At 71.3% G+C, this 57,671-nt stretch carries 54 protein-coding genes (2 of these 54 only partly in view); 45 read left to right on the plus strand and 9 right to left on the minus strand.

The features are described 5' to 3' along the window. On the plus strand, positions 1–1,172 hold the 3' portion of the coding sequence (gene hisS, locus AB0M35_RS13595) for a histidine--tRNA ligase (RefSeq protein ID WP_363744977.1). The gene continues 157 nt to the left of window position 1, outside the view; 1,172 of the gene's 1,329 nt are visible here — the last part of the coding sequence; its start codon lies beyond the left edge, outside the window; it ends in the stop codon at positions 1,170–1,172. Between the two features lie 194 nt (positions 1,173–1,366). On the opposite strand, the gene AB0M35_RS13600 is transcribed toward hisS, so the two are convergent. Next, entirely contained in the window at positions 1,367–1,885 is a 519-nt protein-coding gene (locus AB0M35_RS13600; RefSeq protein ID WP_363744979.1) for a PaaI family thioesterase, read from the minus strand. Between the two features lie 54 nt (positions 1,886–1,939). On the opposite strand from AB0M35_RS13600, the gene AB0M35_RS13605 reads away from it, so the two are divergent. Next, positions 1,940–2,410, plus strand: a complete 471-nt coding sequence (locus AB0M35_RS13605; RefSeq protein WP_363744981.1) for a helix-turn-helix domain-containing protein — start codon at positions 1,940–1,942, stop codon at positions 2,408–2,410. A 199-nt stretch (positions 2,411–2,609) separates the two neighbouring features. Here the strand turns inward: AB0M35_RS13605 and AB0M35_RS13610 are convergent, their stop codons facing one another. Then, the gene (locus tag AB0M35_RS13610) at positions 2,610–3,440 is read right to left on the minus strand and encodes an SGNH/GDSL hydrolase family protein (RefSeq protein ID WP_363744983.1); all 831 of its coding nucleotides are present in this window, start codon (positions 3,438–3,440) and stop codon (positions 2,610–2,612) included. A gap of 246 nt (positions 3,441–3,686) precedes the next feature. Between AB0M35_RS13610 and AB0M35_RS13615 the strand changes: the two genes are divergently transcribed. The 5 genes from AB0M35_RS13615 to AB0M35_RS13635 all read left to right on the plus strand — a co-directional run bounded on the left by AB0M35_RS13615 (position 3,687) and on the right by AB0M35_RS13635 (position 9,902). Next, entirely contained in the window at positions 3,687–4,739 is a 1,053-nt protein-coding gene (locus AB0M35_RS13615; RefSeq protein WP_363744985.1) for a S1 family peptidase, read from the plus strand. A 274-nt stretch (positions 4,740–5,013) separates the two neighbouring features. Then, entirely contained in the window at positions 5,014–6,834 is a 1,821-nt protein-coding gene (aspS, locus tag AB0M35_RS13620; protein WP_363744987.1) for an aspartate--tRNA ligase, read from the plus strand. 117 nt (positions 6,835–6,951) lie between these two features. Continuing rightward, entirely contained in the window at positions 6,952–7,764 is an 813-nt protein-coding gene (locus AB0M35_RS13625) for a sugar nucleotide-binding protein (RefSeq protein WP_363744989.1), read from the plus strand. Positions 7,765–7,929: 165 nt separating this feature from the next. Then, positions 7,930–8,523 (plus strand): helix-turn-helix domain-containing protein, encoded by a 594-nt coding sequence (locus AB0M35_RS13630; RefSeq protein WP_363744991.1) that lies wholly within the window; start codon positions 7,930–7,932, stop codon positions 8,521–8,523. Further along, the gene (locus AB0M35_RS13635; protein ID WP_363744993.1) at positions 8,520–9,902 is read left to right on the plus strand and encodes an MFS transporter; all 1,383 of its coding nucleotides are present in this window, start codon (positions 8,520–8,522) and stop codon (positions 9,900–9,902) included. The genes AB0M35_RS13630 and AB0M35_RS13635 overlap by 4 nt, the downstream gene beginning before the upstream one ends. Here the strand turns inward: AB0M35_RS13635 and AB0M35_RS13640 are convergent. Further along, entirely contained in the window at positions 9,860–10,603 is a 744-nt protein-coding gene (locus AB0M35_RS13640; protein WP_363744995.1) for a GNAT family N-acetyltransferase, read from the minus strand. The two genes, AB0M35_RS13635 and AB0M35_RS13640, sit on opposite strands and share 43 nt — an antisense overlap. 158 nt (positions 10,604–10,761) lie before the next feature. Here AB0M35_RS13640 and AB0M35_RS13645 point away from each other — a divergent pair, with 158 nt between their 5' ends. Together AB0M35_RS13645 and AB0M35_RS13650 are read left to right on the plus strand one after the other, a co-directional pair. Continuing rightward, a complete protein-coding gene (locus AB0M35_RS13645; protein ID WP_363744997.1) occupies positions 10,762–10,959 on the plus strand; it encodes a hypothetical protein in 198 nt (65 codons plus the stop codon). A gap of 75 nt (positions 10,960–11,034) precedes the next feature. After that, positions 11,035–12,552, plus strand: coding sequence for a replication-associated recombination protein A (locus AB0M35_RS13650; RefSeq protein ID WP_363744999.1), 1,518 nt, complete (start codon positions 11,035–11,037; stop codon positions 12,550–12,552). Positions 12,553–14,496: 1,944 nt separating this feature from the next. Here AB0M35_RS13650 and AB0M35_RS13655 read toward each other — a convergent pair. After that, positions 14,497–14,877, minus strand: a complete 381-nt coding sequence (locus AB0M35_RS13655; protein ID WP_363745001.1) for a hypothetical protein — start codon at positions 14,875–14,877, stop codon at positions 14,497–14,499. Between the two features lie 425 nt (positions 14,878–15,302). Here AB0M35_RS13655 and AB0M35_RS13660 point away from each other — a divergent pair, with 425 nt between their 5' ends. From AB0M35_RS13660 to mltG, 6 genes are all read left to right on the plus strand, one after another. After that, complete coding sequence (locus AB0M35_RS13660) at positions 15,303–15,959, plus strand: hypothetical protein (RefSeq protein WP_363745229.1); 657 nt, start codon at positions 15,303–15,305, stop codon at positions 15,957–15,959. Positions 15,960–16,112: 153 nt separating this feature from the next. Then, entirely contained in the window at positions 16,113–16,574 is a 462-nt protein-coding gene (locus AB0M35_RS13665) for a DUF948 domain-containing protein (RefSeq protein ID WP_363745003.1), read from the plus strand. A 25-nt stretch (positions 16,575–16,599) separates the two neighbouring features. Beyond that, positions 16,600–16,905, plus strand: coding sequence for a hypothetical protein (locus AB0M35_RS13670; protein ID WP_363745005.1), 306 nt, complete (start codon positions 16,600–16,602; stop codon positions 16,903–16,905). Beyond that, complete coding sequence (gene alaS, locus AB0M35_RS13675) at positions 16,902–19,580, plus strand: alanine--tRNA ligase (protein WP_363745007.1); 2,679 nt, start codon at positions 16,902–16,904, stop codon at positions 19,578–19,580. The genes AB0M35_RS13670 and alaS overlap by 4 nt, the downstream gene beginning before the upstream one ends. A 73-nt stretch (positions 19,581–19,653) precedes the next feature. Next, entirely contained in the window at positions 19,654–20,112 is a 459-nt protein-coding gene (ruvX, locus tag AB0M35_RS13680; RefSeq protein WP_363745009.1) for a Holliday junction resolvase RuvX, read from the plus strand. After that, complete coding sequence (gene mltG, locus AB0M35_RS13685; RefSeq protein ID WP_363745011.1) at positions 20,113–21,306, plus strand: endolytic transglycosylase MltG; 1,194 nt, start codon at positions 20,113–20,115, stop codon at positions 21,304–21,306. It abuts the gene before it with no gap. A 64-nt stretch (positions 21,307–21,370) separates the two neighbouring features. Here the strand turns inward: mltG and AB0M35_RS13690 are convergent, their stop codons facing one another. After that, on the minus strand, positions 21,371–21,754 hold the full coding sequence (locus AB0M35_RS13690) for a hypothetical protein (protein ID WP_363745013.1): 384 nt from the start codon (positions 21,752–21,754) through the stop codon (positions 21,371–21,373). A gap of 94 nt (positions 21,755–21,848) precedes the next feature. Beyond that, entirely contained in the window at positions 21,849–23,105 is a 1,257-nt protein-coding gene (locus AB0M35_RS13695; protein ID WP_363745014.1) for an endo-1,4-beta-xylanase, read from the minus strand. A 45-nt stretch (positions 23,106–23,150) separates the two neighbouring features. On the opposite strand from AB0M35_RS13695, the gene AB0M35_RS13700 reads away from it, so the two are divergent. From AB0M35_RS13700 to AB0M35_RS13760, 13 genes are all read left to right on the plus strand, one after another. Beyond that, positions 23,151–23,984, plus strand: coding sequence for a shikimate dehydrogenase (locus tag AB0M35_RS13700; RefSeq protein WP_363745015.1), 834 nt, complete (start codon positions 23,151–23,153; stop codon positions 23,982–23,984). A 210-nt stretch (positions 23,985–24,194) separates the two neighbouring features. Continuing rightward, on the plus strand, positions 24,195–25,904 hold the full coding sequence (locus tag AB0M35_RS13705; RefSeq protein ID WP_363745017.1) for a glycoside hydrolase: 1,710 nt from the start codon (positions 24,195–24,197) through the stop codon (positions 25,902–25,904). A gap of 225 nt (positions 25,905–26,129) precedes the next feature. Next, on the plus strand, positions 26,130–28,052 hold the full coding sequence (locus AB0M35_RS13710) for a hypothetical protein (RefSeq protein ID WP_363745019.1): 1,923 nt from the start codon (positions 26,130–26,132) through the stop codon (positions 28,050–28,052). A 150-nt stretch (positions 28,053–28,202) separates the two neighbouring features. Continuing rightward, the gene (locus AB0M35_RS13715) at positions 28,203–29,798 is read left to right on the plus strand and encodes a lipopolysaccharide biosynthesis protein (RefSeq protein ID WP_363745020.1); all 1,596 of its coding nucleotides are present in this window, start codon (positions 28,203–28,205) and stop codon (positions 29,796–29,798) included. A gap of 23 nt (positions 29,799–29,821) precedes the next feature. Next, positions 29,822–31,153: an O-antigen ligase family protein gene (locus AB0M35_RS13720; RefSeq protein ID WP_363745231.1), complete on the plus strand. Its 1,332-nt coding sequence runs from the start codon at positions 29,822–29,824 to the stop codon at positions 31,151–31,153. Next, entirely contained in the window at positions 31,150–32,733 is a 1,584-nt protein-coding gene (locus tag AB0M35_RS13725; RefSeq protein ID WP_363745022.1) for a lipopolysaccharide biosynthesis protein, read from the plus strand. The genes AB0M35_RS13720 and AB0M35_RS13725 overlap by 4 nt, the downstream gene beginning before the upstream one ends. A gap of 7 nt (positions 32,734–32,740) precedes the next feature. Then, the gene (locus AB0M35_RS13730; RefSeq protein ID WP_363745024.1) at positions 32,741–33,643 is read left to right on the plus strand and encodes a sulfotransferase domain-containing protein; all 903 of its coding nucleotides are present in this window, start codon (positions 32,741–32,743) and stop codon (positions 33,641–33,643) included. 40 nt (positions 33,644–33,683) lie between these two features. Next, positions 33,684–34,928 (plus strand): hypothetical protein, encoded by a 1,245-nt coding sequence (locus AB0M35_RS13735; protein WP_363745026.1) that lies wholly within the window; start codon positions 33,684–33,686, stop codon positions 34,926–34,928. Positions 34,929–34,999: 71 nt separating this feature from the next. Beyond that, a complete protein-coding gene (locus tag AB0M35_RS13740) occupies positions 35,000–35,473 on the plus strand; it encodes a UDP-N-acetylglucosamine--LPS N-acetylglucosamine transferase (protein ID WP_363745028.1) in 474 nt (157 codons plus the stop codon). Positions 35,474–35,577: 104 nt separating this feature from the next. After that, the gene (locus AB0M35_RS13745) at positions 35,578–36,153 is read left to right on the plus strand and encodes a glycosyltransferase (RefSeq protein WP_363745233.1); all 576 of its coding nucleotides are present in this window, start codon (positions 35,578–35,580) and stop codon (positions 36,151–36,153) included. Continuing rightward, complete coding sequence (locus AB0M35_RS13750) at positions 36,150–37,070, plus strand: glycosyltransferase family 2 protein (RefSeq protein WP_363745030.1); 921 nt, start codon at positions 36,150–36,152, stop codon at positions 37,068–37,070. The genes AB0M35_RS13745 and AB0M35_RS13750 overlap by 4 nt, the downstream gene beginning before the upstream one ends. A 73-nt stretch (positions 37,071–37,143) precedes the next feature. Continuing rightward, entirely contained in the window at positions 37,144–38,322 is a 1,179-nt protein-coding gene (aroC, locus tag AB0M35_RS13755; RefSeq protein ID WP_363745031.1) for a chorismate synthase, read from the plus strand. Next, the gene (locus AB0M35_RS13760; RefSeq protein ID WP_363745033.1) at positions 38,319–38,834 is read left to right on the plus strand and encodes a shikimate kinase; all 516 of its coding nucleotides are present in this window, start codon (positions 38,319–38,321) and stop codon (positions 38,832–38,834) included. Before aroC ends, AB0M35_RS13760 begins: the two co-directional genes overlap by 4 nt. Positions 38,835–38,848: 14 nt before the next feature. Here AB0M35_RS13760 and AB0M35_RS13765 read toward each other — a convergent pair whose 3' ends face one another. Together AB0M35_RS13765 and AB0M35_RS13770 are read right to left on the minus strand one after the other, a co-directional pair. Then, positions 38,849–39,655 (minus strand): cytochrome c oxidase assembly protein, encoded by an 807-nt coding sequence (locus AB0M35_RS13765; protein ID WP_363745035.1) that lies wholly within the window; start codon positions 39,653–39,655, stop codon positions 38,849–38,851. Continuing rightward, positions 39,652–40,194: a DUF2243 domain-containing protein gene (locus AB0M35_RS13770; RefSeq protein WP_363745036.1), complete on the minus strand. Its 543-nt coding sequence runs from the start codon at positions 40,192–40,194 to the stop codon at positions 39,652–39,654. The genes AB0M35_RS13765 and AB0M35_RS13770 overlap by 4 nt, the downstream gene beginning before the upstream one ends. 131 nt (positions 40,195–40,325) lie before the next feature. Here AB0M35_RS13770 and aroB point away from each other — a divergent pair, with 131 nt between their 5' ends. From aroB to nusB, 4 genes are all read left to right on the plus strand, one after another. After that, positions 40,326–41,402 carry a 3-dehydroquinate synthase gene (gene aroB / locus AB0M35_RS13775; protein WP_363745038.1) on the plus strand — a complete coding sequence of 359 codons (1,077 nt, stop codon included), beginning with the start codon at positions 40,326–40,328 and terminating at the stop codon, positions 41,400–41,402. A 43-nt stretch (positions 41,403–41,445) separates the two neighbouring features. Further along, positions 41,446–41,886 carry a type II 3-dehydroquinate dehydratase gene (gene aroQ, locus AB0M35_RS13780; protein WP_363745040.1) on the plus strand — a complete coding sequence of 147 codons (441 nt, stop codon included), beginning with the start codon at positions 41,446–41,448 and terminating at the stop codon, positions 41,884–41,886. Between the two features lie 190 nt (positions 41,887–42,076). Then, positions 42,077–42,634, plus strand: a complete 558-nt coding sequence (efp, locus tag AB0M35_RS13785; protein ID WP_203224223.1) for an elongation factor P — start codon at positions 42,077–42,079, stop codon at positions 42,632–42,634. Between the two features lie 23 nt (positions 42,635–42,657). After that, entirely contained in the window at positions 42,658–43,068 is a 411-nt protein-coding gene (gene nusB / locus AB0M35_RS13790) for a transcription antitermination factor NusB (RefSeq protein ID WP_363745235.1), read from the plus strand. Between the two features lie 93 nt (positions 43,069–43,161). Here nusB and AB0M35_RS13795 read toward each other — a convergent pair whose 3' ends face one another. Further along, on the minus strand, positions 43,162–43,650 hold the full coding sequence (locus AB0M35_RS13795; RefSeq protein WP_007458348.1) for a transcriptional regulator: 489 nt from the start codon (positions 43,648–43,650) through the stop codon (positions 43,162–43,164). A gap of 315 nt (positions 43,651–43,965) precedes the next feature. On the opposite strand from AB0M35_RS13795, the gene pyrR reads away from it, so the two are divergent. The 13 genes from pyrR to metK form a co-directional block, all read left to right on the plus strand. Beyond that, positions 43,966–44,553, plus strand: a complete 588-nt coding sequence (gene pyrR, locus AB0M35_RS13800) for a bifunctional pyr operon transcriptional regulator/uracil phosphoribosyltransferase PyrR (RefSeq protein ID WP_363745043.1) — start codon at positions 43,966–43,968, stop codon at positions 44,551–44,553. Beyond that, entirely contained in the window at positions 44,550–45,476 is a 927-nt protein-coding gene (locus AB0M35_RS13805) for an aspartate carbamoyltransferase catalytic subunit (RefSeq protein WP_363745045.1), read from the plus strand. The genes pyrR and AB0M35_RS13805 overlap by 4 nt, the downstream gene beginning before the upstream one ends. Further along, positions 45,473–46,804 carry a dihydroorotase gene (locus AB0M35_RS13810; protein ID WP_363745047.1) on the plus strand — a complete coding sequence of 444 codons (1,332 nt, stop codon included), beginning with the start codon at positions 45,473–45,475 and terminating at the stop codon, positions 46,802–46,804. Before AB0M35_RS13805 ends, AB0M35_RS13810 begins: the two co-directional genes overlap by 4 nt. 43 nt (positions 46,805–46,847) lie before the next feature. After that, on the plus strand, positions 46,848–48,011 hold the full coding sequence (gene carA / locus AB0M35_RS13815) for a glutamine-hydrolyzing carbamoyl-phosphate synthase small subunit (protein ID WP_363745049.1): 1,164 nt from the start codon (positions 46,848–46,850) through the stop codon (positions 48,009–48,011). Then, positions 48,004–51,393 carry a carbamoyl-phosphate synthase large subunit gene (gene carB, locus AB0M35_RS13820; RefSeq protein ID WP_363745051.1) on the plus strand — a complete coding sequence of 1,130 codons (3,390 nt, stop codon included), beginning with the start codon at positions 48,004–48,006 and terminating at the stop codon, positions 51,391–51,393. Before carA ends, carB begins: the two co-directional genes overlap by 8 nt. Then, on the plus strand, positions 51,383–52,423 hold the full coding sequence (locus AB0M35_RS13825; protein WP_363745053.1) for a quinone-dependent dihydroorotate dehydrogenase: 1,041 nt from the start codon (positions 51,383–51,385) through the stop codon (positions 52,421–52,423). The genes carB and AB0M35_RS13825 overlap by 11 nt, the downstream gene beginning before the upstream one ends. Before the next feature lie 29 nt (positions 52,424–52,452). Further along, on the plus strand, positions 52,453–53,727 hold the full coding sequence (locus tag AB0M35_RS13830) for an adenosylmethionine--8-amino-7-oxononanoate transaminase (RefSeq protein ID WP_363745055.1): 1,275 nt from the start codon (positions 52,453–52,455) through the stop codon (positions 53,725–53,727). A gap of 75 nt (positions 53,728–53,802) precedes the next feature. After that, positions 53,803–54,639, plus strand: a complete 837-nt coding sequence (gene pyrF / locus AB0M35_RS13835; RefSeq protein ID WP_363745057.1) for an orotidine-5'-phosphate decarboxylase — start codon at positions 53,803–53,805, stop codon at positions 54,637–54,639. A gap of 171 nt (positions 54,640–54,810) precedes the next feature. Then, positions 54,811–55,128: an integration host factor, actinobacterial type gene (gene mihF / locus AB0M35_RS13840; protein WP_117229171.1), complete on the plus strand. Its 318-nt coding sequence runs from the start codon at positions 54,811–54,813 to the stop codon at positions 55,126–55,128. A 25-nt stretch (positions 55,129–55,153) separates the two neighbouring features. After that, a complete protein-coding gene (locus AB0M35_RS13845) occupies positions 55,154–55,687 on the plus strand; it encodes a guanylate kinase (RefSeq protein ID WP_363745059.1) in 534 nt (177 codons plus the stop codon). A 51-nt stretch (positions 55,688–55,738) separates the two neighbouring features. Beyond that, on the plus strand, positions 55,739–56,002 hold the full coding sequence (gene rpoZ / locus AB0M35_RS13850; RefSeq protein ID WP_007075826.1) for a DNA-directed RNA polymerase subunit omega: 264 nt from the start codon (positions 55,739–55,741) through the stop codon (positions 56,000–56,002). 14 nt (positions 56,003–56,016) lie between these two features. Then, positions 56,017–57,231, plus strand: coding sequence for a bifunctional phosphopantothenoylcysteine decarboxylase/phosphopantothenate--cysteine ligase CoaBC (coaBC, locus tag AB0M35_RS13855; protein ID WP_363745060.1), 1,215 nt, complete (start codon positions 56,017–56,019; stop codon positions 57,229–57,231). 81 nt (positions 57,232–57,312) lie between these two features. Beyond that, positions 57,313–57,671: the 5' end (the start) of a methionine adenosyltransferase gene (metK, locus tag AB0M35_RS13860; protein WP_363745061.1), read on the plus strand. Its footprint extends 835 nt past the window's final position; the window shows 359 of its 1,194 coding nt (coding positions 1–359); it begins with the start codon at positions 57,313–57,315; the stop codon falls past the right edge of the window.

Raw genomic sequence — 57,671 nt, forward strand, 5'->3', positions numbered from 1 at the left:
GCAAGGGAGAGACCTCCAAGGAGGTCTACGTGATCCGGCGCCTGCACGGCGACCCGGAGGGCCCGTCCGGCGACGACACCCTCGGCCTGCACTTCGACCTGACCGTGCCGTTCGCCCGGTACGTGCTGGAGAACGCCGGCAAGCTGAACTTCCCGTTCCGGCGCTACCAGATCCAGAAGGTGTGGCGCGGCGAGCGCCCGCAGGAGGGACGCTATCGGGAGTTCCTCCAGGCCGACATCGACATCGTCGACCGGGACACCCTTGCCGGGCACCACGAGGCGGAGATGCCGCTGGTGATCGGCGACGCGCTGCGCTCGCTGCCGATCCCGCCGGTGCGCATCCAGGTGAACAACCGCAAGATCTGCGAGGGCTTCTACCGGGGCATCGGGCTGACCGACCCGGAGGCGACGCTGCGCGCGGTCGACAAGCTCGACAAGATCGGCCCGGCCGGCGTGGCGGAACTGCTGGCGACCACCGCCGGGGCGAGCGAGGCGCAGGCCAAGGCGGTGCTGGCGCTGGCCGAGATCTCCGCGCCGGACGCCTCATTCGCCGACGCGGTACGCGCCCTCGGGGTCAGCGACCCGCTGCTGGACGAGGGCGTCGAGGAGTTGGTCCGGGTGGTGGAGACCGCCGCCGCGCACTCGCCCGGCCTCTGCGTGGCCGACCTGCGCATCGCCCGGGGCCTGGACTACTACACCGGCACCGTCTACGAGACCCAGATGATCGGGTACGAGCGCTTCGGCTCGGTCTGCTCCGGTGGCCGGTACGACAACCTGGCCAGCGCCGGCAACGCCCGGTTCCCCGGCGTGGGCATCTCCATCGGCGTGACCCGGCTGCTCGGCCTGCTCTTCGGCGCCGGCGCCCTGTCGGTGTCCCGGGAGGTGCCGACCTGCGTGCTGGTGGCGGTGACCAGCGAGGAGCACCGTCCGGCCAGTAACCGGGTCGCCGAGGCCCTGCGCTCGCGGGGTATCCCCACCGAGGTCTCGCCGAGCGCGGCGAAGTTCGGCAAGCAGATCCGGTACGCCGAGCGGCGCGGCATCCCGTACGTCTGGTTCCCCGGCACCGACGGTGCGGCCGACGAGGTGAAGGACATCCGCTCCGGCGACCAGCTCGCCGCCGCAGCGGGAGAGTGGACCCCACCCCGGGCCGACCTCAAGCCGCTGGTCGGCTGAGCGGGCCGGCACCAAGTCGGTCCCGGCGTGGTCCCGCTGCAACCCGGACCGCCTGTCCGCCGGCCGACCCGAACTCGGTCGCTTGCCGGGCCTGCGTTGTGCTCGTACCCCGGTGAAGCCCCGGGCCTGGTCGTTGCTGGCTCTGGCGACGATCACGCCCGGGGCGGCTTGCGTGCCGCCCGGTGCTGGCTGCGTCAGGCGGCGGGAGGCTCCAGGGGCAGCAGGAGGCAACTGGAGGTGGCGTGGGCGACGAGGCGGTCCCGCCCGTCGGTCAGCCGGGCCTCGGCCAGGGCGGTACGACGGCCCTGTTGCAGCACCGTCCCCTCGCAGCGCAGCATGCCTGAGTCCACGGTCACCGGGCGGAGGAACTTCACGTTCAGGTCGAGCGTGGTGTAGCCGATGCCGGCCGGCAGGGTGCTGTGCACGGCGCATGCGGCGGCGGTGTCCAGCAGCGTCGAGATGACGCCGCCGTGCACCGTGCCGAGGGGGTTGTAATGGAACTCCTGCGGCTTCAGTTCGACCACGACCCGCCCCTCCTCGGCGGTCATGCTGGCCATGTCGATCAGGCGCATCACCGGCGGGGCGGCCAGTTCACCGGCGAGCATGGCGCGGATCATGTCCAGCCCGCTGCGCCGGCCGATCTGCGCGGCGTTGATGCTCGGGTCGGACCACGAGAAGGTGCGACTGCGCGTCGCATCCTGCGTCTGCGTCATGGACTCAGCCTGGCAGCGCTTGCTGGGTCTGTCAATGAGACCTAGCCTTGTGGGATGAGACCTACGGCGTTGGACTGGTCGGTGGACAACTGCACGGTCGCCCGCGCCATGGAGATCCTCGGCGAGAAGTGGACCCTGGTGGTGCTGCGTGAGGTGTTCAGCGGGGTCCGACGCTTCGACGACATGCGGGTGCGGACCGGGATTCCCCGACAGGTGCTGACCAACCGGCTGGCCGGCCTGGTCGAGCAGGGCGTGCTGCGCCGTGAGCCGTACCAGGAGCCGGGCAGTCGGATCCGCCACGAGTACCGTCTCACCACCAAGGGCTTCGACCTGTGGCCGGTGCTGGTCGCCGTCCTGGCCTGGGGTGACCGCTACCTCGCTGATCCGGAGGGGCCGCCGCTGAGCGTCGGCCACCGCGACTGCGGCGCCGACGTGCGCGTGGAACTCCACTGCACCGCAGGCCACCCCGTCACCAACCCCCGCGACATCATCCCCCGCCCCGGCCCCGGCGCCCACCCCCGCTAGCCCTCCCGCCGTCCCCGCGCTCCCCGCCCCGCCCCGCTCTCCCGCGCCTTTCCGCCGTCGATCTTGCACTTTCGGTCGCACTTATGGGGCTTTTGCCCTTGTTCCTGCCGACAGAAAGTGCAAGATCGCGGGAGCGGGGAGCGGGGAGCGGGGAGCGGGGAGCGGGGAGCGGGGAGCGGGGAGCGGGGAGGGAGTGGGGCTACCAGGGGTAGCCGGCGGGGTAGGAGATGGTGGCTAGGACCTGCTGGCCGGTGGTGTTGGGGTGGAAGTAGTCCCAGCCGGAGAGCTGGGCGAGGGTGAACGGGTAGCCGAAGACGGCGTTGCCGTCGTACTTGCAGTTCGCGCCGTACGCCGCGCAGGCGGCGGCGAGCTGGCCGTTGAAGTCGATCACCCGCTGCCGGACCCGGTTGCGGCGGTCGACGTCGGCCTGGGCGGTGGAGGTCGGGTTGGCCAGGATGGACTGGCAGATGCCAAAGAGCGACCAGGCGGTACGCGCGCTGCTGCTGTCCTTGCCGACGGACCACAGTCGGTGCACGTCCGGGATGCTGATCACGTAGACCTTGGCGTTCGGCAGGCCGGACTTGAGTCGGGCCAGTGCAGAGTCGATGTTGGCCCGGAAGGTGGTCGGCGAGGTCATCGTCGACTCCGAGCTGGTGCAGGCGTCGTTGGCGCCGATCAGGATGGTCACGTAGCCGACGCCCTGGCTGACCGCGGTGCCGGCCTGGCCGTACAGGTCGGCTGACTTGGCCCCGGTGCGGGCGGCGTTGTGGTTGCGGCCGTTGATGGCCGAGTTGGCCCGGCGGATGCGCAGGTAGTGACTGTTCACGGTGGCGTCGTCGCCGGTGCTGAACGAGCGGCCGGTGCAGTCGACGTACCACCCGCAGGCGTTGAAGCCGCGGGTGATGGAGTCGCCGAGGCTGGCCATCGAGCTCGGCGGTGGGCCGGGATCGGCGACGGCGGGGCTGGTGGCGAACAGGACGAGGGCGGTGACGCCGGCGAGGGTGGCCAGCGCGCGTCGGACGAGGGTCATGGTGGCCTCCGGTTCACGGTTGCCGGGTTGCGGCGGTGACCAGAGCGTATAGATGACTATCTGTGTCCACAATGTTGCGGACGGGTTACTTCGGGCGAGCGGCGAAATTCGGGCAAAGGGTGGCCTTGTCAATGATCTTAAATGTGTGAATACTTGCCTTCGCTTGGCCGTTTCCCCAGGTGGCCGAGTTTCCCCCTGCCCTGTCGGCGTGACAGGGCCCTCCAACCCCCTTCGGGAGGCTGTTACATGCGACCCACAAGGTCAATGCTGCGCCGCGCCGTCACCGTCGCCGCGGCCGGAACCCTCGTCGCCGGCGTGCTGGCCGGTACCCCCGCCCAGGCGGCACCCGCGTCCGCCACGCCTGACTCCGCTGCCGCCCTCGCCGAGCGGCTCGGCGCCCGCGCCGCCGGCGCGTACGCCGATGCGGCCGGCAAGATGGTCGTTGCGGTGACCGACAGCCTCGCCGCCCGCCAGGTGGCGTCGGCCGGCGCCACCCCGAAGCTGGTCAAGCGTGGTGCGGCGGAGCTGAACCGGGCCACCGCCGAGCTGGACCGCTCCGCGGCCATCCCGGGCACCGCCTGGTGGGTCGACCCGGCCACCAACCAGGTCGTCGTCTCCGTCGACAGCACGGTGACCGGCGCGAAGCTGGAGCGGGTCAAGGCCGCTGCGGCGCGGACCAACGGCGCGGTACGCATCGAGGCCGAGGCCGGTGTGCTGAGCACCCGGATCTCCGGCGGCCAGGCCATCTACGCGCAGGGCGGCGGGCGTTGCTCGCTCGGCTTCAACGTGCGGGCCGGCAGCACGTACTACTTCATCACCGCGGGGCACTGCACCAACATTGCGGCGAACTGGTACAGCAACTCCAGCCAGACCGCGCTGCTGGGTTCGCGTACCGGCAGCGTCTTCCCGGGTAGCGACTACGGCATCGTCCGGTACAGCAACCAGAGCGTGGTGCAGCCGGGCAACGTCTCCCTCTACAACGGCAGCTTCCGCGAGATCACCGCGTCCGGTAACGCCTACGTCGGCCAGTCGGCGCAGCGCTCCGGCAGCACCACCGGGTTGCGCAGCGGCTCGGTCACCGCGCTCAACGCCACCGTCAACTACGCCGAGGGCCAGGTCCGTGGTCTGATCCGTACCAACATCTGCGCCCAGCCCGGTGACAGCGGCGGCTCGCTGTTCAGCGGCACCATCGCGCTCGGCCTGACCTCCGGCGGCAGCGGCAACTGCTCCACCGGCGGTACCACCTTCTTCCAGCCGGTCGGGCCGGTGCTGAGCCGCTACGGCGTCAGCGTCTACTGACCCTTTCGCACCACTGACCCTCCTCACCGCAGCGGGCCGCCGGATTCCTCCTCCGGCGGCCCGCCCGCATGTGTGCCGACGTTCCGGCGCCGCCGCACCTCGATCCCGGTGCGGGCTGGCTGTTGAACGGGTGCGGTCTGGCTGTTAAAAGGGGACCCTTTTGCTACCGGAGGCGTTAACACGGGGCCCTTCCTTGCACCCGGCAAACGGCGGCGGGGGCGTCCTGCGAGAATGCCCGAAACAGATGTAGAGCTTCACGAGGGAGACGCACGCCGTGATCCGTACCCATGACGCCGGCAGCCTGCGCGCGACGGACGCCGGCACCACGGTGACGCTCGCCGGGTGGGTGGCCCGCCGGCGCGACCACGGCGGTGTCATCTTCGTCGACCTGCGCGACGGCTCCGGCGTGGTCCAGGTGGTCTTCCGCGAGGAGGACGCGCACGCGCTGCGCAACGAGTACTGCGTCAAAGTCGTCGGTGAGGTGACCCGGCGGCCGGAGGGCAACGAGAACCCGGAGCTGCCCACCGGCGAGATCGAGGTGACCGCGTCCGAGCTGGAGGTGCTCTCCGAGGCGGCGCCGCTGCCGCTGCCGGTGGACGACCAGGTGGTGGCCGGCGACGACATCCGGCTCAAGTACCGCTACCTGGACCTGCGGCGCGGCGGCCCGGCCAAGGCGATGCGGCTGCGCTCGCGGGCCAACCAGCTGGCCCGGGCCGTGCTGCACGAGCGGGACTTCCTGGAGATCGAGACCCCGACCCTGACCCGGTCCACCCCGGAGGGCGCCCGCGACTTCCTGGTCCCGGTGCGCCTGCAGCCCGGCAGCTGGTACGCCCTGCCGCAGTCGCCGCAGCTGTTCAAGCAGCTGCTGATGGTCGGCGGCATGGAGCGGTACTACCAGATCGCCCGCTGCTACCGCGACGAGGACTTCCGGGCCGACCGGCAGCCGGAGTTCACCCAGCTGGACATCGAGATGTCCTTCGTCACCGAGGACGACGTGATCGATCTCGGTGAGGCGATCGTGACCGCCCTCTGGTCGGACCTGGCCGGCTACGAGATCCCCCGGCCGATCCCGCGCATCACCTGGCACGACGCGATGGCCCGGTACGGCTCGGACAAGCCGGACCTGCGCTACGGCGTCGAGCTGACCGAGCTGACCGAGTACCTGCGCGGCACCACCTTCCGAGTCTTCGCCGGCGCGATCGACGCGGGCGGCTACGTCGGCGCGGTGGTCATGCCCGGCGGCGCGGCCCAGACCCGCAAGGAGCTGGACGGCTGGCAGGACTGGGCCAAGGCGCGCGGCGCCAAGGGCCTGGCGTACGTGGTGCTCGACGCCGAGACCGGCGAGGCGCGTGGGCCGGTGGCGAAGAACCTGTCGGCCGAGCACCTGGCCGGGCTGGCCGACGCGGTCGGCGCCAAGCCGGGCGACGCGATCTTCTTCGCCGCCAGCGCCGAGACCCGGGAGGCGCAGGAACTGCTCGGCGCGGCCCGCGTCGAGATCGCCAAGCGGGCCGGGCTGGTCGACGAGAGCGCCTGGGCGTTCTGCTGGGTGGTCGACGCGCCGATGTTCGAACGGACCTCGGACGAGAGTGGCGCGGCGGGCGGCTGGACGGCGGTGCACCACCCGTTCACCTCGCCGAACTCCGAGTGGGTGGACCGCTTCGAGGAGGCTCCGGACCGGGCGCTGGCGTACGCGTACGACATCGTCTGCAACGGCAACGAGATCGGCGGCGGCTCGATCCGTATCCACCGCCGTGACGTGCAGCAGCGGGTCTTCGATCTGCTCGGCATCACGCCGGAGGAGGCGCAGGACAAGTTCGGCTTCCTGCTGGAGGCGTTCAGCTACGGCCCGCCCCCGCACGGCGGCATCGCGTTCGGCTGGGACCGGGTCTGCATGCTGCTCGCCGGCGCCGACTCGATCCGCGAGGTGATCGCCTTCCCGAAGACCCGGGGCGGCTTCGACCCGCTGACCGGCGCCCCCACCCCGATCACCGCCCAGCAGCGCACCGAGGCCGGCATCGACGCCAAGCCCAAGCCCCAGCAGGCCCCCCACACCGGCACCGCCGGTCCCGCCGCCCCCGTCTCCGACCCCACCTGACCTGCGGCCCTTCCCGGCTCCGGGCCCCCGACGCCCTCGCTGATCAAGAAGTTTGCGTCATGATCTAGGCGCTTCGGCGACGCAAACTTCTTGATCAATCAACGGGGAGGCGTGCGGATGCGGGTGTTGGTGGTGGGGGGCAGTGGGTTTCTGGGCCGGGAGGTTTGTCGGCAGGGGACCGGGGCGGGGTGGTCGGTTGTCGGGACGTGGCATTCCACTGCGGTCGGGGTGCCGGGGGTGGCGGCTCGGCGGGTGGACGTGACGGACCGGGTCGCGGTGGGCACGCTCGTCGCGCAGGTGCGTCCGGACGTCCTGGTCAACACCTCTTACCGGTACGAGAACTGGGCGGTCACCGCCGACGGGGCGGCCAACGTCGCCTGGGCCGCCGCAGAGGTGGGCGCGCGGCTGGTGCACATCTCCAGTGACGCACTGCACGCCGGGCGCCCCGAGCCGTACGCCGACGACGACCCGCCCAGCCCGATCTTCGCGTACGGGGCGGCGAAGGCCGCCGCAGAGACGGCCGTACGTGCGATCGACCCGAGTGCCGTGCTGCTGCGTACCTCGCTGATCGTGGGGGAGGGCAGCCCGCAGATCCGGCTCTGCCGGGAGGCCCTGGCGGGACGGGGTGCCCTGTTCACCGACGAGTTGCGCTGCCCGGTCGACGTCACCGACCTGGCCGCCGCCGTGCTCGAACTGGCGGTTTCGGACTATGCCGGCCCGCTCAACGTGGCCGGCCCGGACGCGGTCAGCCGGGCGGAACTGGGCCGGCTGGTGGCCCACCGGTCGGGACTGGACGCGAGTGCCCTGAAGACCACCACTGCCGCCGAGTGCGGCTTGGTCCGTCCCACCACGATCCGCCTCGACACCACCCGCGCCACTGCCCTGCTCCATACCCGCCTGCGCGGCATCACCGAACTCCTCACCCCCTAACATCCCGCCCCTCGCCCCACCCCCACCTCGCCCCGCCGATCTTGCACTTTCCGTCGGGATAAAGCCGACAAAAAGTGCTAATGGGCGACCAAGAGTGCAAGATCGGCGAGTAATGAGAGTGCACGGTTATTGTGCATAGAAGTTGTGCAGAAGTATTGTGGATTTATGGGGAGTGGTGAGGGGGGCGAGCCGAGGCGGGTGCGGATCGACCGGCGGCAGGTCCGGGCGTTGGCGCATCCGCTGCGTACGCGGCTGCTCGGGGCGTTGCGGGTGAAGGGTCCGGCGACGGCCACCAGCCTCGCTGAACTGCTCGACACCAACACCGGGGCGACCAGTTACCACCTGCGCCAGTTGGCCGAGGTCGGGCTGGTTGTCGAGGAGCCCGACCGGGGGGCCGGGCGACAGCGTTGGTGGCGCGCCGCGCACGACGTCACGAACTGGGACAACACCGACTTCGACCACGACCCCGACGCTCGGGCGGCGATCGAGTGGATCCAGGCCGAGCAGGTACGCCAGTACGTCGAGTACGCCGAGCGGTGGTTCGCCGTACGCGACACATGGCCGTCGGCCTGGCGCGACGCGTTCGGCATGAGCGACATCTTCATGACCATTCCGGCAGCCCGGCTGGAGGGGCTGAAAGCCGAGTTGTGGCAGGTGCTGGAGCGCTACCGTGCCGAGGCTGACCCGACCGAGCCCGGCGCCGAGCAGGTGCAGATCTTCCTCGCCGCACTGCCGTTGCTGCTCGGCGGCACGCGGTGAACCCGCTGTCCATCCGCCGAATTCGGCGGCGTTACCTGGTCCTGCACGGCCTGCGCTGGTTGCCGGTCGGCCTGCTGATCCCGGTGACCATCCTGCTCATGCAGGAACGCGGTCTGACGCTTACCCAGATCGGACTGGTCGTCTCCGCCCAGGGCGTGATGGTGCTCGCCCTGGAGTTGCCGACCGGCGGGATCGCCGACGCCCTCGGCCGTAAGCCCGTGCTGGTGGTGGCGAGCCTGGTCGGCCTCGTCTCGACCGGGCTGCTGGTGGTGGCGGACTCGTTCGCCCTGCTGGCCGTCGTCTGGGCGCTGCAAGGGGTGTTCCGTGCCCTGGACAGCGGCCCCCTGGAGTCCTGGTACGTCGACAGCACCCTGGCCGCGGACCCGGACGCCGCGTACGAGAAGGGGCTGGGCCAGGGCGGCATGGTGCTCGGCCTGGCCATGGCAGCCGGCGCGTTGCTCAGTGGTGGCCTGGTGGCCCTCGGGCCGATCGGTCCGCTCAGCGCGTTGACCGGGCCGGTGCTCGCCGCCGTCGGCTTGCAGGTGGTCTACCTGGCGGCGTTGTTGACCCTGCTCGTGGAGCGCCGAGCGGTGATCGGTCCGGCCGCGGTGCGGGCCTCCGTGCGCGACGCTCCGCGCATGGTGGCCGAGGCGCTCGGACTGCTGCGCCGATCCCGGGTACTGCTCGCGTTGGTGGCGGTCGAGTTGTTCTGGGGCTTCGGCATGGCCACCTTCGAGGGGCTGCTGCCGATCCGGCTGGCCGAGGTGGTGGGCGACGCCGACCGGGCCGCCGTCCTGCTCGGACCGGCAAGTACGGCGGCGTGGCTCGCCTCGGCCGGCGGTGCGGCTCTCACGCCGCTGCTCATCCGCTGGATCGGTGCCGCGCCCGGTGCCGCCCTGCTGCGGATCATGCAGGGGATCACCGTGGTCGGCATGGCGCTGTTCGTCGGTCCGACCGGAGTGTTGGTCGCCTTCGTCGCCTGCTACGCCGTGCACGGTGCGTCCAATCCGCTGCACATGGGGCTGCTGCACCGGCAGGTCGCCGGCCCGTACCGGACCAGCCTGATCTCGCTGAACTCCATGGTGGCGATGCCGGCAGGCGCGCTCGGCGGGGTGTTGCTCGGCTACGTCGGCGACCGCGCCGGAGTCAGCACGGCGATGCTGGTCGGCGCGGTGGTGCTGGCCGTCGCCGCGCCGCTGTACCTACCGGCCTGGCGCGCCGGCCGTCACCCCGACCCGCCGGTCACCGCCGATCAGCAGGAGGACACCGCCGAACCGGGGGAGGTCGGCGCGGCGGCTCCCGGTCAGCCGGCCGGCGACGGGGTGCCGATCCCCGGTCAGGCGCAGCGCACCGAGGTGAGCGCGAAGGCGTCGAGGTAACCGAGCCGACGGTAGAGCCGGATCGCTCCGACGTTGGCCGGATAGACGCCCAGCGCCAGCACGTCGTAGCGGGCCGACAACGCCCGGCTCATGCCGGCGGTGAGCGCGGCGCCCAGCCCTCGGCCGCGCCAGGCCGGAGCCACCGTCAGACCGGCGAGGAAACCGACGTCACCCCGGGTGCGGTCGGCCCCGCAGGCGATCAGCCGGTCGCCCTCGCGGATGCCGTACCAGTCGACCACCTGAGGATTACCCGGCCGCGCCGTGGAGGTAGGAAACGACTCGTCGATGAGCGCCGTCAGCGCCGGGTAATCCGCCTCGGTGAGCCGGACGACCCGTTCCTCGCCCGGCTGCCGCGGCGGCGGCGCGACCGTCCAGAGGAAGTCCCAGTCCTCGTGGCCCGCCACGCCCGGCGTGCCGGCGAGGGCCGCCGGGCCCAGCCGGGGCAGGTGCACCCATCGGCCGGTCTGGAAGACTCCTTCGGCGGCGAGCGCGCTGAACAGGTCGACCGCGTCGGCCGGCGGCCCGATCATCCCACCCAGCGGTCCCGGCGTGTCGGCGGGCAGCAGCCAGCATGTGGCGCTGCCACGTCGCCAACCGCGTACCGGCTCCCGCCGTGGCAGCGAGTGCCGAACGAACGGGTGCTGGCCCACGATGCCGAGAATCGCCTCCCGCTCGGTGATCGCCCCCTCGGTGATGACCATGGGGGGAGACTAGACGGGCCGAGATCTTGGTACGAAACGCCCAGGCGCAGTTTTCACCCCAGCACCTGCGCGAGCCGGAGGTCCACCGTGGAGATTGGTGAGGGGACCGATCGGGTACATGCCGGGCGACCTACTGGAACCCCCACCGGAGGAACGCCATGCTCGCTATCGCCGCCGCTGCGGTCTTCGGCTTCACGCTGCTGCTCGACCTGCTCGACACCAATCTCGGAGCGCCGGACCTGTTCAACTGGAACACCCTCGTGCTGATCGGCCTGCTGCTGCTCGCGCTGCACCTGGCCGGTGTAGGTAGCCGTGGTGGCCGCTGGTACCGGGGGCGTCGCCCCGGGCGAGGTTGACCGAGAATAATCATCCCGGGCTCGGTCGGCGGCGTGATTCTGGCGTGGTCGGTCGAGCCCGGTACTGTTCTCGTGATGGAGTCCGAGACGCTCTTCACCCTGGGTGAACCCGCCGCAGCAGTCAGTGCGGTGGCGGGTTCCGGCGGCGTCGGTGGCTTCACCCCGGCCGGGCCGGACGCGCCGCTGCCGGTCCGGATGCGCCCGGCGAGCCTGGACGAACTCGTCGGCCAGGATCATCTGCTCGCCCCCGGTGCGCCGCTGCGACAACTCGTCACCGGGGACGCTCCGATGTCGGTCATCCTCTGGGGGCCACCCGGAAGCGGCAAGACCACCATCGCCCACCTCGTGGCCGCCGCGACCGACCGGCGGTTCGTTGCCATGTCGGCGCTGTCAGCCGGGGTGAAGGACGTCCGAGCGGTGATCGACACCGCGCGACGGCAGCGGCGGTCGGGCGGCCCGCCCACCGTGCTCTTCATCGACGAGGTGCACCGGTTCAGCAAGACCCAGCAGGACTCCCTGCTCGCCGCCGTCGAGGACCGCACCGTCACGCTCCTGGCCGCCACCACGGAGAACCCGTACTTCTCGGTCATCTCGCCGCTGCTGTCCCGGTGCGTGCTGCTCACCCTGCAACCGCTCGACGACGCGGCGGTGCGCCGCCTGCTGCGCCGGGCGATGACCGACGAACGGGGCCTGGCCGGGGCGCTCACCCTCGCCCCCGAGGCCGAGGAGCATCTGGTCCGGCTGGCGGGCGGGGACGTCCGCAAGGCGCTGACCGCGCTGGAGGCAGCCGCCGGTTCGGCCACTGCGCTCGGCAACGGTCGCATCGACCTGGCCACGGCCGAGCGGGCGGTGGACACGGCGGCGGTCCGCTACGACCGTGCCGGCGATGCGCACTACGACGTGACCAGCGCCTTCATCAAGAGCATGCGAGGCTCGGACGTGGACGCCGCGCTGCACTGGCTGGCCCGGATGCTGGTCGCCGGGGAGGACGCCAGGTTCATCGCCCGCCGGTTGGTCATCTTCGCCAGCGAGGACGTGGGCATGGCCGATCCGAATGCGCTCAGCGTGGCCACCGCCGCCGCACACGCGGTGGAGTACGTCGGCCTGCCCGAGGCGCAGCTCAACCTCGCCCAGGCGGTGATCCACCTCGCCACCGCACCCAAGTCGAACTCGGCCACCATCGCGATTGGCGCGGCGATCGCCGACGTACGGGCGGGTCGGGGTGGCGCGGTGCCGCGGGGCCTGCGCGACGCCCACTACGCCGGCGCCCGCGGCCTCGGTCACGGCACCGGGTACCGCTACCCGCACGACGACCAGCGGGGCGTGGTCAGCCAGCAGTACGTGCCGGACGACCTGGTCGGGATCGACTACTACCGGCCGAGTCACCACGGCGCGGAACGGTCGGTGGCCACCCGGCTGCCGTTGCTGCGCCGGATCATCCGTGGACTGCCCGCACCCGCACCCACGGGCATGTCGCCGGGTGGCGGTCGGGCTGCGGCCCGGCCCGGTGTCGACGACACGCAGTTGACGACCGTGGACGCCGAGGTGACCGATGAGGTCGGCGATCGCGCCGACGGGAAGGGCCAACAGTGAGATCGCCTGGTTCGGAGCGACCGGAGGACGGCCAGGACGAGCGGCGTACCAAGAGCCGCCGCTGGGGCCGGAACAGGTCTGAGCCCGCCCCGGAGGAGCCGGACAGCGGTGAGGACTTCGGCTGGATCGACGACCTGCGCTCGGCCAAGCAGCAGCGCGGTGAACTCGGTCCCGAGGGGGTCGCACCCACACCGGAGGGGCCCACTGCGCGGTCCGGCCCGGCGGCGCCACCCGGCCCGGACCGCCCCGGCCTGGCGCCCACCGGCCGCCCCGGCCCGCTTCCGGGTCGCCCGGCCCCGGCCGCCCCGCCGCCGACCGGGCCGGTCCCGGCTCCGACCGCTGACGGGCGTACGCAGGCGTCCGGGCATTCCGCCGGTGCGAACCCGTCGCCCCTGTCCCCGCCGCGCCCGGCAAGCGCCGAACCGCCTCGCGCCCGGCCGGTGGACGGCCCATGGCCAGGCTCGCCGATCACCCGCCCGACCGGCGGCCCGCACCCCGTTGATGGTCCGGCATCCGCCGGGGGACCTCGTCCGGCCGGTGCGCCCGGGTCCACCGGCTCGTCCGGCCCGCCGCCTCCCGGCCCCGGGCACCAGTCGGTCGCCGGTGCCCGGGAACGGCCGCCCGCGACCACGGCACATCCCGTACCGCCCGCCACCGGACCGGCCGGACACCATGGTGCCGGTACGGCGAACGCCTCGTCCGGGGGCTGGCCGCAGGCAGCGGGCGGGCGATCCCGGGGCGAACCGGGGCCCGGGCCGGTGACCGGCCCGATTCGCGGCCTGTCGGACGGACCGGTCTCCGGTGCGCCGATCGGACCGGTGTCGGGTCCGCCGGCTTCGCGCCGCACCGTCGGTCGGCCGGCCGGAGCGCCCGCCGGCCCTCGTCGTGCGATGCCGGAACAGCCGAACGACCCTCGGGTCCCGGGTCCGTCCGAGATAGACGCCGGGTCCCGTCCGCAGACGGTCCAGCCGGGCCGGCGTGCGGCGCCCGAGCCGCCCGCTGCGGCCGAGCGTGGTCCGGGTGGCCCGGCAGCAGGTGTGACGCCCGCTGCGGCAGCAGCATCGGGCGGCCCCACCGGCGCACCTGCCGGCAGCCGTCGGGCCGGTCGGCGGCGCGCCGCCGAGCCCGAGGCGGACCAACCGGTGGTGCCGTTGTCCGGCAACGCCCCGCCGATTCCCGAATCGTCATTCGGCGGCACCGGCGACGCGAATCCGCCCCGGGGCCGCCGTGCCGCGCCGCAAGGCCCGCCGCCATCACCGCAAGGCCCGCCGGCACCACCGCAAGGCCCGCCGGCACCACCGCAAGGTGCACCGACACTGCCGCAAGGCCCGTCGGCAACTTCGCAAGGCCCGTCGGCACCGCCGCAAGGTCCACCGACCCTGCCGCAGGGGCTGGCGACACCGCCGCGGGGCCGTCGGGCGGTGCCCGAGGCACCAGCCACCGGCCGGCGGGCGGCCGACGGAATGGACGTTGCCGTGCCCGCGGGGCCAGGAGAGCCGGAGCCGCCGGTCCGGGGCGGGCGCCGAGCCGCCGACGACGGGCCGGTCACCGGGTCCGGCGGGACCGATGACCTCGCCCGGGGGGCAGCCGACCACCGGCCGGGCAGCGGCCGGGCCGACCGCCCACAGCGACCGGCGGACTGGCTGCGACAGGCCGGTCGTGCCCATCACACCGATCCGGCGCTTCGGACGATCAAGGGCCCGGGTGATCCGCAGACCGGTCGCGCCGGCGGTGCTCCCACCGGCGACCTGCCGGCGACGCGTGAGCAACGCGGCGTGGACACTCCCGCCGGCCCGCCGCCCGCCCGCCCGGTCGCCGGTGCCGAAGCGGGCCGGCCCGACACCGGATCACGCCGGCCCGCCGCCGGCCCACCGCGCCACGACGGGCCGGTCACCGGCCGTGGACGTGCCGTGCCACCGGCCGGCCCCGCGGGCGTACCGCCGGTCACGAGCGAGCCGCCGCGCGGCCGGCCCGGATCAGCGCCGGTGGCTGGTCGACCCGGATCAGGGCCGCCGCCCAACCGGCCCGGATCAGTGCCGGCGGCGGGGCGTACCCGGGTGCCGGGCCTTCCGGACGCCACGCCACCCGGATCGCCGCGCAGCGGCGTCGACCCGGAGCACCTGCCAGCACGTCCCGGCGATCCGCCGGGACCACCGAGGACGCCACGTTCCGGGCCGGTGCCACCGGCAACCCCGACGGCACGGCCCGGTGACGAGCCATTGGCACCGCCGAGGGCAGCACCGCCCGGCAGCGGCGTGCCGCGCGTCGCAGGTCGTCCCGACGGAGCACCCACTGGTGGCCCCGGCCGTACCGCTGGTATGCCACCGGGGCCGCCCCGGGGCAGCGCCCGTCCCGAGGGGGACCCGTCCCGTCCCGAACCCGGCCCGATGCGACCGAACGCCGGCCCGCCTCGGCCCGGCGCCGTACCACCGGGCGGCCCCGTACCGGGGGTTCCCGGTCGTGCCGGCGGGGAACGTCCGACCCCGCCCGGGTCACCGGTGGTCGCCCGGGGCTCCGTAGCGCCTCGGCCCGAGGACCGGCTCGCCGGCCGGGCCGCTCCGCCGCCACGCAACCCCGGCCCTCCCGAACCGTCCGGCACCGCACCGGTACCCCCGCCGCCCCGGGGCGGTGAGGGCCCGGCGGTGGCCCGGGTCGCCGCGGCGGTCGCGCCGATGGGCCCGGCCGCGCTCCGACCCGAGTTCGAGCCGGAGGTACGCCGACCCGCCGACCCGGAACGCACTGACGACACCGTGGACGACGGGCCGGAATCGCGCCACCAGGGTGGCGGCAACCAGCGGCTGCGTGTGGTGGTGCTGGCGGTGGTGAGTGTGCTGCTGCTTGGCGCGGTGCCGGCCTTCTTCGGCCTGCGGGCGGAGGGCCGGGATCCGGTCTTCGCCTCGCTGGACGAGTTGGCCGTGCCCACCTGGGCCGCCGTCGATCCGGTCGATGCCGTCAGCGGCAGCCGCTGGTGCCTGCTGGACTGCCGGCTGCGGGAGCGGACCGTGAATTCCGAGCGGTCACCGGAGGAGACGGCCCCGGTGTACGAGTCGGCGCTGAGCCAGGACGGCTGGCAGCCGTGGAAACCGGCCTACTGCCCCGAACAGGAGGAGAAGGGCCGCTACACCTGCTGGCGGCGGGACGAGTTGACCCTCGATCTCTGGGTTCGCGCACCCACCTGCGTACCGCCGCCGGTGGACGGTGAGCCGGCGGTGGTGCCGTCGCCGGACCCGGAAACCGCCGCTGCGGAGTGCACCGGATCGTTGGTGACGGTGAAGGTGCGCAACGCGATCGACGACGACCGGACCCGGCCCCAGCCGAGCACCGACCCGTCACTGACCGGTGTGGACCCCTTCCCGACCCTGGGCGACGACCCGCTGGGTGACTTGACGCCGTCACCACCGTCCTGAGCCGAATGTCATCACGGACGGTAGGGTCTGGTCTGGCGTCCCGCGTGTCACCCTGCCGGCCCTTCGGCGGGCCATCGGGCGCCGGCGCGGGCGAGACGGTCGTGCGGATCGGGGATAATGCCGCCCCGAGACATTTCGTTGAGGAGGACAGGCGTGGGCTTTTTGGAGGTCGCGGCGCTGATCGCGGCGATCGCGTTCGCGATGCTGGTGCTGATCCTGACGCTGCCCATCCTGCGGCTGCGGCACACCGTGGACGCCACCACCCGGATGATCAACGACCTCAACGACCGGACCGGTCCGCTGCTGGGTGATGTCAACACGACGGTTCGCAACGTCAACGTCACCCTGGAGCAGGTGCAGACCTCGCTCGACGGGGTGAACCTCCAGCTGGCCAAGGTCGACACCATGACCAGCCACGCGCAGAACGTCAGCGCCAACGTCGCCAACCTGGTCACCGTCGTCTCCGCCGCCGCGGCCAACCCGCTGGTCAAGGTGGCGGCGTTCGGCTACGGCGTGCGCAAGGCCGCCGCCGCCCGCCGACACGCCGAGACCGAACGCGAGGTCCGCGACACCATCAAGGCCCAGCGCCGCGCCGCCCGGCGCGGCAACCAGTGACCCGTCGGCACCGGGAGGTACGAGCATGAGGCGCCTGTTCTGGCTGGGTATCGGCTTGGCCGTCGGCGTGGTGGTGGTCCGCAAGGCGACCCGTGCCGCGCACTCGTACACCCCGGCCGGCATCGCCGACAACCTGTCACAATCCGCTGGCGGCCTGGTCGAGGAACTGCGTAGCTTCGTGGCGGACGTGCGCGCCGGGATGGCCGAGCGGGAGCAGGAGATCCACGAGGCGTTCGCCCAGGGCGAGGCGTTCGACGACCAGTTCGCCGAGCTGCGGGAGGACCCGCGGCTCGGTGATCGAGAAATCTTTCCGGAGGAACACCAGCGATGAAGACGGCGGAGATCAAGCGGCGGTATCTCGCCCATTTCGAGGCGAATGGCCATGCCGTGGTGCCGTCCGCTCCGCTGCCCGCCATCAGCGACCCGAACCTGCTGTTCGTCAACGCCGGCATGGTGCAGTTCGTCCCGTACTTCCTGGGCCAGCAGACCCCGCCGTACTCCCGGGCGGTGAGTGTGCAGAAGTGCATCCGTACGCCGGACATCGACGAGGTCGGCAAGACCAGCCGGCACGGCACGTTCTTCCAGATGAACGGCAACTTCTCCTTCGGCGACTACTTCAAGGACGGGGCGATCCCGTTCGCCTGGGAACTGTCCACCAAGTCGGTGTCCGACGGCGGCTTCGGGCTGGATCCGGAACGGATCTGGGCGACGGTGTACCTCGACGACGACGAGGCGTACGACATCTGGTTGCGTACGGGGGTGCCTGCGGAGCGGATCGTGCGCCGCGGCAAGAAGGACAACTTCTGGTCGATGGGCATCCCCGGTCCGGCCGGTCCCTGCTCCGAGTTGTACTACGACCGGGGCCCGGAGTACGGCGCCGAGGGTGGCCCGGAGGTCGACGAGGACCGCTACCTGGAGTTCTGGAACCTCGTCTTCATGCAGTACGAGATCGCGGACGTGCGCAGCAAGGAGCAGTTCCGGATCGTCGGTGAGCTGCCGAAGAAGAACATCGACACCGGCATGGGGCTGGAGCGGATGGCCTCCATCCTCCAGGGTGTCGACAACCTGTACGAGATCGACGAGGTCCGGCCGATCCTGGAGCGGGCGGCGGAGCTGACCGGCAAGCGCTACGGCGCGCACTCCGGCCAGGCGGCAAACCAGTCGCACCCGGACGACGTACGGCTGCGGGTGGTCGCCGACCACGTGCGCACCGCGCTGATGCTGATCGGTGACGGGGTGGCCCCGTCCAACGAGGGTCGGGGCTACGTGCTGCGCCGCATCATGCGCCGGGCGATCCGGTCGGTGCGGCTGCTCGGCTGGCAGGAGCGGGCCCTGCCCGAGCTGCTGCCGGTGGCCCGGGACTGCATGGCGCCGTCGTACCCGGAACTGGCCGCCGACTTCGACCGGATCTCCGCGTACGCGTACGCGGAGGAGGACGCCTTCCTGGCGACGCTGCGGGCGGGCACGACGATCCTGGACACCGCGATCACGGAGACGAAGTCGGCGGGCAAACCGGCGCTCTCCGGTGACAAGGCGTTCCAGCTGCACGACACGTACGGTTTCCCGATCGACCTGACCCTGGAGATCGCCGCCGAGCAGGGGCTCGACGTCGACCGGGAGGGCTTCCGGCGGCTGATGGCCGACCAGCGGGCCCGGGCCAAGGCCGACGCGCAGGCGCGCAAGACCGGGCACACCGACCTGTCGGCGTACCGGTCGGTGCTCGACGCCGGCGGGCCGGTGACCTTCACCGGTTACACCGAGACGGCTCGCGAGTCGACGGTACGGGCGGTGCTCGGCACCGACGGCCCGCGCGCGGCGGCGGTCGAGGGCGACCTGGTCGAGCTGGTGCTCGACACCACCCCGTTCTACGCGGAGGGCGGTGGGCAGCAGCCCGACCTCGGCATGATCACCGTGGGCGGTGGGCAGGTCGAGGTGCTCGACGTGCAGCAGCCGGTGCCGGGGCTGATCGTGCACCGGGCCCGGGTGATCCGGGGCGAGGTGCGTACCGGGGAGACCGGCTACGCCGAGATCGACACCAGTCGGCGGCGGGCCATCTCCCGTTCGCACACCGCGACCCACCTGGTGCACCAGACCATGCGTAACTTCCTCGGCGAGTCCGCCACCCAGGCCGGCTCGCTGAACGCCCCGGGTCGGCTCCGGTTCGACTTCAACACCGCCACCGGCGTCGCGCCGAGCGTCCTGCGGGACGTGGAGCAGCAGGTCAACGAGGTGCTCCTGGCCGACCTGGAGGTGCACGCCTTCGTCACCTCGCTGGACGAGGCGCGCCGCATCGGCGCGATGGCGCTGTTCGGTGAGAAGTACGGCGAGCAGGTCCGGGTGGTCGAGGTCGGTGACTACGCCCGTGAGCTGTGCGGTGGCACCCACGTGTCCCGTTCCGGCCAGCTCGGCCTCGTCAAGATCCTCTCGGAGTCGTCCATCGGATCCGGCGTCCGCCGGGTCGAGGCGTTGGTCGGCATGGACGCGTTCAACTTCCTGGCCCGCGAGCACCTGCTGGTGTCCCGACTGGCCGAGCTGTACCGGGTCCCCTCCGAGCAGGTCGCCGACCGGGTCGAGCAGACCGTCACCCAGCTGCGCGACGCGGAGAAGGAGTTGGAGAAGCTGCGCGCCCAGTTGGTGCTCGGCGGTGCGGCGGCGTTCGCCGCCCAGGCCAAGGACGTGCGCGGGGTCGCCTACGTCGGCATCGAGGCGCCCGAGGGGGCGGCCGGCAACGACGTACGCACCCTCGCCCAGGAGGTCCGCGGCCGGATCGACCCGGCCCGGCCGGGCGTGGTCGCGGTGGCGGCCCGATCGAACGGCAAGGCCTCCCTGGTGGTGTCGGTCAACCCGGCCGCCCGCAGCCGAGGGCTTGCCGCCAACGACTTGGTCAAGGCGGCGTTCTCCGGGCGCGGCGGCGGCAGCCCGGACCTCGCCCAGGGCGGCGGGTTGCCCGAGTCGGAGGTGCCGACCCTGCTGCTGACGGTCGAGAAGGCGATCGCCGAGGCGTGAGTTACCGGCACAGCGGGCCAGGGCGGACCAGTTCGGTCCGCCCTGGCCTCTTTCTCGACAGGGGTGACGTTCGGTGACTGAGCTGTCCCGTGGTGTGCGGCTGGGCGTGGACGTCGGTCAGGTCCGCATCGGGGTCTCCCGGTCCGATCCGCACGGTGTGCTCGCCACCCCGCTGCGTACCGTCGCCCGGGAGCAGAATCCCAGGCCGGACGCGGTGCCGAAGGATCTTGTCGAACTCGCCGCGCTGGTCGTCGAGCACGAGGCGGTGGAGGTGGTGGTCGGCCTGCCGGTCAACCTCGCCGGCCGACATGGTCCCGCAGCCGAGCAGGTGAAGGCGTACGCTCGTCAACTGGCTGATGTCATAGCGCCTGTTCCGGTGACGCTGACCGACGAGAGGATGTCCACGGTCGTGGCGAGTCGTAGGCTGGCCGAGCGAGGTGTCCGGGGGAAGAGACAACGTGCGGTGGTCGACCAGGCCGCTGCGGTGGAGATTCTGCAGAGCTGGCTGGACGCGCAGCGGAGGCGGACGTAGATGTTTGACGAGCTGGACCTCGGTCACGACGAGCAGGATCGGGGGGACAAGGGCAAGCACCGCAGGGGTCGTAAGCGGGGCGGTCGCTCCGGCGGGGGCCGGGGCAAGACCGCGCTTGCGCTGCTGCTGGCCCTGGTGCTGCTCGGCGGCATCGGTGGCGGGGCCTTCTACGGCTTCGACCGGATCCAGAACTACTTCGTCACCCCCGACTACGACGGCGCGGGCACCGAGGAAGTGACGATCCAGATCCCGCAGGGCGCGTTCCTGGCCGACATGGCCGTGGCGCTCTACGACGCGGGCGTGATCAAGAGCACGAAGGCGTTCATCGAGGCTGCCGAGGAGAACTCCCGCAGCCGCAACATCCAGTCGGGCACGTACAAGCTGCGCAAGCAGATGAGCGGTGAGCTGGCGCTGGCCGCGATGCTCGACCCGGCCAACCGGATCGTCAACGGGATCACCATCCCCGAGGGGCGTACCGCCAAGGGCATCTTCAAGCTGCTCAGCGACAAGACCGACATCCCGGTCAAGGAGTTCGAGGCCGCCGCGAAGGCCCCGGAGAAGCTTGGCGTACCGGACTGGTGGTTCAAGCGGGCGGACGGCAAGAAATCGAAGAAATCCATCGAGGGTTTCCTCTTCCCGGACACCTACGAGATCCCGCCGAACTCCACCGCCGAGACCATCCTCGGGCAGATGGTCGACCACTTCCTGAGCGTCACCGGTGAGATGGAGTTCGCTGACCGGGTACAGAAGGACCGCGGGATCAGCCCGTACGAGGCGTTGATCGTGGCCTCGCTGGCCCAGGCCGAGGCCGGCACCAAGAAGGATCTCGGCAAGGTCGCCCGGGTCGCGTACAACCGGGTGTACAAGGGCACCTTCGACTGCGGCTGCCTGGAGATGGACGTCACGGTCAACTACTACCTGGAGTTGACCGGGCAGAAGACGAAGACGTCTGCCGAGATGACCCGGGACGAACTACTCGACACCAAGAACCCGTACAGCCGCAAGCTGCGTGGCATGATCCCCACCCCGATCAACAACCCTGGCAAGGATGCCCTCGAAGGTGCCATGGACCCGCCCAAGGGAGAATGGCTCTTCTTCGTGGCCGTCGACAAGGAAGGCAACTCCGAGTTCGCCGAGACCTACCAGGAACATCTCAAGAACGAGGCCAAAGCCCGGAAGGCCGGGATCATCTGAGTTCTGGCAACACAGCCTGCGGGGGTGGAGATCGGCTCTCTCCACCCCCGGTAGATCGCTTCGATCAGCCGATCCCGGCTCCCGGCGGCATCTGGCTGGTGTTCACGCAACCCAGGGCGACATACCGCAGGGTGAGCTGGTAGCCGACCTTGAGCCACTTGTTACTGGTGGCACCGTTGCAGGTGTAGGAGCCGCCGGTGGTCACACCGGTGGTGGTCTTGTTGCAGTCCGACGTGACGGGGTACCAACAGCTCACCCACTGCCCCGTGTTGATCTGGGCAACCGCCGTGTAGCCGGTGCCGGCTCCGGTGCGGATCTTCACCGCGGTGTTGCCCGCCTTCGGCGTCGCCCCGGCGTTCAGGGTGCTGGCGTTGGCCGACGGAACAGCCAGCGTGAGCGCTACCAACGTGCCGGTCGCAACAGCTGCGGACACTCTTCGTAACAACATTCACACTCCCCGTGGGTTGATGTGGGAGTATCGAACCATCGAAGATCGCTAATCAGTAAGCTTTATTTGGAGTCCCCGCCACGTCCTGTCGTGGTCAGGACAGGTCGATCGTGGCGGTGCTGTCGGCGGCGTCGATGGTGAAGCGGGCGCTGCGGTCACCCGCTGAGACGGTGTAGTCGCCGAGAAAGCCTTCGACGATCACCCTGCCGTCCGGATCGGTGCGCCTCGGGGTCGGGGGTAGCCACCACTCGCCCTTGAGCAGGGCTTCGAGTGCGTCGTACGACGGCTTGCGGCTGCCGTCGGCGTGGACGAGGCCGGCGGGGGCGCCCAGCCACGCGCCCCGGTCGGTGAGCCCCCAGTAGTTGACCGACTCGACTGCCGGATGTGCGAGCAGGCACCGGTAGTGCCGGACGATCTCCTCGGCCTGCCGGGCCTCGCCCTCGGAGGTGCTCGGCCACTGCGGGATCTGGTAGTCGTTGAGATCCTCGATCTCGGGCGGCATGAGGTGGCCGGAGACCAGCGTGGTCTCGGTCAGGTGCAGCGGCAGACCGTACCGGGCGAACCGGTCGAGCGTCTCGAGCATGTACTCCTCGCCCCGGTACCCCTGGTGCATGTGGGTCTGCAAGCCGATTGCGTCGATCCGGACGCCGGCTTCGAGGACGCCCTCGATCAGGCATTCGTACGCCGAGCTGAGGTCGAAGTCGTTGAGCACCAGGGTCGCCGTCGGGTTGGCCGCACGGGCCTCCTCGAACGCCATCCGCACCAGGTGGATGCGGCCCCGGGCCCGGGCCAGGTCAGTGATGGCGTTGTCCCCGTTGGCGAAGACGGGCATGATGACCGCCTCGTTGATCGCGTCCCAGGTGTTGATCAGGCCGGCGAACCCGCCGACCAGGTCGCGGATGCGGGCCCGTTGCAGCGCTTCGACCTCGTCGAGGTCGAGGCCGAGCAGCCACGGCGGCTGCACGGTGTGCCAGACCAGCGGGTGGCCCTTGACCGTCACGCCGCGATCGGCCAGCCAGCGCGCGGTCTTCGTCAGCCGCCCGGTGTCGGGGGCGCCGCGGCGGGGCTCGTAGCTGCCCCAGTAGAACGGCAGCGTGGCGGTGTTGAAGAGGTTGAGCCACAGCTGACCGAGCCGGTCGAGGTCCGACTGATCCGTGCCGCCGAAGGGCTGGGCACCCTCGGGATCGGGGCCGCCGACCAGGTCGACGAAGTCGAAGCCGATGTTGCCGAAGGCGAAGGCGTGCCGCCGCTGCGCGACCGTCACGACCTGCTCGGCGAGCGCCGACCGGTCCGACCGGCGTACGGTGAGGGTGATCTTTCCGGTGCGGTGTCGCAGGCTGCTGTCCGACATTGTTGGATGCTAGGTGACAGTCGTCCCTGCTGTTGAGGAGCGTCGTTGGCGGTGTCGGTGCACAAGACGGCGGTGGTCGGCAAACCGATCGCGCACTCGCTCTCCCCGGTGATCCACAATGCCGGCTACGCCGCCGCCGGGCTCGACGGGTGGTCGTACACCCGGATCGAGTGTTCGGCGGCGGAGCTGCCGGCTCTGGTCGCGCGCCTGGGCCCGGAGTGGGCCGGGTTGTCGGTCACCATGCCCGGCAAGGAGGCGGCGCTCGCGGTGGCCGCCGAGGTCTCGCCGGTCGCCGCCGCCGTCGGTGCGGCCAACACGCTGGTACGCCGCCCCGACGGCTCCTGGTACGCCGACAACACCGACGTCACCGGCATGGTCGAGGTGCTGACCGAGGCGGGGGTCGGCGGCGGCGCCACGGTCACCGTGCTGGGTGCCGGTGGCACCGCCCGGGCGGCGCTCGCGGCGGCGGCCCGGCTGCGGGCGGCCGGTGTCACCCTGGTGGCCCGCCGGCCGACGGCCGTCGCCGAGCTGGCACCGGTGGCGCACACCCTGGGTCTGGCGCTGACCGCCGCGCCCTGGTCCGAGGCGGCGGCGCTGACCGGCACCGACGTGCTGATCTCCACAGTGCCCAAGGGGGCCGCCGACGAACTGGCCGGCATCGTGGCCTGGAGCCCGGCCACGGTCCTCTTCGACGCCATCTACGATCCCTGGCCCACCCCGCTCGCCGCGTCGGCTGCCGCCGCAGGCTGCCGCATCGTCTCCGGTCTGGACCTGCTGCTGGCCCAGGCGATCGGCCAGTTCGAGCAGTTCACCGGCGTCGCCGCCCCCCGATCGGCGATGGCGACCGCGCTCACCGTCGCCCGCCGCAGCGATCGATGAACCACGAATCGGCAGGTCGGCGCCGGATCGGTGTGCCGGTGCTCGCAGCCCGCTCGATCGTGGATAGAGCCTGATCACGCGCCGGACGCGTTCCTGCGCTGAGTCTTAGGTGAGTATTAAGACGCGCTTAGGTCCCCCTGTCATGCCCATGCTCTGTTGTGTACACCGATACGCTGCTCAGCGTTACCGCCGCAGACGCAAGGAGTTTCCGTGACCAGGCGTGGACTACATCGCCTCATCCGGCACCCCGGTCCCCGGCGCAAGGCCGTTGTCCTCGGTGCTCTTGGCATCACGGTCGTGCTCGGACTCACCGCGACCATGGTGCCCCTGCTCGCCGACGACGACCTGTCCATCCCGGTGGTCGCCGACACCACCGCCACATCCGTGGCGCAGGACGGGGACAACAGTGTCAAGACGACCCTGGCGACCTGCCCGGCGCGATGCGACGGGAACCCACGTGGCGGCCGGGACGCGGTGCTCGCCTTCATGGTGACCTCACTGCCGGCGAACGCGACGAACGTCCGTGCGACCCTGCGGGTGCACACCTGGCAGGCGTTCAAGGCCACCGTGACCGCGCACGCCTCGACCCTGGACGCCACCGCGCAGCGGCCGGCACCGGAGCGGGTCGGTACGGTCCTGGACACGGTCACCGGGATCGGCAAGGGATTCAACGAGTGGGACGTCTCCGGGCTGGTCACGGGTAACGGCATCTGGACCGTGTCACTGGCCCAGGCGGGCCTGGACACCCGCATCTACTGGGCCTCGGCCGAGAACCGCAACGTGGATGTGCGGCCCAACCTGGTGCTGACCTACAGCGTGGGTGCCCGTCCGCCGTCGGCCCCGCCGAGCGCCACGTTGCCGCCCACCGCCGAGCCGACGCGGCCCCCCGTATCGCCGAGCGCCTCGCCGAGCCTGAGTCCGACGCCCACGCGACCGACCCCGACCCCGAGCGCGACCCGACCGCCGGCCGACTCGGGCAAGTGCGGGCAGGTCTCGGAGAAGTTGGTCCCGTCCTGTGGCGCCTGGTGGGGGATGTACTCACCGACCAACCCGCAGACCTGGGACCACGGCCGGGCCATCACCGACGTCGAGGCACAGGTGGGTCGCAAGTTCGACGTCGTCCACCGCTACCACGACTTCTCCAACACCGGCAGCAACGGTGCCTTCCCGGACGCGTACCAGCAGCAGCAGATGCGCGAGGGCCGGCTGATGTTCTTCGCCTGGGAGAGCCGGGTCTTCTCCTCGGGAACCGTGCTGACCTGGAAGGACGTCTACAGCGGCCGGTACGACGAGACGATCGACGCGGTCGCCGGCCGGATCCGGGCCGTCGGGCAGCCGGTCTTCATCGGCTTCGACCACGAGCCGGAGGACGAGCCGGCCAAGGGCAGCGACGCCGACTTCGTCCGGGCCTGGCGGTACGTGCACGACCGGTTCGCCAAGGCCGACGTACGCAACGCGGTCTGGGTGTGGACGATGATGGGCTGGTCCGGTCACTACAACCGGTACGCCGGGCTCTACCCCGGGGACCGTTACGTCGACTGGGTCGCCTGGGATCCGTACAACTTCCACGTCTGCAACGGCAGCACGGTCTGGAAGAGCCCGAGCACCACTGTCGGATCCTTCTACCGCTGGCTGGACGAGAAGGGCATCGGTGCGGGCAAGCCGCGGATGCTGGCCGAGTTCGGTACGAACTTCGACGCAGGCGACCCGAACGCGAAGCGGCGTTGGTTCGAGGAGTTCCCGGCGGCGTTGAAGGCTCACCCCAAGATCAAGGCAGCGATCTACTTCAATTCGCCGGGCATGACGACCACGACCAAGACCTGCAACATGACGATGAACCACGACGCGGCGTCGCTGGCCGGATTCACCGCCGCGGGGCGGGACAGTTACCTGCGGCAGCCCACCGGAGGGAGCCGCTGACTGAAACCGGACACGGGTTTGCGACACTCGGTTGCTGCCGCAGCCTCTGGCGTCGCCACTGTCCGCTAACTGATGCACCGACCGCCCAATCGGCGGATGTCGCCCTGCTGGGTGGACGCGAGAGGCTACCGGCAATCCCGTCCACCCTGGAGGCGAAGCGTGCCCATAATCTCCTTCCAGCGGCACCCCACCCGTAGACGTCGTGCACGGGTCGGGGCTGTCGCGTTGGTAACACTCGCGGCCGTACTGGCCGTGCCGAAAGCGGCCGAGGCGGCCGTGCTGCCCGTACCGGAAACGGGCACCGTCGTGTCGACGAACCCGGTCGACCAGACCCCGCACGCCCGAGACGGTGAGGCCCGTGCCTTCGCCGAGGTGGGCAACAGCGTGTTCGTGGGGGGCAGCTTCACCCAGATCCGGCAGACCGCCAGTTCTGCTTGGATCACCCAGCGTTACCTGTTCTCGTACGACCGGGCCACCGGCACCATCAACACCGCGTTCGTGCCGGAGCTCGACGGCGCGGTCAACTCCCTCATCGCGGGTCCGGGCGGCACGCTGATCGTCGGCGGGGCGTTCAAGAACGTCAACGGTGTGTCACGTCGAAACCTGGTCGCGCTCGACCCGGTCACCGGCGCGACCATCGACAGCTGGGTCGGCCGTTCCGACGGCGGAATGATCCGCGACATGGTGCTGCACGGCAACGACCTCTACCTGGCCGGTGCCTTCAACTGGATCAACGGCACGGCGCACTCCGGGCTCGCCCGGCTGAACGCCGCCACCGGCGCGATCGACTCGACCTTCAACGTCAACGCCACGGTCGGGCGGCACGGCACCAGTTCGTACGCCTGGACCATCGACATCACTCCGGACGGCAGCACCTTGGCCGTGGGCGGCAACTTCACGCTCGTCGACGACCTGCCCCGCAACCAGATGGCGCTGATCGACCTGACCGGCACCCCGAGCGTGATCGACTGGAGCACGGAGAAGTTCGTGTCGCCGTGCGGGGCGCCGGCCACCTTCGTGCACTACGTGCAGGACCTGCGCTTCGGTGGGGACGGCAGTTGGTTCGTCGTCGGCACCAACGGCGGCACCGGCTGGCCGTCCGCCTACTGCGACGCGCTGGTCCGGTTCGAGACCGCGCACCGCGGTTCCAACCAGGTGGGCACCTGGGTCAACTACACCGGAAACGACACGATCACCTCGGTCGAGGTGGCCGACAACATCATCTACCTCGGTGGGCACTTCCGCTGGCTGAACAACCCCAACGCCAGCGACCGAGCCGGTGCGGGCGCGGTCGACCGGCTCGGTGTCGGCGCGGTCACCCCGGCCACCGGCATGCCGGTCAACTGGAACCCCGGTCGCCGTGGTGGCAACGCCCTGCCCTCGGGAGCCAGCAACTGGGGCTCGCAGGTGCCGGTGCTCTGGCGGGGCAGCAACGGTCTCTACTTCGGGCACAACTCCGACGGCATGGCCAACGAGTACCACGGTCGACTCGGCATGTTCCCGATCGCCGGTGGTCGTACGATCACCCCGCGTAATCCTTCGACGGCCAGCTCCGGTCACCTGTACCTGGGTGTGACGGCCGGCGAGTTGGAGCGGGTGACGTTCGACGGCACCACCGTCGGCACGCCGACCACGGTCAGCCAGCCCAACTACACCGGTGCCGGCGCGACCTGGGGTCTGGGTGACCGGATCTACTGGTCGCGGGCCGTCCCCGGCAGCACCACCGGCAGCCGGATCGACATCTCGATGTTCAACGGCGGCAATGTCGGGGTGCCGTGGGAGTCGTCCGGTTTCAACGCCTGGTACAACCCGGCGAACATGACCGGCGCCTTCTTCCTCGACGGCCGCCTCTACTACACCCGTACCGGCGCCAACGGGCTCTACTACCGGTACTACGAGGTGGACGGCAACTACCTGGGCGCCACCGAGTTCACCCTGCCGACCACCGGCGTGACCTGGTCTGCGGTCCGGGGGATGGCCTGGGTCGACGGCAAGATCGTGTACGGTCACACCGACGGCAGCCTGCGTAGCGTCCCGTTCGACCCGACGGCCGCGCCCGCGGTCGACGGTGCGGCGAGTACCGTGCTCACCACGGCCGCAGACGGGCTCTCCTGGTCAACTCCGCGGATGTTCTTCGCCGTGCAGTAAGGGTGTACCCGTTGTAGCAGAAGGTCGGTAACTTGTTCAGGTCGGGCCGGCGGCGGATTCCCGTCGCCGGCCCGAGCGTCGGGCGGAGCTGTCCCGCGGGCCGCTGCACCCGTGATGCTCCTTTTCGACAACGTAGCGACGGTGGCGTTCATGACTGATGCACAGCCCGGCAGTTGGTCCGGCGGTACGGTTGCGGCTCGTACGGTCACGCTGACCGATCTGCTGCGGGTGCCGCTGCATCGGATCCGACTGGTGGCTGCGGTCGCGGTGCTGGGTCTGGCGGCGGCGATCGGGTACGTCTTCCTGGTCCCCGGTGCGGTCAGCGCGAGCGCGGTGGTCGCGGTCCGCCCGGTGGTCACCGACGCCTTCACCCCCAGCGGCGCGGCCGCCGACCGGGCGGTGAACATGAACGTGGAGAGCGGGATCGCCACCGGCACCGACGTGGTGCAGCGGCTCGCCGACTCCGGCGGCTGGGATCCCCGCGACGTGCGCAACGCGCTGGACGTGGAAGTGCCCGCCGGCGGGCAGATCCTGCGTTTCACCTTCACCGCGAACTCGCCCGAGTCGGCGGTGAACAGTGCCAACCTGGCGGCCCAGTCCTACCTGGAAGTACGCCGGGGCATGTACGAACGGCAGCGCGAGGAGATGCTGCGCTCGTACGACGAGAGCATCGAGAAGGTCGCCGCGCAGCAGGCCGCGCTGCAGAAGCGGGTGGCCAACGCGCGGGACGGCGCGCGGGACGCCGCCGTTGCCGAGCTTTCCGGAGTGAACAATCAGCTGACCCAGCTGAACTCCGCGCGTACCGAGATTGCCGCGGTCGACGTGAACCCGGGCTGGGTCACCCAGAGTGCTGAGAAGGCCCTGGTCTCCTCCAGCGGGCGCGGTCCGCTCTACGTGGCGGCGGGACTGCTCGGCGGTGTCCTGTTCGGGGTCGTGCTCGCCTTCGCCTGGGAGTCGATGGACCGGCGGATCCGGTCGGTCGACGACGGCCGGGACGCCACCGGCCTGCCGCTGCTTGGCACGGTACGGGGCCAGGGGATGTTCGGCCGGCGTAGGCCGGTGGACGCCGACATCCGCTACGTGGCGATGGCCATCGCGGAGCGGGTACGCGAACCGGCCCGGGTCGCCCTGCTGACCACCCGGGAAGATCAGACCACCCTCACCGCCGGCCTGGCGGTGGCCCTGGCGGCCACCGGTCGGGACGTCTACGTGGCCGACGACAGCGGCCGGTTGGACCAGTTGCGCGCGACGGTGATGACGGATCGGGGGCGGCTGCCCGCTGCGGTCAACCCGGCCCGGCCCGCCATCCCCAAGCCGCGTCCGGACGGCTCCGGTGCGGTCGACGACATCACCGAGCAGATCACGGTACGCCGGCCGTCCCCGCATCCGGGCGCGGCCCGGCCGGCGGGCGACCCGGAGGCGACCATGATGTTGCCACGGATGAGCGGTGCTCCGGTGAGCGCCAAGAGCCCGGTTGCCGAGCGCGCCGACGAGGTGCCGGTGGGCGCCGGTGGGGTTCGTTTCGGCACCTGGCGGCAGCGCGCCGCCCAGGGGCTGGTGTTGTTCAACGCCCCGCCGGCCGAGGCCGACGAGCGGGGAGTGGCCGCGGCCCGGCAGGGCACCGCCGTCGTGGTGGTCGAGCAGGATCGGACAAAGCAGGGCGATCTGCGCCGTCTGGCGGAGCGACTGCGGGCCGCCGGAGTGGCCCCGCTGGGATTCGTCCTGACCCGCACCGGCCGGGGCTGACCGTGCCCACCCTCAGCCCGCCGTTGGTCGACGAGCCGGCTGGCCAGCATCCGGGCGCCCGGCTGGCCGCTCCGGTGCTGCCCCGGCTGCCGGTGTGGCCGCTGACGGTGATGTTCGGGCTGGTGCCGGTCTGGTGGTTGGCCGGCGCGTTCTATCTGGGCTGGTCGTTGCTGGGCGCGGTGCTGCTGGCGTTGCTGCTGGTCCGTGGTCGGGTGCCGCTGCCGCCGGGCACCGGCGTGTGGCTGCTGTTCCTGGCGTTGGTCGTGGTCAGCGCCACCCAACTCTCCTCGGTCGGCTCGTTGCTCGCCTTCGGCCTGCGGCTGGGGTTCTACGTGACCGCCCTGGTGGTGGGCGTGTACGTGTACGCGGTGGCGCGTCAAGGCCACGAGCTGTCCGCGTTGCTGGTGCCGGTGTGCCTGTTCTGGTTCGGCCTGGTCGCGCTCGGCTGGTTGGGCGTGCTGGCGCCCCGCTTCGAGCTCAGCACGCCGATGGAGATGCTCCTGCCGGGTGGCGTCTCCGGCAACGCCTACATCCAGGACCTGGTACGGATCGCAGCCAGCGAGTACAGTGCCCGCTCGCTCAATCCCATCTACCGGCCGTCGGCCCCCTTCCCGTACACGAACAACTACGGCAGCGCGTACGCGATGACGCTGCCCTGCGTGGTCGCCTTCGTCATGCTGCGCCGACGTGGCCTGCTGCGCTGGGCGGTGATCGCGTCGCTGCCGCTGTCGCTGGCCCCGGCCTTCCTCACCCTCAACCGGACGATGTTCGTCAGCCTCGGCGCGGGCCTCATGGTGCTGGGGTTGCGCGCCGCCCGGCGCGGCAACGTGCGGGTCGGCGCCTCCGTGGTCGGTGTGCTGCTCATCGGAGGACTGGCCACCCTGTTCATCCCGGTCACCGAGCTGATCGGCAACCGGGTCGAGTCCAGCGACACCAACAGTGACCGGTTCGCCCTCTACGAAGAGGTGCTGCGGCGGGTGGCGGAGTCACCCTGGCTCGGTTACGGGGCACCGGCGACCGTCGACACGATCAGCGCACCCGTCCCGGTGGGCACCCAGGGGCAGCTGTGGATGGTGCTGTTCTGCCACGGCGTACCGGCGTTGCTGTTCTTCCTGGCCTGGTTCGCGCTCGTGGCGGTGATCTGCGCGCGGGCCCGTTCGGCGGCCGGGCAGTGGCTCGCGGTGGTACCGGTGGTCTGCATCGTGCAGATCCCGTTCTACGGCCTGGCGAGTCCGAACCTCGCCGTGGCCTTCTTCGCCATCGCCCTCACCATGTCCCTGGTGGAACGCGAGGCCCGACCGTCCGGTCCGGCCCTGCCGCACCTGCCCGCCCGACCGGAGGTGGCGCCCGCATGACCGTCCCCCTTCACCCACCTGCGACGGGGGCGCCGTCGGCACCGGAGTCCGACACCGCGACCGAGGCCCGTCGAGGTGCGCGCAGCGGCGCGGCCGGGCTGTTCGGCGCCGCTGTCAACGGTCTGATGGGTTTCCTCCTGGTGGTCGTCATCACCCGTGGCTACGGCACCGAGGGTTCGGGTGTCTTCTTCGCGGCGATCGGCGTGGTGACGGTGGCTGCCGCGGTGTGCGTGCTGGGCGCGGAGACCGGACTGATCTGGAGTCTTCCCCGACGGCAACTCGGCCCGCAGGGCGACGCCGCCCGGATGCTGCCGGTTGCGCTGATCCCGCCGCTGTCGGCGGCGCTCGCCGTCGCGACCGTCGGGATCCTCGCCGCCGAGCCGCTCGCCGGCCGGCTGCTGGACGGTTCCGGCACCGACGGCGGGGCACTGCTCACCGTCAGCTTCGCCGCGGTGCCGGTGGTGGTGGCGATGACCCTGCTGTTCGGGGTGCTGCGCTGCGTGCGGCCGATGCGGGCGTACGTCGCGGTGCAGTCGATGCTGCTGCCCACCGCGCGGCCCCTGCTGGTGGGCGCGGCCGTGCTGCTGGCCGGCGGTGGGCTGCTGGCCGGCATGACCGGCTGGGTGCTACCGGCGATGCTGGCCGTGCTGGTGACCCTGCTGCTGGTTGCCGGGCCGCTCGGGCTCGGCCGCGGGGCGCGACTGCGCGCCCGGCGCGACGAGTGGGGCTCCTTCTGGCGGTTCTCCCTGCCCCGAGCCGCCTCGGCGGCGATCGACTCGGGTGCGGTCTGGGTCGGTGTGCTGCTCACCACCATGCTCGCCGGTGCGGCCGAGGCCGGCATCTTCGGCGCGGTGAGCCGGTACATCCTGGCCGGGCAACTCGCCATGCAGGGGCTGCGGGTGGCGGTGTCCCCGCAGCTGTCCCGGCTGTTCGGCCAGGACCGGCCCGACGCGGCCGCCGCCCTGCACCGGCAGTTGACCACCTGGGCGCTGGTGCTGTCCTGGCCGGTGTATCTGCTGCTGGCCGTCTTCGGCGCGGGCTTCCTCGCACTCTTCGGCTCCGGGTTCGCCGGCGGCGCCACCGCGATGACTGTGCTCGCGTTGGCCATGCTCGTCAACACGGGCGTGGGCAACGTGCAGAGCCTGCTGCTGATGAGCGGGCGCAGCGGGCTGCATCTCGCGGCGACCGTGGCCGGTCTCACGGTCACCGTCTCCCTCAGCCTGGTGTTGATCCCCGCCCACGGTGCCACCGGTGCGGCCTGCGCCTGGGCCGCGGGCATCGTGACGGAGAATCTGACGGCCGTGACCTGCGCCCGGATCGTCGTCGGCCAGCCGTTGGCCGACACGTCGATGGTGCGGGCCGCGCTGGTCACGCTCGGCGGTGTGGGCGCCGCCGCGACGGTCGGCGTGTTGGTCGGTGGCCGGGGCGTCGTCGGCCTGGCGGTGGCGCTGGCCGTACTGGCCGCCGGTTGCGTCGGCTTGTTGACGTTGCCCGGGGTACGGCGTGGCATCCGGGCGACCATGGTGCAGATCCGTGGCGGGGCGCCGAGCACCTCGCCACGACCCTCGAAGGGCAGGTGACATTGTCGTGGCGTCCATCCGCGACCGGGTGAAGCAGTTGGTGCCGACCCAGGTGACGAGCCGGGTACGGGAGAGCCTCGTCGATTACGGGGTGCGCACCAGCGACCGTCGGCCGCTGCCGGACTTCCTCATCATCGGCACCAAGCGGGGCGGTACCACCTCGCTGTGGAACTACCTCATCCAGCATCCGCTGGTGCCGCGACTGTTTCCGGCCTGGAACACCAAGTCCTCGCACTACTTCGAGGAGAACTGGGGTCGGGGGGAGGCGTGGTACAGGTCGCACTTTCCGACCCATCGGCAGCGGGAGGCGCTGGAGAGCCGGCACGGTGGTCCGGTACGGGTGGGTGAGGCCGCCCCGCTGTACATGTTCCACCCGCTGGCCGCGCAGCGGGTCGCCGCGTTGATGCCCCAGGTGAAGCTCATCGTGCTGTTGCGCGATCCGGTGGAGCGGGCGTACTCGCACTGGAAGGAGCGGCGCACCAACGGGGTGGAGCCGCTGGACTTCGCCGCCGCGCTGGCCGCCGAGCCGGAGCGTACGGCGGGGGAGCGGGAGCGGCTGATCGCCGAGCCGGAGTACTTCAGCGAGCCCTACGACTGGTACACCTACCGGGCCCGGGGCCGCTACCTGGAGCACCTGGAGCCGTGGCTGGCGCACTTCGACCGCGAGCAACTGCTCTTCCTGCCCAGCGAGGATCTGTACCGCGACGCGCGGGCCACCTACCGGCGCACCCTGGACTTCCTCGGCCTGCCCGCGTTCGACCTGCCCGACTTCAAGGTCTACAACGATCGGCGATCGGCGCCGCTGGAGCCGGCGCTGCGCGCCGAGCTGACGGAGTACTACCGTCCGCACAACGCGGCGTTGCGGCAGCGACTGGGGCTGGACCTCGACTGGCCGGACCAGGTCGCGTGAGGCGGATGAGTCAGCGGTTCGGTGTCGCCGGGGTGATCAGGTGACCGCGACGGGTGACCTTCGTACCCGCGACGACGGGCTGGGCTGGGTCACCCGGGCAGTCTTCGGGGATCAGCGCATCGCGCTGGCCGTGGACGCCCCGGTGCCCGCCGGGCACACCGTGGTGGCCCGTTACGCCATCGTCCCGTCGGTGGCCAGGGCCCGGTTCCTGCTGCCGCTGGGGTCGACGCGGGCCACGGCGGCGGCGCTGCTGGCGTACAACGCGCTGCGCCCGGCGAAGGTGCGGGCCGTGCGGGCCGCACTCGGCGTGGCGGCGCGGGCCGGTGTGGTCGCCCGGGCGCCGTTTCCGGTGCTGAGTGTCGCCGTGCCGGACACGCTCGATCCCGCCGAGGTGTTGCTCGCCGAACGGCTCGCCACCGAACTGGGCGGCGGAACGGCGTACGCGGCCTGCGGGGTGCGCCCGCCGGATCCGAACCACAAGCCGACGCTGCAACTGTTCGACGGCAACGGCGCGCCGCGTGGCTACGCCAAGATCGGTTGGAACGACGCGACCCGGGCGCTGGTCACCGCCGAGGCGGCGGCGCTGCGCGAGGTTTCCGGGGTGGCCGGCACCGCCGGGCATCCGGGCACGCCCCGACTGCTCGCCGAGACCAGTTGGGCCGGGCAGGCGGTCGCGCTGGTCGAACCGCTGCCCATCGGGGTACGCGGAATGCCGGTCGACGCCCCGCCGGAGCTTGCGGCGCTGCTCGCGGTGGCCCGGCGCGGTCGGCCGGCGGCGGCACCGCGACCGCTGGCCGGCTCGCCGTTCCTGGACCGGTTGACGGCGCAGGCGCAGCGGGCGGCCGAGACGGATCCGGCCGGGGCACGGGCGGTGGCGGCGGTGGCCGAACTGGCCCGCCGACACGGCGACGTGTCCGTCGAGTTCGGCCACTGGCACGGCGACTGGGTGCCGTGGAACCTCGGTCGGCACGCCGGTGAGCTGGTCGCCTGGGACTGGGAGCACAGCGGGCCGGACGTACCGGTCGGCTTCGACCTGGCCCACGACGCGTTCCAGCGGTCCCTGGTGTTGCGGGGCGAACCGGCGGCGACCGCGGCCGAACAGGTACGGCAGTGGCTGGACCGGTACGGCGACCGGCTGGGCCTGGACCCGGCCCGGCGCGGCCTGGTGGCCGATGCGTACCTGATCGAGATGTGGCTGCGGACCTGGCGGCTGGCCGACGCTGGTGCCGGCTGGAATCCGGCGTTGCATCCGGCGTTGCTGGACGTCATCGAGAAACGACAGTGAGCAATGGTCGGGCCGACCGCTGGGGTACGGCTCGACCGTGGTGCAGGCACAGCGGACTTGTGGGGAGTCGCGTGGACAACGTAGACAAAGCGGGGCAGCAGTTGCTGCTGGTCGGGTCGAGCGGCGGGCACCTGGCCCAGCTGCTCGCCCTGAAACCCTGGTACGAGACCTGGCAACGCTGCTGGGTGACCTTCGACACGCCGGAGGCGGTGTCCCTGCTGGCCGGCGAGGACCTGATCCCGGCCTACCATCCGACCACCCGCAACGTGCGCAACCTGCTGCGCAACGCGCTGCTGGCGGCCCGGGTGCTGCGCCGGCGGCCGATCGCCGCCGTGGTGACCACCGGTGCCGGGGTGGCGCTGCCGTTCGTCGTGCTGGCCCGGCTGCGCCGGATCCCGACGGTCTACATCGAGGTCTACGACCGGATCGACACCCCGACGCTCACCGCCCGGCTGTGTCGTCCGTTCCTGTCGAAGATGCTCGTGCAGTGGGACGAGCAGCGCCGCCAGTACCCGGAGGCCACGGTCGTGGGGACGCTGCTGTGAGCGGCGAGGCGACGCGCACCGACGAACAGTTCGGCGTAGCCGGGGACCGGGCCGCCCTACACCTCCCGACGCCCCGCGACGGCAAGCGCGTCGGCCGGGCGCAGTTGCTGGTCGCGGTCGGCACCGACAAGCACCCCTTCGACCGGCTGGTCGGCTGGCTGCGGGAGTGGTACGGCGAGGTCGCCGACGAGGTGGTGCTGACCGTGCAGCACGGCCACACCCGGGTCGAGGGCCTGCCCGACGCGGTGCCGTTCCTCGGGCACGCCGAGTTGCAGACCGCGATGGCCGGGGCGGAGCTGGTGGTCTGTCACGGTGGCCCGGCGACCATCCTGGAGGCCCGCCGGCACGGGCACCTGCCGATCGTGGTGCCCCGGGATCCGAGCCTGGGTGAGCACGTCGACAACCACCAGCAGTTGTTCGCCCGCCGGCTCGGTGCGGCCGGCCTGGTCGCGCTCTGCGAAACCCGGCAGGAGCTGCTGGACGCCCTCACCGCCGGCCTGGCCGACCCGGGACGGTTCGCCGTGACCGTGGACGCCGAGGCGGCCGAGGCGCAACGCGCCGCGGTGCGCCGGGTGGGCGTGATCGTCGAGGAGTTGGTGGCCGAGGCCGCGCAGCGGCGTCACCGGCCCTGGTGGCGGCCGTGGCGTAAGCCCGGCCCGAATGGAAGGCACAAGCTATGACCGCGTACCCGAGCGTGACCGCCGTCGTTCCCACCCGGGACCGTCCCGAACTGCTCCGGGCGGCGGTACGGGCCATCGTCGGGCAGGACTATCCGGGGCAGGTCGAGACGGTCGTGGTGTACGACCAGTCCGAGCCGGACCCGTCGCTGGCCGAGCTGTCCGCCCCCGACCGGCCGGTGCGGGTGGTGACCAACACCCGTACCCCCGGGCTGGCCGGGGCCCGCAACTCGGGCACCCTGGCCGCCACCGGCGACCTGATCGCGTTCTGCGACGACGACGACGAGTGGCTGCCGGGCAAGCTGCTGGCCCAGGTCGAGGCCCTGAACGCGGTGCCCGGTGCCGAGTTCGTCAGCTGCGGCATCCGGGTCAGCTACGACGGGAACACCGTCGAGCGGGTGCTGGAACGCGACTCGATCAGCCTGGCCGACCTGCTGCGGGACCGGATGACCGAGCTGCACCCGTCGACCTTCCTGATCCGGGCGGCGGCCCTGCGTGACGGTTTCGGGCTGGTCGACGAGGAGATCCCGGGCAGCTACGCCGAGGACTACGAGTTCCTGCTGCGGGCCGCCCGCAGCGCCCCGTTGGTCAACCTGCGCACCCCGTACACGCTGGTGCGTTGGCACAAGCGGTCGTACTTCGCCCAGCGGTGGGACACCATCTCCGAGGCGTTGCAGTGGCTGCTGGAGCGCTATCCCGAGTTCGCCACCCAGCCGGCGGGCCAGGCCCGGGTCACCGGGCAGATCGCCTTCGCCCGCGCCGCCTCGGGTGACCGCCGGGGGGCGATGCGCTGGGCGCGGCGCACCATCCGCCGCAACCCGCGTGAACCGAGGGCCTACCTGGCCCTGGCGGTGGCCGGGCGGGTGGTCCGGGCCGACGCCGTGCTGCGCACCCTGCACAAGCGCGGCCGGGGTATCTGACGCCGACGTCCGTAGGGCGGGACGGGGCGGGCGGTGCGGGGCGGCGGGCACCGGGCGTGACAGACTCATGGCTGTGTTGCGCTGGTTGACCGCAGGAGAATCGCACGGGCCCGCCCTCGTCGCATTGCTGGAGGGGGTGCCGGCCGGGATCGAGGTGACCACCACCGAGATCGCCGGGGAGTTGGCCCGCCGCCGACTCGGCTACGGCCGGGGTGCGCGGATGTCCTTCGAGCAGGACGAGATCGAGGTCATCGGCGGCCTGCGGCACGGGGTGACGTTGGGCAGCCCGGTCGCCATCCGGGTCGGCAACTCCGAGTGGCCCAAGTGGCGCACCGTGATGGCCGCCGACCCGGTCGACGCCGACGAGTTGGCCAGCCAGGCCCGTAACGCGCCGCTTACCCGGCCCCGGCCCGGCCACGCCGACCTGGCCGGCATGCAGAAGTACGGCCACACCGACGCCCGGCCGATCCTGGAGCGGGCCAGCGCGCGGGAGACCGCCGCCCGGGTCGCCGTCGGCACGGTGGCCAAGGCACTGCTGCGGCAGGCCCTCGACGTGGAGATCGTCTCGCACGTGGTGGAGCTGGGTCCGGTCGCCGTGAAGGCCGGGCTGCGGCCCCGGCCGGAGGACGCCGAACGCATCGACGCCGACCCGCTGCGCTGCCTCGACCCGGAGGCCAGCGGCCGGATGGTCGCCGAGGTCGACGCCGCGAAGAAGGCCGCCGACACCCTGGGGGGCGTGGTCGAGGTGCTCGCCTACGGGGTGCCGCCCGGCCTGGGCAGCCACGTGCAGTGGGACCGCAAGCTCGACGCCCGGCTGGCCACCGCGCTGATGTCGATCCAGGCGATCAAGGGTGTGGAGATCGGCGACGGCTGGCAGCAGGCCCGCTCGCGCGGATCCGAGGCGCACGACGAGATCATCCCCACCGCCACCGGCGTACGCCGGGTCACCGACCGGGCCGGCGGCCTGGAAGGCGGCATCACCACCGGCGAGCCGCTGCGGGTGAAGGCCGCGATGAAGCCCATCTCCTCGTTGAACCGGGCACTGGCCACGGTCGACATCACCACCGGTGAGCCGGCCACCGCGATCAACCAGCGTTCCGACGTCTGCGCGGTGCCCGCCGCCGCCGTCGTCGCCGAGGCGATGGTGGCACTGGTGCTGGCCGAGGCGGCGGTGGAGAAGTTCGGCGGTGACTCGGTCGCCGAGATGCGCCGCAACCTCACCGGTTACCTGGACGCGCTGGTGATCCGGTGACCGCTGCCACCCGTCCGGTCTGCGTGCTGGTCGGTGCGCCCGGGTCGGGCAAGACCACCGTCGGGCAGGTTCTCGCGGGCGAACTGGGCGTGGAGTTCCGGGACACCGACGCCGACATCGAGCGCCTCGCCGGCAAGCCGATCCCGGAGATCTTCGTCGACGAGGGGGAGGAGCACTTCCGGGCGTTGGAGCGGGCGGCGGTGGCCGCGGCGCTGGCCTCCTGCGACGGGGTGCTGGCCCTCGGCGGTGGCGCGGTGTTGGCCGAGGAGAACCGCGCCGCGCTGATCGGGCACCGGGTGGTGCACCTGTCGGTCGAGCTGACCGACGCGGTGAAGCGGGTCGGCCTCGGTGCGGGGCGTCCGCTGCTGGCGATCAACCCACGGGCCACCCTCAAGCACCTGATGGATCAGCGGCGCCCGCTCTACGCCGAGGTGGCGACCGCGACGGTGGTGACCGACGGCCGCACTCCCGAGGAGATCGCCGCCGAGATCATCCCCCTGCTGAAGCGGTAAGGAAGGGCCCCTTCTTAACGCCTCAGGTAGAGCAGGGTCCCCCTTTTAACACCTGACGCGGCAGTCGGCGCGCGACGCGGCTGCGGGCGCCAGCTTGCCAGCAGGGCGAGGGCGAGCAGGATCTCGGCCAGGTCGCCGCCGTAGTACATCACCGCCGCACCGGCACGCAGCGCATCCGGCGGTGCCGGTACGTCGACCAGCAGTCCCGCGTACAGGAGTTGGGCCAGGCTGGCATGCGCGACGACCGCAGCGCCGAGCACCACCAGCCGCACCGGCACCGAAGCCCGGTGCCGGTATGGTTCCGGGCCGGCGATCGACCAGGTGAACAGCAGCCCGCTGAGCAGGAAGTGCAGGTTGACCAGGTCGTGCAGCACCGGGCTGGTGAGAGTGGCCCGGTACAGCGGAGTGAGGTGGAGCAGCCACAGCCCGCCGGCGGTGAGCAGCAGCCCGGTGACCGGGTGGGTGAGCGTACGCGCCACCGGATGCCGCAGCACCCGCAGTGCCGCCCGACCGGCCCGCCGGTCGACGGTACGCAACGCCAGGGTGCCGGGCGCGCCGAGCACCAGGCCCAGCGGCGCGAGCATGCCGAGCAGCAGGTGCTGCCACATGTGCGCGGCGAACCCGTCGGCCGGCAGCAGCAAGGCGATGGCGAGCAGGGCGCATCCGGCGGCGAACGCCGCCGTGCGCCAGTGGCTCCAGCCCGGACGGTCCGGCTCGCACTGCCGCAGCGAGGCAGCCAGATAGACCCAACCCGCCAACAGGGGTACGAGCAGCGTCGGGCCGACGGTCGTGGTGTGCTGCGCGGCGTGCGCGAGGCTCATCCGCGCCGGCTCACGGCAGGCGAGTCGTCGGCGCAGACGTCCACGGCGGTGGCGCGGCGCTGCACGAGCAGACCGACGATGATCAGCACGACGCCCAGGGCGAGGAAGCCGAGATCCCACCAGAGTTGGTGCGGCCCGGCGCGGACGTGGTGGATGGCCAGGATGTGATGGTCGATGATCCCCTCGACCAGGTTGAACAGCCCCCACCCGATCAACGCCCAGCCCCACAGCATCGGCGAGCGCCACAGTCGCCCCCGGGACCGGGTCACCCGGGCGTAGAGCATGGCCAGGCCGGTCAGCACCGCCACCCAGGTGACCACGTGGAAGAGCCCGTCCCACAGGGTGTTCATCTGCAACCCGGCGACGGTGTCCACCGGATACTCGCGTACCCCGATGTTGTCGGCGCCGGTGTTGCTGAGCAGATGGTGCCACTGGAGCACCTGGTGCAGCAGGATGCCGTCGACGAAACCGCCGAGCCCGACGCCGAGGATGGTGGCCGGCAGCCGGATGTCGGCACCGTCGATCGTCCGCTCGGTCATGCCGCCCCCTGGGTTGCTGGTGATGGTCGCTGCCCTGCCCGGTCCACGAAGCGGTAAACCTCCGTTCCATTGATCGGGCACGGGTGAGCGGATCCGGTCGAGGCGGTCGACGGTGGGCTAGGCTCCCGGCGATGGACAACGTGACCCGGATCCCGGTCGGCGGCGAGCGGCCGTACGACGTGCTGGTCGGCCGTGGCCTGCTCGACACGCTGCCCGGCCTGCTGCCCGACGCCACCCGGGTGGCGGTGCTGCACGCCCCGCCACTGAAGGACCTGGCCGATGCCATCGGCAGCCGGCTCAGCGCCGCCGGCGTGACACCGCTGCCGATCGAGGTGCCCGACGCCGAGGCCGGCAAGCACGTCGACGTGGCGGCAGCCTGCTGGGACCGGCTCGGTGCGGCCGGGTTCACCCGTACCGACGCGGTGCTCGGGCTGGGCGGCGGCGCGGTCACCGACCTGGCCGGTTTCGTGGCCGCCTGCTGGCTGCGCGGGGTGCGCTGGGTGCCGGTGGCCACCTCGCTGCTCGGCATGGTCGACGCGGCGGTGGGCGGCAAGACCGGCATCAACACCACGGCCGGCAAGAACCTGGTCGGCGCCTTCCACCCGCCGGTCGGGGTGTTGGCCGACCTCAGCACGCTGGACACCTTGCCGCCGGCCGACCTGACCGCCGGCCTGGCCGAGGTGGTCAAGTGTGGGTTCATCGCCGACCCGGTCATCCTCGACCTGATCGAACGGGACCCGGCGGCGGCCACCGACCCGACCGGGCCGGTGGCCCGAGAGCTGATCGAGCGGGCGATCCGGGTCAAGGCCGACGTGGTCGCCGGTGACCTGCGCGAGTCGGGCGTACGCGAGGTGCTCAACTACGGGCACACCCTGGCGCATGCGATCGAGAAGGTCGAGGGGTACCGCTGGCGGCACGGTCACGCCGTCTCGGTCGGCCTGGTCTACGCCGCCGAACTGGCCCGCCTCGCCGACCGGTTGGACCCGGCCACCGCTCGTCGGCACCGTGACGTGCTGACCGCGCTCGATCTGCCCACTCACTACGAGGCCGACGCCTGGCCCCAGCTGTTGACCGCCATGCGGGTCGACAAGAAGGCCCGGGGCAACCGGCTGCGGTTCGTGGTGCTGGACGGGCTGGCCCGACCGGCGATCCTGGACGGACCGGACGACGACCTGCTGCGAACCGCGTACGCCGCGGTGGCCCGGTGAGCGTTCGGCGCGCTCGGCAGTCGCAATCGGAGGGCGGACCAGCATGAGGGTGTACGTGCTCAACGGGCCGAACCTGGGGCGGCTGGGCACCCGTCAGGTCGACGTCTACGGGGTGACCAGCTATGCCGATCTGGTGAAGCTCTGCGAGACGACCGGGCGGGATCTGGGTCTGGACGTCGTCGTGCGGCAGACCGACGCCGAGCACGAACTGCTCGGCTGGCTGCACGCCGCTGCGGACGAGGGTGCCGCCGTGGTGCTCAATCCGGCGGCCTGGTCGCATTACTCCATCGCGGTGCGGGACGCGTGCGCGATGCTGCGCGGGCCGCTGGTGGAGGTGCACATCTCCAACATCCACGCGCGGGAGGAGTTCCGGCACCACTCGGTCGTCTCGGCGGTGGCGACCGGCGTGATCTGCGGGCTCGGCGTCGACGGCTACCGCCTCGCCCTGCACCACCTCGCCGTCCGCCGCGACCAGAGCGGCTGACCTCCCCGCCGGGAGGCGGTCGACTGCCGTGACAGACGGCATGCTCCGGCTGTGGGGTGGGTTGCGTCACTGACAGTGCCGGTCCGGGTCGCGTCGGACCGGTCTGACCGTGGACGGCGGCGGTGGGGGCATCGCAGGGTGGCTAGTAGACTTGTAAGGTCTGTCCGCCAAATGACGATCAAGGCAGGAAATGGCCACCACCAACGACCTGAAGAACGGCCTGGTACTCAACCTCGACGGGGAGCTCTGGTCCGTCGTTGAGTTCCAGCACGTCAAGCCTGGTAAGGGTGGTGCGTTCGTGCGTACCACGCTGAAGAACGTGCTCTCCGGCAAGGTCGTCGACAAGACCTTCAACGCGGGCACCAAGGTCGAGACCGCGACCGTTGACAAGCGCACCATGCAGTATCTCTACGCCGACGGCGAGGACTACGTCTTCATGGACATGGAGACGTTCGACCAGATCACCGTGCCCGGTGGGACGGTCGGCGAGGCGGCGAACTACCTGCTGCCCGAGGCCGAGGCGATCGTGGCCACGCACGAGGGGGTGCCGCTCTACGTCGAGCTGCCGACCTCGGTCGTGCTGGAGATCACCTACACCGAGCCGGGCCTGCAGGGCGACCGGTCCACCGGTGGCAACAAGCCGGCGACGGTGGAGACCGGCGCGACCGTACAGGTGCCGCTGTTCATCACCACCGGCGAGAAGATCAAGGTCGACACCCGCGACGGCCGTTACCTCGGCCGCGCCTGATGGCCGAGGGTCCGAAGCAGCAGATGCCGGCGCGCCGCAAGGCGCGCAAGCGGGCGCTGGACGTGCTCTTCGAGGCCGACCTGCGTGATCGTCCGCCGGTCGAGGTGCTGGCCGGCTACATCGAGCGGATCGAGAAACCGCGCCCCGACCACCTGGGGTACGCGGTCGGGCTGGTCGAGGGTGTGGCCGGTCACCTCGACCGGATCGACGAGCTGATCTCCAGCTACGCCGAGGGCTGGACGCTGGACCGGATGCCGGTGGTCGACCGCAACCTCGCCCGGATCGCCGTCTACGAACTGCTCTACATCGACGAGATCGATGACGCGGTGGCGATCAGTGAGGCTGTCGAACTGGCTCGACAGATGTCGACCGACGACTCGCCGCGCTTTCTCAACGGTCTGCTCGGCCGCATCGCCGAGTACGCCACCCGCTGACCCGTCGGTGCGGGGTCGCTGCCCGTCATCGACGAGGCGACCGGGACGAACGAAAGGCCCGCGCCACCGGCGCGGGCCTTTCGTGTGAGGGGTTCAGGAGGCGAAGAATGCCCGCGGGTCGGCGACCAGCACGCCGTGCTCGGTCAGCCGCTCGATCAGGCCGGACGGCGATGCGTCGTAGACGATCGCGAGCGCCCGAAGGTCGTCGGCGCGGATCGACAGGACCCGGCCGTTGTAGTCGCCGCGCTGCTGCTGGATGGCGCGGGCGTACCGGGCGACGTAGGCGAGGTCCTCGCTGGCCTCGTCGTAGAGCCGCTCCAGGTCCAGGACGATCTTGCTGGTGGGCTCGTGCCGCACCCCGCTGCCGTCGGGCAGCAACTCCGAGACCGGTACGCGGTAGAACTCGGCCAACTCGGCCAGGCGGGATACCGTGACGGCGCGGTCGCCGCGTTCGTACGAGCCGACCACCACCGCCTTCCAGCGCCCGTTCGACTTCTCCTCCACGCCCTGCAGGGACAGGCCCTGCTGCTGGCGGATGGAGCGCAGGCGGGCGCCCAGAGACTTGGCGTATTCAGAGGGCATTCGGACACTCCCAGTGCTGCTCGGGGTTCTCCCAGCGATCGCTACGGAGCGTGACGGTACGGGGATTCGTAAACGTGGTCAAGTGGTCGTGACCCTCCTGTTGGGTACCTCGGTCGACTTGTCCCGTTCTGCCCGCTGAACCGATACGTCGACCGGTCCCACCCGACGTGGCCTGAGCCACTCGTGCCCGACCGTGGTCACGGCAACGACCACTGGTAACGTGGCCGAAGCCCTCCCGCCGGCAACACCCGGCTGACCTGGAGGATCCGACATCCTTTAACGACCCGTCCCGTGAGGCGGGGAAGGAGGTCCGCCGTGGCCTACCCACCGGCTGCCCGCTCGTCGCCCTCGCGGCAACCCTCGGTGAAGGTGATTTTGACCAGCGCCGACGTGCAACGCGTCGTCGACCGGATCGCCCACCAGATCCTGGAGAAGACCCAGGGCGCCGCGGACACGGTGCTACTCGGTGTGCCGACCCGGGGCGCCCCGCTGGCCCGGCGGCTCGCCGACCGGATCAACGCCTTCGAAGGCATATCGGTGCCCGTCGGCGTGCTCGACATCACCCTCTACCGCGACGACCTGCGTCGCAACGCCACCCGGGCGGTCGGCCCGACCCAGCTGCCGCCCGGCGGCATCGACGGCATGCGGGTGATCCTCGTCGACGACGTGCTCTTCTCCGGCCGTACGGTGCGCGCGGCCCTCGACGCCTTGGGTGACCTCGGACGGCCGGCGTCCGTGCAGTTGGCGGTGCTGGTCGATCGCGGACACCGGCAGTTGCCGATCCGCGCGGACTACGTCGGCAAGAACATCCCGACCGCCCTCGCCGAGAGCGTGAAGGTGACGCTGGCCGAGACCGACGGCGTCGACGAGGTCCGGCTCTACGCGGAGGTCGCCCCCTCATGATCAGGCACCTGCTCTCCGGCGCCGATCTCGATGCCGACACCGCCCTCCAGATCCTGGACACCGCGGCGGAGATGGCCGCCGTCTCCGGCCGCGAGGTCAAGAAGCTGCCCGCGCTGCGCGGGCGTACGGTGGTGAACCTCTTCTACGAGGACTCCACCCGGACCCGGATCTCCTTCGAGGCGGCGGCGAAGCGGCTCAGCGCCGATGTGATCAACTTCTCGGCCAAGGGGTCCAGCGTCGCCAAGGGCGAGAGCCTGAAGGACACCGCGCTGACGTTGCAGGCGATGGGCGCCGACGTGGTGGTGGTCCGCCATCCGGCCTCCGGCGCCCCGCACCGGCTCGCCGACTGGGTCGACGGCTCGGTGGTGAACGCCGGTGACGGCACCCATGAGCATCCGACCCAGGCGCTGCTGGACGCGTACACGATGCGCTCCCGGCTGGGTCGGCTGGCCGGCCTGTCGGTCGCGGTGGTCGGTGACGTGCTGCACTCGCGGGTGGCCCGGTCGAACGTGCTGCTGCTGTCCACCCTCGGCGCGAAGGTCACCCTGGTCGGGCCGCCCACCCTCATCCCGGTAGACATCGCCGCCGCCCTGGCTCCCGGCACCGCCGTCTGCTACGACCTCGACGCGGTGCTGCCGTCGACGGACGTAGTGATGATGCTGCGGGTGCAACGGGAGCGGATGGGCGACTCCTACTTCCCGTCCGCTCGCGAGTACGCCCGCCGCTACGGTCTCGACGGCGCCCGGATGCGCCGGTTGCCGGAGCACGCGATCGTCATGCACCCCGGTCCGATGAACCGGGGCATGGAGATCACCCCGGAGGTCGCCGACTCGCCCCGCTCCACCATCGTCGAACAGGTCGCCAACGGAGTCTCCGTGCGGATGGCCGTCCTCTACCTGCTGCTCGGGGGAAACAACCGGTGAATTCGTACCTGATCAAAAACGTCAGCGTGCTCGGCGCGGCACCGACCGACCTGCTGCTGCGCGACGGCGTGGTCGCCGAGGCCGGCCCGGGGCTGTCCGCGCCGGGCGCAGGCGTGATCGACGCCGACGGGCTGGTCGCCCTGCCCGGCCTGGTCGACCTGCACACCCACCTGCGCGAGCCGGGGCGGGAGGACGCCGAGACCGTCGAGACCGGTTCCCGGGCGGCGGCAACGGGTGGCTACACCGCGGTCTGCGCGATGGCGAACACCTCGCCGGTGGCCGACACCGCCGGGGTGGTCGAGCAGGTCTGGCGGCTCGGCCGGGAGGCCGGGCTGGTCGACGTGCAGCCGATCGGCGCGGTCACCGTCGGGCTGGCCGGCGAGCGGCTCGCCGAGCTGGGCGCGATGGCCGACTCCGCCGCCCGGGTGCGGATCTTCTCCGACGACGGGCACTGCGTCGCCGACCCCCGGCTGATGCGCCGCGCGTTGGAGTACGTCAAGGCGTTCGACGGGATCATCGCCCAGCACGCCGAGGAGCCCCGGCTCACCGAGGGCGCGCAGATGCACGAGGGCGAGGTCTCCACCCGGTTGGGCCTGACCGGCTGGCCGGCGGTGGCCGAGGAGGCGATCATCGCCCGGGACGTGCTGCTGGCCGAGCACGTCGGCAGCCGCCTGCACATCTGCCACGTCTCCACCGCCGGCAGCGTCGAGGTGCTGCGCCAGGCCAAGGCCCGGGGGGTACGCGTCACCGCCGAGGTGACCCCGCACCACCTGCTGCTCACCGACTCGGTCGTGAGCGGGCGGGCGGAGCTTGGGAGCCCCGCACTCGCGAACAACTGGAGCCCAGCCGGAGCGTACGACCCGGTGTACAAGGTCAACCCACCGCTGCGGACCGCCGTCGACATCGCCGCACTGCGGGCCGCGCTGGTGGACGGCGTGATCGACATCATCGCCACCGACCACGCCCCACACGCGGTGGAGGACAAGGAGTGCGAGTGGGCGTACGCCCGGCCGGGCATGCTCGGGCTGGAGACGGCGCTGTCGATCGCGCTCGACGTGCTCGGTCCCGAATGGGACCTGATCGCCGAACGGATGTCACGCACTCCGGCCCGCATCGCCGGGCTGACCGAGCATGGGCATGATCCCGCCCCCGGTACCCCGGCCAACCTGACCCTGGTCGACCCGGCGGCCCGCCGGGTGATCGATCCCGCGGAATCGGCCAGTCGCAGCCGCAACACCCCGTACGCCCGGATGACGCTGCCGGGTCGCATCGTGGCGACCTTCCTGCGTGGCGAGGCGACGGTCCTGGACGGAAAGGCAGTCAAGTGAGCGCAGCCCAGCGGAGCAACGCAGTCCGGATCGGAGGCGCGGCATGAGTCGTAGGCGTCCAGCGGTTCTCGTCCTGGAGGACGGGCGTACGTTCCACGGCGAGGCGTACGGCAGCGTCGGCGAGACCTTCGGTGAGGCGGTCTTCAACACCGGGATGACCGGCTACCAGGAGACCCTGACCGACCCGTCGTACCACCGGCAGGTGGTGGTGCAGACAGTCCCGCACGTCGGCAACACCGGTGTCAATGCCGAGGACGACGAGTCCCGGCGGATCTGGGTGGCCGGTTACGTGGTGCGTGATCCGGCTCGGATCAGCTCGAACTGGCGCGCCACCGGCGGGCTGGAGGACCGGCTGGCCACCGAGGGGATCGTCGGCATCAGCGGGGTGGACACCCGGGCGTTGACCCGGCACCTGCGTGAGCGTGGCGCGATGCGGGTCGGCATCTCCAGCATCGACGACGACCCCCGTGCGCTGCTGGCCCGGGTCCGCCAGTCGCCGCAGATGGTGGGCGCGGACCTGTCCGCGGAGGTGACCACCACCGCGCCGTACGTGGTGGCCGCCGAGGGCGAGCACCGGTTCACGGTGGCCGCGTTGGATCTGGGGATCAAGCGCAACGTGCCGCGTCGGCTCGCCGCCCGGGGCGTGACCACCCATGTCCTGCCGGTCACCGCGACCATCGACGATCTGCTGGCCACCGGCGCGGACGCGATCTTCTTCTCGCCCGGTCCGGGTGACCCGGCCACCGCCGACGGGCCGGTGAAGCTGGCCCGTGAGGTGCTGCGCCGCAAGGTGCCGTTGTTCGGCATCTGCTTCGGCAGTCAGATCCTCGGCCGGGCGCTGGGCTTCGGCACCTACAAGCTCGACTACGGCCACCGGGGCATCAACCAGCCGGTCCTCGACCGGATGACCGGCAAGGTCGAGGTGACCAGCCACAACCACGGCTTCGCCGTGCAGGTGCCCGGTGTGACGCCGGGCGCGGTGGTGCCCGACGAGGTCATCGAGACCGAGTTCGGTGGCGTGCAGGTGAGCCACGTCTGCCTCAACGACAACGTGGTCGAGGGGCTGCGGGCCCTGGACGTGCCCGCGTTCACCGTCCAGTACCACCCGGAGGCGGCGTCCGGCCCGCACGACGCGGACTACCTCTTCGACCGTTTCGCCGAACTGATCGAGGGTCGGACCCACAACGAGGGACACAGCAATGCCTAAGCGGAGCGATCTCAAGCACATTCTGGTGATCGGCTCCGGGCCGATCGTCATCGGGCAGGCCTGCGAGTTCGACTACTCCGGCACCCAGGCGTGCCGGGTGCTGCGCAGCGAGGGGATCCGGGTCAGCCTGGTCAACTCGAACCCGGCCACGATCATGACCGATCCGGAGTTCGCCGACGCCACGTACGTCGAGCCGATCACGCCGGAGTTCGTCGAGCTGGTCATCGCCAAGGAGCGGCCGGACGCGGTGCTGCCGACCCTCGGCGGGCAGACCGCGCTGAACACGGCGGTCGCGCTGCACGAGGCCGGGGTGCTGGAGAAGTACGGCGTCGAGCTGATCGGCGCCAACATCGACGCGATCCGCCGCGGCGAGGACCGTCAGCTGTTCAAGGAGATCGTGGCCAAGGCGGGCGTACGGCTCGAGGTGGCCGACCCGGAGAGCCTGGTGCCCCGCTCGCGGGTCTGCCACTCGATGGACGAGGTCCGCGAGACCGTTGCCGACCTCGGCCTGCCGGTGGTGATCCGGCCGTCGTTCACCATGGGCGGACTCGGTTCCGGCATGGCGCACAACGACGAGGACCTGGAGCGCATCGCCGGCGCGGGGCTGGCCGCCAGCCCGGTGCACGAGGTGCTGATCGAGGAGAGCGTGCTCGGCTGGAAGGAGTACGAGCTCGAACTCATGCGGGACCGGCACGACAACGTGGTGGTGGTCTGCTCGATCGAGAACATCGACCCGATGGGTGTGCACACCGGCGACAGCGTGACCGTGGCACCGGCCATGACGCTGACCGACCGCGAGTTCCAGCAGCTGCGTGACCTGGGCATCGCGGTGCTGCGCGAGGTCGGGGTGGACACCGGCGGCTGCAACATCCAGTTCGCGATCAACCCGGCCGACGGCCGGATCGTCGTCATCGAGATGAACCCCCGGGTCTCCCGTTCGTCGGCGCTGGCCTCCAAGGCGACCGGTTTCCCGATCGCCAAGATCGCCGCGAAGCTGGCCATCGGCTACACCCTCGACGAGATCCCCAACGACATCACCCGCAAGACGCCGGCCGCGTTCGAGCCGACGCTGGACTACGTGGTGGTGAAGATCCCCCGGTTCGCGTTCGAGAAGTTTCCCGGTGCGGACCCGGAGCTGACCACCACGATGAAGTCCGTCGGCGAGGCGATGAGCCTCGGTCGTAACTTCACCGAGGCGTTGAACAAGGCGATGCGGTCGATGGAAACCAAAGAATCAGGCTTCTGGACCATGCCCGACCCGGTCGGATCGACTCGGGAGAACACCCTCGCCGCTCTGGCCACTCCGCACGACGGCCGGCTCTACACGGTGGAGCGGGCATTGCGCCTGGGCGCCTCGATCGCCGAGGTCACGGCGGCTTCCGGCGGGATCGACCCGTGGTTCGTGGACCAGATTGCCGCGCTGGTGGAGCTGCGCGCCGAGATCGTGGCCGCGCCGGTGCTGGACGCCGAACTGCTGTACCGGGCCAAGCGGGCCGGCCTGTCCGACCGTCAGTTGGCCGCGCTGCGGCCCGAACTGGCCGCCGAGGACGGCGTGCGGACCCTGCGGCACCGGCTCGGGATCCGGCCGGTCTACAAGACGGTGGACACCTGCGCCGCCGAGTTCGAGGCGACCACGCCCTACCACTACTCGTCGTACGACGCGGAGACCGAGGTGCTCGGCTCGACGCGGCCGAAGGTGCTGATCCTCGGTTCCGGGCCGAACCGGATCGGGCAGGGCATCGAATTCGACTACTCCTGCGTGCACGCGGTCCAGGCGTTGCGCAGCGCGCCGGTCGGCTCGGGTGCGGCGCCCGCTGCCGGCGCCGGTTTCGAGACCGTGATGGTCAACTGCAACCCGGAGACCGTCTCCACCGACTACGACACCGCCGACCGGCTCTACTTCGAGCCGCTGACCTTCGAGGACGTGCTGGAGGTCTGGCACGCCGAGGACTCCTCCGGTCGGGCGGCCGGCGGTCCGGGTGTGGTGGGCGTGATCGTGCAGCTGGGCGGGCAGACCCCGCTTGGGTTGGCGCAGCGCCTCAAGAACGCCGGGGTGCCGGTGGTCGGTACCTCCCCGGAGTCGATCCACCTGGCCGAGGAGCGGGGTGCCTTCGGGTCGTTGCTGGCCCGGGCCGGCCTGCGCGCGCCGGACCACGGCACCGCCACCTCGTACGAGGAGGCGAAGGAGATCGCCGACGAGATCGGCTACCCGGTGCTGGTCCGCCCGTCGTACGTGCTGGGTGGGCGAGGCATGGAGATCGTCTACGACGATGTCACCTTGCGTGACTACATCGGGCGGGCCACCGACATCTCCCCGGATCACCCGGTGCTGGTGGACCGGTTCCTCGACGACGCCATCGAGATCGACGTGGACGCGCTCTGCGACGCCGACGGCGAGGTCTACCTCGGCGGTGTGATGGAGCACATCGAGGAGGCGGGCATCCACTCCGGCGACTCGTCCTGCGCCCTGCCGCCGATCACCCTGGCCGGCTCGCACGTCGCGCAGGTCCGCCGGTACACCGAGGCGATCGCCCGGGGCATCGGCGTACGCGGCCTGCTCAACGTGCAGTACGCGCTGAAGGACGACACGTTGTACGTGCTGGAGGCCAATCCGCGCGCCTCCCGTACCGTGCCGTTCGTCTCCAAGGCCACGGCGGTGCCGCTGGCCAAGGCGGCGGCCCGGATCGCACTCGGGGCGACCATCGCCGAACTGCGGGCCGAGGGCATGCTGCCCGCGACCGGGGACGGCGGCACGCTGCCGCCGGACGCCCCGATCGCGGTCAAGGAGGCGGTCCTGCCGTTCAAGCGGTTCCGGACGCCGGCCGGCAAGGGGGTGGATTCGCTGCTCGGCCCGGAGATGAAGTCGACCGGTGAGGTGATGGGCATCGACGTCGCCTTCGGGCACGCCTTCGCCAAGTCCCAGTCGGCCGCGTACGGGTCATTGCCGACCCAGGGCAAGATCTTCGTCTCGGTGGCGAACCGGGACAAGCGCGGCATGATCTTCCCGGTGAAGCGACTGGCCGATCTGGGCTTCGAGATCGTGGCGACGGCCGGCACCGCCGAGGTGTTGCGCCGACACGGCATCGCCTGCGAGCTTGCCCCCAAGCACTACGAGGCCGGCTCCGACGACGACGCCGTGTCGCTGATCCGCGACGGTCGGGTCGCCCTGGTGATCAACACCCCGCAGGGTTCCGGCGCCAGTGCCCGTTCCGACGGTTACGAGATCCGCAGCGCCGCGGTGACGGCGGACATCCCCTGCATCACCACCGTCCCCGGCGCCGCTGCCGCGGTGATGGGCATCGAGGCTCGAATCCGCGGCGACATGCAGGTACGCCCCCTCCAGGCCCTCCACGCCACCCTGCGGGCCCCCCGTGATGTTTGAGCGGACGGTACGGCGGGGGTTGTTCCGGGTCGGTGGGGGCGACGCCGAGGCGGCGCACGAGTGGACGTTGCGGCGGTTGAGCGCGCTGTCGCGGATGCCGGGTGCGTTGGCGGTGTTGCGGGCCCGGTACGCCGTGGCGGCGCCCCGCACGGTGTTCGGGGTGCGGTTCCCCAACCCGGTGGGGCTCGCTGCGGGGATGGACAAGGACGGGATGGCGCTGCCGGCCTGGTCGGCGTTGGGCTTCGGTTTCGTCGAGGTCGGTACGGTGACGGCTCATCCGCAGCCGGGTAACCCCCGGCCCCGGCTGTTCCGGCTGCCCGACAGCGAGGCAGTGATCAACCGGATGGGTTTCAACAACGCCGGCGCGCAGGCCCTGGCGGCCCGGCTCGCGGCGCTACCCCGCCCGCTGGACGTACCGCTGGGGATCTCGCTCGGTAAGTCCAAGGTGACGCCGCTGGACGACGCGGTGGCCGACTACCAGGCGTCGTACCGTGCGTTGCGTGGGTACGGCGACTACTTCGCGGTCAACGTCTCCTCGCCGAACACCCCCGGCCTGCGCGCCTTGCAGGACCGTGATCACCTGGACGCGCTGCTCGCCGCACTGGTGGGAGAGAAGCCGGTGCTGGTGAAGATCGCCCCGGATCTGACCGAGGCGGCCATCGCCGATCTGTTGGAGGTGTGCCTGGCTCGGGGCGCCGCAGGGGTGATCGCCACGAACACCACCCTGGGCCGCGACGGACTCGCCCTGACCGACCAGCCGCGTGCCGGCGAGAGCGGCGGCCTGTCCGGTCGACCGCTGACCGATCGCGCCCGACAGGTGGTCGCCTTCGTCCATCGAGAGACCGGCGGACGACTGCCGATCATCGGTGTGGGCGGCATCGTGCACCCCGACGACGCCGCCCGGATGTTCGACGCCGGCGCCAGTCTGGTGCAGCTCTACACCGGCTTCATCTACCGAGGCCCGGCCCTGCCCCGCGCCGTCGCCCGCGCGGCGGCGACCGCTCCGCAACCGGCCGCCACCACATCGTGACAGACCGCGCAGCGTCGGAAGGGGAACGATTGACCCCGGAGGAGATTCTCGCCGCCGACGCTGCGCACGTCTGGCATCCGTACGCGACCGTGCCACCGGCCGTGCCGCCGTACCCGGTCGACAGTGCCGAGGGGGTGCGGCTGCGGCTGGTCGACGGGCGGGAGCTGGTCGACGGGATGTCGTCGTGGTGGGCGGCGATCCACGGCTACCGGCATCCGGTGCTGGACGCCGCGGTGACCGACCAGCTGGGCCGGATGAGCCACGTCATGTTCGGCGGGTTGACCCACGCCCCCGCCGTGGAACTGGCCCGCACCCTGGTCGAACTGGCACCCGACGGGCTGGAGCACGTGTTCCTGGCCGACTCGGGCTCGGTCAGTGTCGAGGTCGCGGTCAAGATGTGCCTTCAGTTCCAGCGGGCCACCGGCCGACCGCAGCGCCGGCGGCTCGGCACCTGGCGGGGTGGCTACCACGGGGACACGTTCCACCCGATGAGCGTCTGCGATCCCGAGGGCGGCATGCACCATCTCTGGGGCGATCTGCTGCCCCGGCAGGTCTTCGCACCCGTGCCGCCGGGTGGCTTCGACACCCCGCCCGATCCGGCGTACGAGGCGGCGTTGATGGAGGCGGTGCAGCGGCACGCCGACGAGTTGGCCGCGGTGATCGTCGAGCCCGTGGTGCAGGGGGCCGGCGGGATGCGCTTCCACCATCCCCATTACCTGCGGGTGCTGCGCGAGGTGACCCGCGCGCACGGGGTGCTGCTGGTCTTCGACGAGATCGCCACCGGGTTCGGGCGTACCGGGACGATGTTCGCCGCCGAGCACGCCGGGGTCGCGCCGGACGTGATGTGCGTGGGCAAGGCGCTGACCGGTGGCTATCTGACCTTGGCCGCCGCGTTGTGCACCCCCGAGGTGGCGGCCGGCATCCGCGCCGGCGGGGTGCTGGCACACGGGCCGACGTTCATGGGCAATCCGCTCGCCTGTGCGGTCGCCAACGCCTCCCTGGGCCTGTTGCGGGCGGGGGACTGGGTGGGGCAGGTGGCCCGGCTCCAGGGCAGCCTGCGGGCCGGCCTGGAGCCGCTGCGCGGGGCGCCGGGAGTAACCGATGTCCGGGTGCTCGGCGGCATCGGCGTGGTGCAACTCGACCATGAGGTCGACATCGCCGCCGCCACGGCCGCCGCGGTGGCGCAGGGAGTGTGGCTGCGCCCGTTCCGGGACCTGATCTACACGATGCCGCCGTACGTCACCGATGACGCCGACCTGGCGCTGATCGCGGCGGCTATCGGTGCGGCCGTGCGGGCTGCTTGAGTAGTCGGTGCTCGGTAGGCGCCAAGTTTGAGTAGTCGAACGAGGCAAGTTGAGCATGAGAGGAAGGCACTGAGGATGGAGAGCTTTGGCGCCCGACTGCATCGGGCCGTCCGCGAACGGGGCCCGCTCTGCGTCGGCATCGATCCGCATCCGGCTCTGCTGGCCCGATGGGGCCTCGCCGACGATGTGGACGGGTTGAACCGCTTCGCCCGGACGGTCGTTGACGCCCTCGGTGACCGAGTTGCGGTGGTCAAGCCTCAGTCGGCGTTCTTCGAGCGATTCGGGTCCCACGGGGTGGCCGTTCTTGAGTCAACTATCCGACAGTTGCGCGAGCGTGGCGCGCTCGTTCTGCTCGACGTCAAGCGCGGCGACATCGGCTCGACGGTTCACGCGTACGCGTCGGCGTATCTCGACCCATCCAGCCCCATGCATGTCGACGCGGTGACCGCGAGCCCGTTCCTGGGCGTCGGGTCTCTCGCCCCCATGTTCGAACTGGCTGCCGAACACGGCGGTGGGGTCTTCGTTCTGGCGCTCACCTCCAACCCCGAGGGCGCCACGGTCCAGCGCGCCGTGACCGCCGACGGGCGCACTGTCGCGCAGACGGTGATTGACGAGATTGCGCAGCTCAACGCGGGTGCCGAACCGCTCGGAAGTATCGGTGCGGTGGTCGGGGCGACGGTCGGCGAGACCGGTTGCGACCTGTCGGCGATGAACGGTCCGTTGCTCGCGCCGGGCCTTGGCGCGCAGGGTGCCACGGCGGCCGATCTGCGTGTGGTGTTCGGTTCCAGCCTGCCCGCGGTGCTGCCCTCGTACTCCCGAGAGGTGTTGGGAGCGGGACCAGACCCGGACGCCCTGCGGGTCGCGGCGGACCGTGCGGTGACCGACTGCCAGGCAGCGCTGACGACGTCATGACTGACTGACAGCTCGGTCACTTTGTGGTGATCATCGCGCGCCCACGTTGCCGAAAGCTCCGTTGACCGCTAGTTTTCCCCGCGCTGGGAACCCCTTGGTTCACAGCGACACCACGTTTCACAGATGCGGCGGTGCGTCCCGCCCGTCGCGATAGGGACCTGAGGAGAACTGGTGCCGCTCCCGTCACTGACCCCCGAGCAGCGCGCAGCCGCGCTGGAGAAGGCTGCGGAGATCCGCAAAGCCCGTGCCGAGCTGAAGGAGCAGCTCAAGCAGGGCAAGACCACCCTCGGAGCCGTTCTTGCGCGCGCCGAGTCCGACGACGTCGTCGGCAAGCTCAAGGTGTCGGCCGTGCTGCAGGCGATGCCGGGCATCGGCAAGATCCGGGCCACCCAGATCATGGAGAAGCTCAAGATCGCCGACAGCCGTCGCCTGCGTGGCCTCGGCGAGCAGCAGCGCAAGGCCCTGCTTGGGGAGTTCGCCGCCAACTGAGTATGGCTGCGTGTAGAAACAAGCAGTGAGCTTGGATGACGAGACGCGCCCGGCGGCTCGGCTCACTGTCCTGGCTGGCCCATCCGGCGCCGGTAGGGAGAGTGTCGTCGAGTTGGTCCGGGCGCGTTCTCCGTCCGTGTGGCGGCCGATCCCGGCCACCACCCGGCCCCGGCGTGAGGGCGAGCTCGACGGGGTCCACCGTCACTTCCTGACTCCTGAGGAGTTCGACCGCCGGCTGGCCGCCGGCGACCTGTTGGAGTGGAGCCGGCTCGGAGCGCATCGCCGCGGCACCGAGATCGAACCGCTACGCAGCCGCGTCGCCGCCGGAGTGCCGGTCCTGCTGCCCCTGGATCTGGACGGGGCGCTGCTGGTGCGGGCCGCATGGCCGCAGGCCCGACTGGTGTTACTCCATCCGCCCGGTCGAGTTCCGCCCCCGGCCGTGATGGCGGCCTTCGACCAGGCCGTGTCCTACGACCGCACGGAGCGAGTCGTGGACGAGCTGGTAGGATTCATCGGTTCTTCCTTCCTGGCTCCGGCCCGGCCGCGCCCGCGCGGTTGAGCGCCGGCACCGCGCTCGCGCGGTCCGTGCGAAAGACGCAGAGGTTTATCCGTGGGATCCATCGCCAACCCAGAAGGCATCACCAACCCGCCGATCGACGAGCTCCTGGAGAAGACGACGTCGAAGTACGCCCTGGTCATCTTCGCGGCCAAGCGTGCGCGTCAGGTCAACGCCTACTACAGCCAGCTCGGCGAGGGTCTGCTCGAGTACGTCGGCCCGCTGGTCGAGACCACCCCCCAGGAGAAGCCGCTCTCCATCGCGATGCGCGAGATCAACGCGGGCCTGCTCACCGCTGAGCCGACCGACCAGCCGTAATCGCCCCTCGTTCGATGAGCGCCCGGATCATCCTCGGGGTAGGCGGCGGGATCGCCGCGTACAAGGCCTGTGAGCTGCTGCGTCTGTTCACCGAGTCGGGCCACCAGGTCCGGGTCGTACCGACCGCCGCCGCACTACGGTTCGTCGGCGCGCCGACCTGGGCCGCGCTCTCCGGCCAGCCGGTCGCCGAGGATGTCTGGTCCGACGTGCACGAGGTGCCGCACGTGCGCCTTGGCCAGCAGGCCGACCTGGTGGTGGTCGCACCCACCACCGCCGATCTGCTGGCCAAGGCCGCCCAGGGCATCGCCGACGACCTGCTCACCAACACCCTGCTCACGGCCCGCTGTCCGGTGCTGCTGGCGCCGGCCATGCACACCGAGATGTGGGAGCACCCGGCCACCGTCGACAACGTGGCGACGCTGCGGCGTCGGGGCGTACGGGTCATCGAGCCCGCCGTGGGGCGGCTCACCGGTGTCGACACCGGCAAGGGCCGGTTGCCCGACCCGGCGGAGATCTTCGCGATCGCCCGCCGGACCCTGGTCCGTGGTGCCGCCGCACCGGCTGACCTGACCGGCCGGCACGTGGTGGTCACCGCCGGGGGCACCCGGGAACCGCTGGACCCGGTGCGCTTCCTGGGCAACCGCTCCTCCGGCAAGCAGGGCTACGCCTTCGCCCGTTCCGCTGTGGCCCGGGGTGCCCGAGTCACATTGATCTCGGCAAACGTGGCCTTGCCCGATCCCGCCGGGGTGGACCTCATCCGGGTGGGCACCACCGGCGAGCTACGTGAGGCGACCCTGAAGGCTGCGGTCGACGCCGACGCGGTGGTGATGGCGGCGGCTCCCGCCGATTTCCGGCCGGCAACGTATTCGCCTGGCAAAATCAAGAAGTCGGACGACGGTGCGCCCACCATCGCCCTCGTGGCCAACCCGGACATCGCCGCCGAACTCGGCCAGCGCCGCCGACCGGAGCAGGTCCTGGTGGTGTTCGCTGCCGAGACCGGCGACGCGGAAGCCAACGGACGGGCCAAGCTCGCTCGCAAGCGGGCCGACCTGATCGTGATCAATGAGGTTGGCCCGGACAAGGTCTTCGGTGCCGAGACCAATGCGGCCACCGTCATCGGCGTGGACGGTTCGGTCACCCGGATGCCCGAGCAGCCCAAGGAGGAGTTGGCCGACGGCGTGTGGGATCTGGTGGTCGCCCGGTTCGTGGGCGCGTCCCCTGATCGCTGAATGTGGACAACCAATAAGAAGGACCGCGGACGGCTGGTGACTACACTGCCGAAGAACGACATCCAAAATCTTAGGAGTGCCGTGACACGCCGCCTCTTCACGTCCGAATCGGTCACGGAAGGCCACCCGGACAAGATCGCCGATCAGATCAGTGATGGCATCCTCGACGCCCTACTCAGTCAGGACCCGCACAGTCGGGTGGCCGTTGAAACCCTGATCACCACAGGTCAGGTACACGTCGCCGGCGAGGTGACGACCAAGGCGTACGCCGACATCCCGACGATCGTGCGGGAGACCATTCTCGGCATCGGCTACGACTCGTCGAAGAAGGGTTTCGACGGCGCCTCGTGCGGTGTCAGCGTCTCGATCGGTGCCCAGTCGCCAGACATCGCCCAGGGTGTGGACAACGCATTCGAGTTGCGTACCGGAGCCTCGGAGAG

Origin of the sequence: Micromonospora sp. NPDC051196, assembly GCF_040682415.1 — a bacterium.
In the GTDB taxonomy this organism is placed as follows: domain Bacteria; phylum Actinomycetota; class Actinomycetes; order Mycobacteriales; family Micromonosporaceae; genus Micromonospora.

Bases quoted from the DNA above. Each gene is read 5' to 3' on its own strand.
- AB0M35_RS13670 (WP_363745005.1), top strand. From the start codon at position 16,600: ATGAGGCGCCTGTTCTGGCTGGGTATCGGCTTGGCCGTCGGCGTGGTG.
- carB (WP_363745051.1), top strand. From the start codon at position 48,004: ATGCCTAAGCGGAGCGATCTCAAGCACATTCTGGTGATCGGCTCCGGG.
- alaS (WP_363745007.1), top strand. From the start codon at position 16,902: ATGAAGACGGCGGAGATCAAGCGGCGGTATCTCGCCCATTTCGAGGCG.
- mltG (WP_363745011.1), top strand. From the start codon at position 20,113: ATGTTTGACGAGCTGGACCTCGGTCACGACGAGCAGGATCGGGGGGAC.
- nusB (WP_363745235.1), top strand. From the start codon at position 42,658: ATGCCGGCGCGCCGCAAGGCGCGCAAGCGGGCGCTGGACGTGCTCTTC.
- AB0M35_RS13725 (WP_363745022.1), top strand. From the start codon at position 31,150: ATGACCGTCCCCCTTCACCCACCTGCGACGGGGGCGCCGTCGGCACCG.
- aroB (WP_363745038.1), top strand. From the start codon at position 40,326: ATGGACAACGTGACCCGGATCCCGGTCGGCGGCGAGCGGCCGTACGAC.
- AB0M35_RS13605 (WP_363744981.1), top strand. From the start codon at position 1,940: ATGAGACCTACGGCGTTGGACTGGTCGGTGGACAACTGCACGGTCGCC.
- AB0M35_RS13690 (WP_363745013.1), bottom strand. From the start codon at position 21,754: ATGTTGTTACGAAGAGTGTCCGCAGCTGTTGCGACCGGCACGTTGGTA.
- AB0M35_RS13695 (WP_363745014.1), bottom strand. From the start codon at position 23,105: ATGTCGGACAGCAGCCTGCGACACCGCACCGGAAAGATCACCCTCACC.
- efp (WP_203224223.1), top strand. From the start codon at position 42,077: ATGGCCACCACCAACGACCTGAAGAACGGCCTGGTACTCAACCTCGAC.
- AB0M35_RS13600 (WP_363744979.1), bottom strand. From the start codon at position 1,885: ATGACGCAGACGCAGGATGCGACGCGCAGTCGCACCTTCTCGTGGTCC.
- AB0M35_RS13765 (WP_363745035.1), bottom strand. From the start codon at position 39,655: ATGAGCCTCGCGCACGCCGCGCAGCACACCACGACCGTCGGCCCGACG.
- coaBC (WP_363745060.1), top strand. From the start codon at position 56,017: ATGAGCGCCCGGATCATCCTCGGGGTAGGCGGCGGGATCGCCGCGTAC.
- AB0M35_RS13805 (WP_363745045.1), top strand. From the start codon at position 44,550: ATGATCAGGCACCTGCTCTCCGGCGCCGATCTCGATGCCGACACCGCC.
- AB0M35_RS13650 (WP_363744999.1), top strand. From the start codon at position 11,035: ATGGAGTCCGAGACGCTCTTCACCCTGGGTGAACCCGCCGCAGCAGTC.
- aroQ (WP_363745040.1), top strand. From the start codon at position 41,446: ATGAGGGTGTACGTGCTCAACGGGCCGAACCTGGGGCGGCTGGGCACC.
- AB0M35_RS13770 (WP_363745036.1), bottom strand. From the start codon at position 40,194: ATGACCGAGCGGACGATCGACGGTGCCGACATCCGGCTGCCGGCCACC.
- carA (WP_363745049.1), top strand. From the start codon at position 46,848: ATGAGTCGTAGGCGTCCAGCGGTTCTCGTCCTGGAGGACGGGCGTACG.
- AB0M35_RS13610 (WP_363744983.1), bottom strand. From the start codon at position 3,440: ATGACCCTCGTCCGACGCGCGCTGGCCACCCTCGCCGGCGTCACCGCC.
- pyrF (WP_363745057.1), top strand. From the start codon at position 53,803: ATGGAGAGCTTTGGCGCCCGACTGCATCGGGCCGTCCGCGAACGGGGC.
- AB0M35_RS13630 (WP_363744991.1), top strand. From the start codon at position 7,930: ATGGGGAGTGGTGAGGGGGGCGAGCCGAGGCGGGTGCGGATCGACCGG.
- AB0M35_RS13715 (WP_363745020.1), top strand. From the start codon at position 28,203: ATGACTGATGCACAGCCCGGCAGTTGGTCCGGCGGTACGGTTGCGGCT.
- AB0M35_RS13640 (WP_363744995.1), bottom strand. From the start codon at position 10,603: ATGGTCATCACCGAGGGGGCGATCACCGAGCGGGAGGCGATTCTCGGC.
- AB0M35_RS13625 (WP_363744989.1), top strand. From the start codon at position 6,952: ATGCGGGTGTTGGTGGTGGGGGGCAGTGGGTTTCTGGGCCGGGAGGTT.
- AB0M35_RS13645 (WP_363744997.1), top strand. From the start codon at position 10,762: ATGCTCGCTATCGCCGCCGCTGCGGTCTTCGGCTTCACGCTGCTGCTC.
- AB0M35_RS13795 (WP_007458348.1), bottom strand. From the start codon at position 43,650: ATGCCCTCTGAATACGCCAAGTCTCTGGGCGCCCGCCTGCGCTCCATC.
- AB0M35_RS13750 (WP_363745030.1), top strand. From the start codon at position 36,150: ATGACCGCGTACCCGAGCGTGACCGCCGTCGTTCCCACCCGGGACCGT.
- AB0M35_RS13615 (WP_363744985.1), top strand. From the start codon at position 3,687: ATGCGACCCACAAGGTCAATGCTGCGCCGCGCCGTCACCGTCGCCGCG.